The organism is Microbacterium sp. ZXT2-5 (assembly GCF_055329545.1).
Genome location: NZ_JBUZWD010000001.1, coordinates 857,805 through 915,475, shown reverse-complemented (window position 1 = coordinate 915,475; position 57,671 = coordinate 857,805). Strand labels below are relative to the sequence as shown.

Genomic DNA, 57,671 nt, shown 5'->3' with positions numbered 1-57,671 from the left:
CGGCCAGCTCCTGTCGGGTGACTTCGGCGTCTCGCTGCAGACGCGCCAGCCGGTCATCGAGGAGTTCCTGCGCCGGCTCCCCGCGACGATCGAGCTGAGCGTCTTCGCGATCATCCTCGCCGTCGGCATCGGCATCCCCCTGGGCTATCTCGCCGCCCGCCGCCACGGCAGGGCGTCCGACCACGTCCTGGTCGGCGCGAGCCTCCTGGGCATCACCATCCCGGTCTTCTTCCTGGCGTTCATGCTGAAGTGGGTCTTCGCCGTCCAGCTCGGCTGGCTGCCGTCCGAGGGACGGCAGGATCCGCGGCTCGACGCGACGCACTACACCGGCTTCTACGTGCTCGACGGCATCCTGACGGGGGAGTGGGATGCCGCGTGGGACGCCTTCCTGCACCTGATCCTGCCCGGGATCGCGCTGGCCTCCATCCCGCTCGCGATCATCGTGCGCATCACCCGCGCGTCGGTGCTCGAGGTGCAGAACTCCGACTACGTGCGCACCGGCATGGCCAAGGGCATCTCGCGGTCGACGATCCGCAGCCGCTTCATCCTGCGCAACGCCATGCTGCCGGTCATCACGACGATCGGCCTCCAGGTGGGCCTGCTGATCTCGGGCGCGGTCCTCACCGAGACCGTATTCGCCTATCCGGGCATCGGCTCGTTCCTGGCACGTGCGATCTTCACGCGGGACTACCCCGTGCTGCAGGGGTTCATCATCTTCATCGCGATCGGCTACGCCCTGATCAACCTGGCGGTCGACGTGTCGTACAGCTTCATCGACCCGAGAGTGAGGGTCTCATGACATCCGCGATGCTTCCCCCCGCCCCCAGCGGCGGGCCCGTCGACGACACCGCCGTCGACGACAAGGAGCTGCTGGCCGCCAAGACCGGCGGCGGCGGGTTCTGGCGCGACGTCTTCCGGCGCCTGCGCCGCAACCCCAGCGCGTGGGTGGGCGGCGCGATCATCGCCCTCCTCGTGCTGGTCGCGATCCTCGCGCCCTGGCTGGCGCCGTACGGTCCGACCGAGCTTCCCGGCCAGCGGTACATCACGCCGACGCACATCCCCGGGCCGGGCGAGATCCCCGAGTTCCCGCTGGGCCTGGACCGCTTCGGCGGCGACGTGCTGTCCAAGCTCATCTGGGGCGCGCGCGCCACGCTGATCATCGGCGTCGTCTCGACGGCGATCGGCCTCATCGGCGGCATGATCCTCGGGTTCCTGTGCGGCATGTTCGGCGGGTGGGTCGACACGCTCGTCATGCGCATCGTCGACATCCTCCTGTCGGTGCCGTCGCTGCTGCTCGCGGTGTCGGTGGCGGCGGTCCTCGGCCAGACGCAGGCCTCGCTGATGATCGCCATCGGCGTGGCCCAGGTACCGGTGTTCGCGCGCCTGCTCCGGGCCTCGATGCTCCAGCAGCGCAACGCCGACTACGTGCTGTCGGCGCAGACGCTCGGCCTCGGGCGCGGCAAGATCACGATGAGCCACGTGCTGCCGAACTCGGTCGGACCGGTCATCGTGCAGGGCACGCTGTCGCTGGCGACGGCCGTCATCGAGGCGGCCGCGCTGTCGTACCTCGGCCTCGGCGGCGACGTGCCGCAGACCGCCGAGTGGGGCCGCATGCTCACCTATGCGCAGCTCGAGCTGGCCGTCGCGCCGTGGCTGGCGTTCCTGCCCGGCATCTGCATCACCATCACCGCGCTCGGCTTCACGCTCTTCGGCGAGGCGCTGCGCGAGGCGATGGACCCGCGCACCCGGGCGCGCTGACCCGGGCGGCGGGGCCGAGGCGGCAGGCGTCGTCAGACGGCGATGTCGAGCTCGTTGCCGGGGATCGAGGCCAGCAGGCGCCGCGTGTACGGGTCGCGGGGGTTGGTGAAGATCTCCTCGGAGGATGCCGCCTCCACCAGCTGCCCATCCTTCATGACGCAGACGTAGTCGCTGATGAGCCGCACCACCGCGAGGTCGTGCGAGATGAAGAGGTAGCTCAGGCCGTACTCGCGCTGCAGGTCTCGCAGCAGCGTCAGCACCTGGTCCTGCACCAGGACGTCGAGCGCCGACACCGGCTCATCGCAGACGATGAGGTCGGGGGAGAGGGCGAGGGCCCGCGCGATCGCGACGCGCTGCCGCTGGCCGCCGGACAGCTCGGACGGGTAGCGGCGCAGCATCGTCTGCGGCAGCGCGACATCGTCCAGCAGCTGCCGCACGCGCGCGGCGCGCTCTTTGGACGAGCCGCGCCGGTAGAACTCCAGGGGCTCGGAGATGATGCGCTCGATGGAGAACATCGGGTTCAGCGACGAGTACGGATCCTGGAAGATCGGCTGCACACGCTGGCGGAAGTCGCGCAGCTGCCGGCCCTTGAGCGTCGCCACGTCCACGCCGTCGAAGCGCATGGCGCCGGACGTCGGCTCGATCACCTTCAGCAGCATGCGCGCGGTGGTGGTCTTGCCCGACCCCGACTCGCCGACGATCGCGACCGTCTCGCCGCGGGGTATTGCGAACGAGACGTCCTTCACGGCGGCGAAGTCCTCTTTGCTGCCCCGCACGCGGTAGATCTTGGTGAGGTCCTCGACCTCGACGATGTAGTCGGGCGCCGCGGTCGCGCCGCCGTCCCCGGCCGAGTGCGCGCCCGCGGGCGCCACGGGGTGCTCGGCGGGCGTCGGCCCGGTGAGGGCCGGTCCCGAGCCGGGCCCTGGGGCCGGCGCGTCGGCCGCCGCGTGCGCCTCGGCGGGGTGCGCGGCGGGGTGCTCGGCGGGCGTCGGGCCGGTGACGGCGGTCGCGGCATCCGTCGTTCCTGCCGGTGCGATGTCGGGCTCGGGGGCCTCCGGTGCGGCGGTGCGGAACACCTCGGGCCGCAGCCGGACGGCCGCCACCGACGGCGCCGCCTTGACGAGCGCCTGCGTGTACGGATGCTGCGGATCTTCGAGGATCTGGCGCGCGGGGCCCTGCTCGACGATGCGCCCGCGGTTCATCACGACGACGCGCGATGCGCGCTCGGCGGCCAGTCCGAGGTCGTGCGTGATGAGCATGACGGCGGTGCCCCGCTCGGCGGTCATGCGCTCCAGCTGGTCGAGGATCGTCTTCTGCACCGTGACGTCGAGGGCGCTCGTGGGCTCGTCGGCGATGAGGAGCTTCGGGTCGCAGGCCAGGCCGATCGCGATGAGCGCGCGCTGGCGCATGCCGCCGGAGAACTCGTGCGGATACTGCTTGGCGCGGTCGGCGGCGTCGGGCAGTCCCGCTGCGGCGAGCGTCTCGACCACCCTGCGGTCGACGTCCCGGCGCGTGGCGAGGCCGTGCGCGAGGAGCGTCTCGGCGATCTGGGTGCCGATCTTCGCCACCGGGTTGAGGTTCGACATCGGGTCCTGCGGCACGAGCCCGATCGACCGCCCGCGGATGGTGCGCATCACCGACTCGGGGGCGCCGACCAGGTCCTCGCCCTCGAACAGGATGCTGCCCTTGGTCACCCGGCCGTTGCCCGGCAGCAGGCCGATGACCGCCATGGCGGACGTGGACTTGCCCGATCCGGACTCGCCGACGATCGCCAGCGTCTCGCCGGCGGAGAGGTCGAGGTCGACGCCCTCGACGGCGTGCACCGGGCCGTCGATGGTCTGGAATTCGACGGCGACGTCGCGCACCTGGAGCAGCGGTGCTCCCGCGACGGCGCGTTCGGAGGATCGGGCCATGGGCTCCATCCTGCCTCGCGTCGCCGCGTTGCGCACGGACAGCGCGACAGCCTTTACCCATCCGTAACGCGTGCCCTCGGAGGGGCGAGCGGACGGTCTTGCGCACATCTCCACACCCTCGCGTCGGCGGCTCCGGCACAGCGGGCATTTGTCGCCCGCAACCGCCGGATCCGTGGAGTTGTGCTCACTGATCCGGCAGGCGACCGGCGGCAGTACCGTGGAGCACATGGCGGCGATCGACCTCAACGCGGACCTCGGCGAGACCGTCGGCGGCGTGCCGACGGCCGACGACGAAGCGATGTTCGCCGTCATCTCGAGCGCCAGCGTCGCGTGCGGCGGTCATGCGGGCGACGCCGCGTCGATGCGCGACGCGGTCGCCCGCGCCGGGCGGCACGGCGTCGCCGTCGGCGCCCACCCCTCCTATCCCGACACGGCGAACTTCGGCCGCGTGTCGGTGGTGCTCGACCCCGCCGACCTCGCGCTCATCGTCGCCCGCCAGCTCGCCGATCTGGTCGCATCGGGCGCCGACCTGCGCTACGTCAAGCCGCACGGTGCGCTCTATCACGCGGTGACGAGGGACAGGGAGCAGGCGGATGCCGTCGCCCGCGCCGTCGCCGATCGCGCGGCGCTCCTCGGCCGGCCCCTCCCCGTGCTCGGGATGCCCGGCGAGATCGCGCGCGCCGCGGCATCCGTCGGCCTCCCCTTCGTGCACGAGGCCTTCCTCGACCGGAGCTACCTGCCCGACGGATCGCTCGTGCCCAGGGCGCGGCCCGGCGCCCTGCTCGAGGATCCGGAGGCCGTGGCCGCACGGGCGGTGCGTCTCGCCCGCGAGGCGGTCGTCGAGGCGATCGACGGCTCGGTGATCGCCGCGGAGGCGGCCTCTCTGTGCGTCCACGGCGACTCTCCCGCCGCCGTCGACATGGCCCGCGCCGTGCGCGCCGCGCTCGACGCGGCAGGCGTCGAGGTGAGGGCGCCGTGGTGACCCCTCGCCGCGCGCGTCGCCGCCGGCGTCGGGCGGGGGAGGCGGGGCGGTGACTCCCCGGGTCCGGCCCATGGGCGAGCGCGCCTTCCTGCTGGAGGTGGACGCGCTCGAGGAGGTCCTCGCGCTCCACGCGGCGCTGGCCGAGCGCCGGCCGGACGGCGTGGTCGACCTCGTCCCGGCCGCGCGCACCGTGCTCGTCCTTATCGACCCGCGCGTGCTCGCGCTGCCGGCCGCGCGGACGTGGGCGCTCGCTGCCGCGGCGGAGGCCGCGCCGCGAGGCCCGTCGGCGACGCGCGAGGTGGAGCTGGACGTCGTCTACGACGGCCCCGACCTCGCCGACACGGCACGACTGCTGGGAGTGAGCGCCGACGAGCTCGTGCGCGCGCACGCCGCGGCGCAGTGGCAGGTCGCGTTCACGGGGTTCGCTCCCGGCTTCGGCTACCTGGTCAGCGACGACTGGCCGTTCGACGTGCCGCGGCTCGATACGCCGCGCACGCGGGTCCCCGCCGGGGCGGTCGGGCTCGCGGGGGCCTTCACGGGGGCCTACCCCCGCGACACCCCGGGCGGCTGGCGCCTCATCGGCACCACCCCGGCGCTGCTGTTCGACCCGGATGCCGCCTCCCCGGCCCTGCTCGCGCCGGGGACCCGCGTCCGCTTCCGTCCGCCGGCGCGTCGGGGGTCGGCGGCCCCGGGCGAGGCGTCGGCGCGGGGACTCGGGGCGTCGCGGCCGGGTGATGGCCCCCCGCGCGAAGCGGCGGACGGCGGATCGGGTGAGGCTGCGGGCGGGCGACCCGGTGAGGCGGCCGCGGGCGGATCCGGAGCGGTGGCGGCGGGCGGCATCCGGATCCTGGAGCCGGGGCTGCTGACGACCGTGCAGGATCTCGGGCGACCCGGGGTCGCATCGGTCGGCGTGGCGGTGTCGGGGGCGCTCGACCGCGCCGCACTGCGCACGGCGAACCGGCTGGTGGGCAATCCCGAGGGCGCCGCCGGTCTCGAGGTGACGATGGGCGGGCTGCGCGCCGTCGCCGAGCGCGACCTGTGGGTGTCGGTGGCCGGTGCGTGGGGCGTCGTGCGGCTAGACGGCCGCGAGATCGACCCGTACCAGGCCCACGCGTGGCCGGCGGGTGCCGAGCTGCACCTCGACTGGTTCGTCCACGGCGCCCGGGGCTACCTCGCGGCCCGAGGGGGCGTCGACGCGCCCCACGCGCTCGGCTCGCGCGCGACGGATCTGCTGGCGGGGCTCGGCCCGGCTGCGCTGCGCGCCGGCGACGTCGTCGGGGTGCGGGACGAGGTCTCCGCGCCGATCCCCGTCGCGCCGCCGGCCGCGTGGGGTGCGCCGCACGACGACGAGCTCGAGCTCGAGCTCGCACCGGGACCGCGCGCCGACTGGTTCGCCCCCGCGGCGCTGGAGGCCCTGTTCGACACCGTGTGGACCGTCTCGAACCACGCCGACCGGGTCGGCGCCCGCCTCGAGGGCCCCGCGCTCGTGCGGGTGCGCGGGGGCGAGCTCGCCAGCGAGGGCATGGTGCCGGGAGCGCTCCAGGTGCCCCCGAGCGGGCGGCCGACGATCCTCCTCGCCGACGGTCCAGTGACCGGCGGCTATCCGGTCATCGCCGTGGTGACGGATGCCTCGCTCGACCTCGTCGCGCAGGCCAGGCCCGGAACGCGCATCCGGTTCCGCCACGCCCGTGTCGTCGTCTGAGCCGGGCCGATCCGGAATTCGGAGTTGCTGCGGGTTTCCGGAGCAGGGCGGGGTGTGGCATCCGGAATCCGTGGGATTGTCCGAAATTCGGATGCCGCGACCCGCCGCCTCTGCCCCGCCCGCCGCCTCTGCCGCCCCCGCCGCCTCAGTCGGACCCGGCCTCCAGCAGATCTGCCGTGGCCCGCAGGATCGCCACGATCGCGGCCGTGCGGGCGTCGGCGGCGCTGCGCCGGCCGTCGGTCTCGACGCCGGCGGGCGCGGCGATCGACGCCGTGTCGCGCAGCGACGACAGCAGCGGGCGCGCGCCGAGCTCCTCGGCCGCGGACAGCAGCGGACGCTGCTCGTAGTCGTCGTCGATGATGTCGGAGACGGCCTTCACGAACTCGCGGTAGCTCAGGGTCGGGCTCTTGCCGAGGACCGTGAGCGCGGCGGTGCTGAACACGCCGCGCCCGTTCGTCTCGAGCGCGACCTGGTTGGGCTGGCAGGCGCTCACGAGCACCTCGCGGTTCGCCTCGTGCGGCCTGGGCGGCTCCGCGGCGCGGTCGGTCTCGATCTCGACGACCCGCGCCCACGCAGCGCGCCGGAAGGGGTCCGACAGGGCGGCGGCGCGCTGGGCGCGGTAGGCGTCCTCCTCCTCGGAGTCCAGCACCGTCATGCGCGCCTTCGTTCCGGCCGGGATCCTCTTCTCGTTGAACTCCGACCGCGTCAGCCCCCGGTTCACGGTCCCCGAATGGCAGGAGTCGAAGAACAGCGACACCGCGACGCCATCGGGGATCGCATCCCAGATCGCGCCGAGGTCGTCGTCGATGATGAGGTTGCCGTCGCGGAAGTCCACGGGGCACAGCGCCTCGTCGCTGGGTCCGAAGGAGTCGGTCTCGTCGCCGTCGAGGTCCGGGACGAAGGTGCCGTGGCCGGCGAACTGGATGGCGACGATGTCGCCGTCGCGCGCCGCCGAGACCTTGTCGAGCATGGCGCGCAGGATCTCGTCGCGCTTCGCGTCGGCGTTGCGGATCGACTCGACCTCGAAGCCCGCGTTCCGGAACGCCTCGCCCCACGCCTCGGCGTCGGCGACGCACCCGCTCAGCGGGTCCTTCGGGTAGGCGTCGATGCCGACGCACAGCGCCAGCTTGCGCGGCACGGCCCCGCGCACGCCGGTCGGCTCCGGCCGCGGCGGGCGCATGGGCTCCAGCTCGACGCCGCGGCCCCGCGTCGGGAACACCGTGAGCCGCTCGGGCTCGTCGCTGTCGGGCACACCGAGGACGCGGCGCGCGAGGCTCATCATGGTCTCGACGTCGTTGTCGAACGCCCCGTGCGACGTCGCCTGGGTGCGGCTGCGGCGCCCGCGCGCCACCGGTCCGAGCACGAGGCGGGTGGGGTCGTCGCCGAGGTATCTCATCGTGCGGCCCGCCCGGCGCAGATGCTCCTCGAGCCCGAGGATCTTGGCGTCCCGCTCCGCCTCGAACGCGCGCGAGACGAGGTAGAGAAGCGACTTGCGGTAGACGCCGCCGGTGTTGTCCCGCTTCTCGTGCGTCTCGTCCATCGTGAAGATCGCGAGGTCCTTGATCTTCCCGGTCTCCGCCAGCGGCAGCAGCGTCGCCTCGAATGTGTCGACGCGCACCGCGGGAGCGAGGAAGGTGACGCTCGCGACGTGGTCCACGGCGTCGTCGCCGTCGAAGAGCCGCGGCACGAAGTGCGAGTGGTAGATCGAGCCGGCGCTGTGCCCGGCGATGTGCAGCTCGATCGCGCCCTGGTTGGCGGCCATGTACTCGCGCAGCGCCGCGGCGAGGATGTCCGCGCCGCCTCGCGTCCCGTCGGCGAGGGCGGGCAGGCACGAGGCCGCCGAGTCGAGCTTCATGTCGTCCCAGAACTTGCGTCCGCCCAGCACGCGCGCCGCGGCCTCCACCGCGCGGTCGGTGAGATCGGTGAAACCGCGGGAGCCTGTCGCCCGCCCCGACAGCACGTCGGCGAGGGTCGTCATGAGCCCGCTCTCCCACACCAGGTGGATGGGGTAGACGCCGTTCTTCTTCCACCACGCCGACTGGTGGTGCGCGGTCCGCAGACCCGCCGCCTTGTCGGTCAGCCCGCCGTGGGCCCAGATCAGCACCGGCACCGGGGGCGGCACGTCGCGGGCGGAGGCCTTCTTCGCCTGCTGCTCGACGAACGCCGCGAGGTCGACCTCGACCATGCGTCGCACGTCGTCGGCGGTCGTCGCGAACGCGTCGACGTCGGCCGGCTTGGCGCTGGACCTCTCGTCGAGCTTGCCGTCGGCGGTGTGCACGACGTGCTTGCGGAGGGCCGCGAGGTCGGCGGGGCGGAGATCCGCGGCGCGGGCGGCGGTGGTCGTGTCGGCCATGGTGTCACGTCCTGTCTGTTCGAGTGGCGGTGGTGCGGTGAGCCGACTTCGGTCGGCGGCGGTCAGCGGGGCTCGAGCCTCGCGCGAGGATCGGCGAACACGGTGAAGGCGAGCGACGTCAGGTCTCCCGCCTCGCGGGCGGCACGGCGGGCGGCCAGGACCGCCTCGCCGAGCGTGGCGTGCTCGCGCAGCGTCTGCTCGTAGAAGGTGCGCACGAAGGCGGCGGTGACGTCGTCGCGGACGGCCCACGAGCACCCGATGAAGACGCCGACGCCGCCGCGCAGGAACGCTTCGGCGAAGCCGCCCAGCCCGGTCGCCCCCGACCGCAGCCGGCCGACGTCGCACGCGCTCAGGAAGACGAACGGGGCGGATGCCGTGGCCTGCACGCCGTCGGGTTCGGGGAGGTCCCGCCGCGCATCCGAGTCGGTGTATGCGCCGGAGCCGTCGTCGTCCTCCGACCAGGTGGCGAAGGCGATCTCCTGGCCGAGCGGGGCCGCGTCGCGCCAGCGGCCGTGGCCGGCGAAGTGGAGCAGATCGAAGCCGCCGGTGATGGCATCCCGCAGCTGGGCGGGATCCGAGGCGGAGCGGGGCGCGGTGGCGAGGAGAGTGCCGAGCGCCGACACCTCCTCGCCCGCACGCGGCAGGCGGTAATCCGGATTGACGTACTCCGGCGCTATCGCCAGGACCCGGCCGGCATCCACAGGGACCACGGTCGGCCGCGGCGTCCCGTACATCCAGCGCATGAGCCCGAGGTCGCCGAGGAAGTACCGGTCGGGGTCGGGGCGCTGCGTCCCCACCGGCACCAGGTGGACGATCTCCCACGGGATGTCGAGCTCCCCCGAGGTCTGCAGCACCACCTGCGAGAGGCGGCGGCGCTTGCGCCACAGCAGTTCGTTGATCTCGTCGCCGAGGAGCTCCTCGGCGATCCTGGCGCCGAGCGAGCGCACTTCGCGCCGGACGGTCTCGGCGGCCTCGTCCGGGTCGTCCTCGGCCTCGGCCACGAACTCGCGGCGGATCCGCGCGAGCTCCGCGTACACGCCCTCCACGTAGGCCGGCTTGTCGTCCAGGCGGACGACGTGCCGCTTCACCGTCCGCCCGATCTTCGCCGTGATGGCCAGATCCGACCTGCCGCGCGAGATGGTCTCGTCCACGGCGATGGTGGGAAGGTCGGCGATCTCGCGGGGCGGGACGGCGACGGATGCCTCGACCAGCCGAGGATCCGGCGCCGGGTCGTCGGGCGCCTCGTCGGCCGGCAGGATCGCGGCGCTCACCGCGAGCACCGCCAGCGGGGTGACGCCCGGCGGCTGCGTGAAGGTGACGGTGATGTGGCCGCGCCCGGGCTCCTCCGGGACGAGCCGGAACACCAGCCGGCGCGGCTCGTCGGCGCTCGAGGGCAGCGTCGTCGTGACGACGGCCGGGGTGCCGTCCGCGAACGCGAAGCCCCGCAGCTGCACGCCCACCTCGATGTCCCGCGAGGGGTCGAAGCGGGCCGTGGCCTTCTTGCGCGAGGTGCCTCTCGTCGGTGCGAGCTCGGTGAGCGACAGCCGCACGACGGCGTCGAACGCGACACCCTCGACGACCTGCGCGGGAACCTCGGCGTCGACGAACGCCGGCACCGGCTCTGCGCCGTCGAGCGAGCCGGCGGGAGCGGTGCCGCCGCCCGACACGGTCCGGCCGGGAGGCGGCGCCATCGCGGGCGGTGCCGGCGCGGGCGGCGCCGACGGCGCGGGCAGCAGGTCGGGCGGGGGAGCGAGTCCGGGGGAGCGGCTGCCGACCCCGCGGCCGCCGATGCCGCCGCCTTCGAACTCCCCGTCGGGGGCGAACTCCTCGTCGGGCGCGAACTCCGGCACCTCGTGCCTCGCCGGCGGCGGCGGGGGCTCGGCGGCGGACTCCGGGCCACCGCCCATCCCCATCCCGCCGCTGTCGACGTCCGCTTCGAGCCTGCTCATCGCGCCCTCGGATGCGCCGGCAACGACGGTCAGGTGGATCACCTCGCCGGCCTCCACCGCGAGCTCGACGGCGAAGCCGTCCTCGCGGGGCGCCAGGGGGAGGAACCGCGCTCTCCCGCCCTGCACCACGATGGCGGCGTAGCGGAAGTGGTCCGACCCGCGCACGCGGACCGTCACCATGCCGCCGGTGAGCCCGCGCACCGTGGCGTCGGCCAGCGTCGTGATCCCGCGATGGTCGGGTGCGGCATCCGGGTGCGGCTGGACGTGCGCCGCCACGGCGTCGGCATCGCCTGCGACGTCGACGACGGCGCGCGGCGCATCCGGAATCAGAGCCATCTCGACCCCCTCGCTCCGGCACCCGATTCCCCACGAGCGCCGTCACCCCTGCGATCCGAGGAGCGCAGTCGGTGCACAGCATACGAGCACGCTCCCTGCCGCACCAGAGTCCCCGGAACGCGCGGCTGATACACCGGGAGAGCGGATGCCGCCACCTCGAGGGATGCGGCATCCGGCCTACCAGGCCTGCAGCCTGTCGGCGACGGCCTGGAACTCCTCCTCCGACAGCGCCAGCTGCACCGCCTCGGCCACCGTCAGCTCGGCGCCGGCGGCCTCGCCCGCAGCCACGCTCTGCGGGTCGCGCCCGCGGAGGATCTCGAGATACGGCGTGTGGACGGTGAACGCCTCGACGTCGAAGATGCCGATGCGCCGCCGGATCTCGCCGGCGGCGACCGCGAGCGCCGCGGCGCGCCATGCCTCGCCGTGGGCGGCGGCGACGGCGCAGACGCCTTCGAGCCCGTAGGCGACGCCCTCCTCGTAGTGGAGCCCGACGGAGACCAGCAGCGTGTGCACGAACTCGCGCTCGGCCTCCTCGATGCGGCCGAGCTGGAAGTTGAGCCGGGCGCGGAGATTGCCCGCCACGGACGTCGTGAACAGGTCGCTGCCTGCCTCGGCCACCGCGGTCGCGCGGTCGAAGTGCGCGCGGGCGTCGTCTGCGGCGCCCCGCACCCACGAGATGCGGCCGAGCGAGACCTCCGTGATCGCCTCCGCCCACGTGTTGCCGCGCTCGCGAAGCGTCACGACCGCCTGTTGGAGCTCGGACTCGGCCTTGTCGGCATCGAGCGGGGAGAACTGCACGCGCGCTGTCGCCCGGGCCGCGAGCGCCATCGCGGCGGCATCCTCGTCCCCGGACTCGGTGAACAGCCGCACGCACTCGCCCAGTCCCGCGACCACCTGCTCGCTGGGTCGCTGCCACATCTCGCCCCACAGGGCGAAGAACCACGCGATCGCCCGCGTGTGCGGTGTGATCGGCCGCTCGTGCTGCTTCTCGAGCAGCTCCAGCATCCACACCCTCACCTCGGCGAAGAATCCCGAGATCCACCAGTAGATCAACAGGCTCCACGCGAAGTCGCCGGCGTCGTCGAGGCGGTCCGTGTACACGAGGTGCCGGACGGCCGCGCGGAGGTTCGGCAGCTCGAGCCCCAGCCGCGCGACCGCTTCGGCCTGCCCGGGGCCGCCGAGGTCGGGCGCGATGCGCGCGACGAGGGCGCGGTAGTGGTCGGCGTGGGCGCGTCGCACCTCGTCGGCGTCGCCGCGCTCCTTCAGGCGGCCGACGGCGTACTCGCGGACGATCGCCAGCAGCGAGAACACGCGGCGGCCGCCCAGCTCCGCCTGCTGGACGAGGGAGGCGTCGACCAGCGAGGCCAGCGCATCGAGCGCCCCGCCGTCCCAGGAGCGGCCGGCGCCCAGCGCCTCGACCGCCTCCAGCGTGAACCGGGTCGCGAACACGCCGAGATCCTCCAGGAGCGCGCGCTGCGCGTCGGGGAGCAGGCTCACGCTCCAGTCGATCGTCGCTCGCATCGTGCGGTGCCGTTCGGGCAGGTCGCGCACGGCCGCGGTGAGCAGCGGCAGGCTCTGCTCCAGGCGTGAGGCGATGCCGGCGGGGCTGAGGATGCGCACCTTCGCCGCCGCGAGCTCGATCGCCAGCGGCAGTCCCTCCAGCCGGCGGCAGATGTCGGCGAGGTCGTTCGCGTTGGCGGGGGTGACGTCGAAGTGGGGGTCGATCGCGCGGGCCCGGTCGACGAACAGCGAGACCGCCGCCGTGCGCGTGGTCCGGTCCAGGCTCGCGGGGCGGTCGCCGGCCGGCGTCGTCAGCGGGGGCACCTCGTAGACGCGCTCGCCGCGGATCCGCAGCACGATGCGACTGGTGACGAGGAAGGTCGCCGTCGGGGCGACGGTGTACAGCCGCACCAGGACGGGTGCGGCATCCACGATCTGCTCGAAGTTGTCGAGCACGATCAGCACGTGCCGGTCCTCGAGCGCGAGTGCGATGCGCTCCTCGAGCGCGGTCTCGCCGTTGTCGCGGATGCCGAGGTAGTAGGCGATCGTCGGGAGCAGCAGTCCGGGCTCGAGCACGCCCTCCAGCAGGGCGAAGTACACCCCGTCGGGGAACAGGTCCGCGCACGCGAGCGCGGACTCGATCGCCAGCCTGCTCTTGCCGATGCCGCCGGGCCCGATGAGGCTCACGACGCGATCGCTCCCCCGCGAGAGCAGCGTGCGCACCGCGTCGATGTCGTCCTCGCGCCCGATGGTCGTCGTGTACGGCACGGGCACCCGCCCGACGAGGTTCGGCCGGGAATCCGGCTCGGAGGTCACCGGCGCCTTCGACTCGTCGAAGCGTTCGGCCAGGAGCATGGCGAGGTCGCCGGCGACGTGGTCTTCGAGGTCCTGGGCGGAGTGGAAGTGGAGGTAGGCGGCGGTGTCGTCGGCCTGGATGCGGGAGATGAGCTCTTTGAGGCGGTCGTCGCGGGTGTCGGTGTCTTTGACGTAGATGAGCTTGGGCATCTCGCGGGGGGCGAGGTTGTATTCGTCTTCGAGTCCGGAGACGTTCTCGTCGGGGGCGACCCAGCCGTAGCTGTCGCCGTAGATGCCGACGAACACGTCGCTCTGGGCGAGGTAGGAGCGGTACAGGTCGCGGGGCGGGTGGGGTCTGGCGCCGAGCTCGAACATCACGGGCGCGAGTCGAAGGCGCTCGATGGCCGACCGCACTGCTTCGCGCTCCTCCGCGAGCTCGCGCAGCGTCGAGCTCACGAACACCCGGATCCGCTGATCGGGCGTGCGGATCACCGGATGCTGCTGCCCGCTCGTCACCACGACGGCACCTTCTGCGCGACGCGCGCGTCGGCATCGGGGATCGCGATCGCGATGGCGTCGGCCAGGCTCATCTCCCTGCCCGCGCGCTCGCCGGCCTCGACGCTCGCAGGGTCGGCCTCGCGGAGCGCCGCGAGCGGCTCGAGGTGTATGGCGAACCCGGCGATGTCGTAGATGCCGGTCGACTCGCGGATCGTCTCGGCCACCGCCGCGAGGGCGCCGGCACGCCAGCCGTCGCCGTGGACCGCCGCCACGGCGCACATCCCCTCGATCCCGTACGTGGCGCCGTCGACGAAGTGCAGCCGGATCGACAGCGAGAGCGTGAGGATGAACTCCTCCTCGGCGGCATCCCGCTCGCCGAGGAGGAACCGCAGGCGCGCGCGGTTGTTGCCGGACACGACGCGCGTGAAGGCGTCGTCGGCGGCATCTGCGATCTCCACGGCCCGATCGAAGTGCCTCATGCCCTCCGGTATGTCGCCGACCACGATGCCGAGCTGGCCGAGAACCGTCTCCGCCAGGGACTCCGCCCAGCTGTCCCCCACGGCGTGCAGCGTGGTGATCGCGTCGTGCAGCTCGCCACGTGCGACCTCGGGATCCAGGTCGGGGAACTGCATCCGCGTGGACGCCCGCGCGGCGAGGGCCATGGCGGCGGACTGCTCGTCGCCTGACTCCAGGAACAGCCGCACCGACTCGCCGAGCCCGTCGACCACCTGGTCGCTCGGGCGCTGCCACATTCCCGCCCACAGCGGGAAGAACATGGCGATCGCGCGGGTGCGGGGCGTGATGGGAAGCTGTGCGGCCATCAGCTCCTGCATCCACAGCCCGACGTCGGCGAAGAAGCCGCAGATCCACCAGTACGCCAGGAGCGTCCACGCGAAGTCGCCGGCGTCGTCCAGCCGTCCCGCCTGGACGAGGTGGCGGGCCGCCGCACGGAGGTTCGAGACCTCGAGCCCGAGGTCGGCGACGGCGGCGATCTGCTCGGAGCCGCGCAGCCGCGGCGCGATCCGCTTCACGAGGTCGAGGTAGTAGTCCGCATGGGCGTTGCGCATCTCGTCCGCGGCCCCGCGGGACTCGAGGAGGTCGACGGCGTACTCGCGGACGATCACCAGCAGGGAGAACACCGTCCGGCCTCCGGATTCGACCCGCTGGACGAGCGAGGCGTCGATGAGAGCGGCCAACGTCTCGATAGCCTGCTCTCCCCACGAGCGCCCCGCGCCCAGTGCCTCGACCGCCTCGAGGGTGAAGCGCGCGGCGAAGACCCCGAGGTCCTCGAGCATCGCGCGCTGCTCGGCGTCGAGCAGCCCGACGCTCCAGTCGATGGTGGCCCGCATCGTGCGATGCCGGTCGGGCAAGTCGCGCACCGACGTCGACAGCAGCGGCAGGCTCCGCCCGAGACGCTCGGCGATGTCGTGCGGCGAGAGCAGCCGGATCTTGGCCGCCGTCAGCTCGATCGCCAGCGGCAGGCCCTCCAGCCGCCGGCAGATCTCGATGACGTCGGCCGCGTTGTCCGTGGTCAGCGTGAAGCCGGGGAGCGCCACTGCGGCCCGCTCCGCGAAGAGCTGACAGGCGGCGGATGCCTCCGCCTGGGCGAGGCTCGACGGGACGTCCTCGCGGGGCGTCTCCAGCGCCTCCACCTCGAACACCCGCTCGCCCCGGATGCGCAGGACCGTCCGGCTGGTGACCAGGAAGCAGGCGCGAGGCGCGAGCGTGTAGAGGCGCACGAGCACCGGGGCCTCCTCGACGATCTGCTCGAAGTTGTCGAGCACGATCAGCACGTGCCGGTCGGCGACCGCCTGGGCGATGCGCTCCTCGAGCGCAGCGGCGCCGGTGTCGCGGACGCCGAGCACGTATGCGATCGTCGGAAGCAGCAGCCCCGGCTCGATGACGCTCTCCAGCGGCACGAAGTACACCCCGTCGGGGAAGAGGTCGGCGTTGGCGTGCGCCGCCTCGATCGCGAGCCGGCTCTTGCCGATGCCTCCCGGGCCGATGAGGCTCACCACCCGATGCAGGCCGCCCGCCAGGAGGGCCCGGATCTCGGCGAGCTCGCCCCCTCGTCCGATCGTCTCGGTGTACGGCGCGGGCACGCGGGCGGCGAGCGGGGCGGTGGACACGCTGATCGGCTCCGGCCTGCGGGACTGATCGAAGCGTTCGGCCAGGAGCATGGCGAGGTCGCCGGCGACCTGGTCTTCGAGGTCCTGGGCGGAGTGGAAGTGGAGGTAGGCGGCGGTGTCGTCGGCCTGGATGCGGGAGATGAGCTCTTTGAGGCGGTCGTCGCGGGTGTCGGTGTCTTTGACGTAGATGAGCTTGGGCATCTCGCGGGGGGCGAGGTTGTATTCGTCTTCGAGTCCGGAGACGTTCTCGTCGGGGGCGACCCAGCCGTAGCTGTCGCCGTAGATGCCGACGAACACGTCGCTCTGGGCGAGGTAGGAGCGGTACAGGTCGCGGGGCGGGTGGGGTCTGGCGCCGAGCTCGAACATCACGGGCGCGAGTCGAAGGCGCTCGATGGCCGACCGCACTGCTTCGCGCTCCTCCGCGAGCTCGCGCAGCGTCGAGCTCACGAACACCCGGATCCGCTGGTCGGGCGTGCGGATCACGGGGTGTCCCACCCCAGTCATGTGCATATATTGGCCCCATCCTGGGAAATCCGCCATCATTGCGGGCTCAGGCTTCGCCAAGCAGTGCCGCGGTGTTCGTGTTCAGGCGCTTCTCTTCCCCTCGGGCCGGGGCAGGAGTATGGTCCGGCGAATACGGCGTCGGAGTGGACGCCGGCCGCTCGGACCTGGGGTTCGTCGGGCGAGATCAACTGGGAGGGGAAACCTATGAGGAAGTCTTTGGCGTGCGCGGTCGTCGCGATCGGGCTGGTGCTGGGAAGCGGCGGAGCCGCGATGGCCGGTGAGGTGAACGGGAACGGCGATCCCATTCCGGGGGCGGGCAACGCCTCGTCGGAGTGCGCCTTCTCGGGGCAGGACACGATCGACTCGATCGAGAACCCCATGGACTCGCCGTTCTACAACCCCGCCTTCGACGACGACATGCTCGCAGAGCGGGGCAACCAGAAGAACGGCTACAAGGGCGTGCAGAGCTTCGGCATCTTCATGAAGGGCCCGGGCGTGAACGCCCACGTCGCCGGCTTCAACCCGGGCATGGCCTGCCGCGGCAACATGGAGGCGCCGCCGGAGGGGTGAGCAGTCCGCGCCGACGGCCGTCCTTCCCTGCGGGGAAGGGCGGCCGTCCCGCGTCCTCCCGGGCTTATACCGCAGCATCCGGAAGTTTTCAAGAATCTGACTGGACACGGCGCGTCATCCGTCGTATAGTTGGTCTTTGCGCTCTTGGATTCCCCCTGCCCTCATATGGTGGTCGGCTGTGCCTGCGCCCCCTCTCGTTCACGTGAGGAGTGCCGCGCGGGCTTCGGGGACGACTGAGCACTCCACCTGACGACAAGGAAACGAGCCCGACACGGGCCCACGGAGGTAATCCCCTTGGCTGCTGCGCGCAACGCATCCAACCCCACCACCACCCCCAAGAACGGACGCGGAGCATCCCGCCTCTCGTTCGCCAAGATCTCCGACACGCTGACGGTCCCCGACCTTCTCGCGCTGCAGACCGAGTCGTTCGACTGGCTCGTCGGCAACGAGGCCTGGAAGGCGCGCGTCGCCGAGGCCCAGGCCGCCGGCCGCACCGACGTGCCCGAGGTCTCGGGGCTCGAGGAGATCTTCGAGGAGATCTCGCCGATCGAGGACCTGAGCGAGACGATGCAGCTCTCGTTCACGAACCCCTACCTCGAGCCCGAGAAGTACTCCATCGAGGAGTGCAAGGAGCGCGGCAAGACGTACGCCGCCCCGCTCTACGTCGAGGCCGAGTTCATGAACCACCAGACCGGTGAGATCAAGACCCAGACGGTCTTCATGGGCGACTTCCCGCTCCAGACCGACAAGGGCACGTTCATCATCAACGGCACCGAGCGCGTCGTCGTGTCGCAGCTCGTCCGCTCGCCCGGCGTCTACTTCGACAAGACCCCCGACAAGACGTCCGACAAGGACATCGTGTCGGCGCGCGTCATCCCGTCCCGCGGTGCCTGGCTCGAGTTCGAGATCGACAAGCGCGACCAGGTCGGCGTCCGCATCGACCGCAAGCGCAAGCAGTCCGTCACCGTCTTCCTCAAGGCGCTCGGCCTCACCAGCGAGGACATCCTCGCCGAGTTCGCCGGCTTCGACTCCATCGAGGAGACCCTCTCGAAGGACACGATCCTCACCAAGGAGGACGCGCTCCGCGACATCTACCGCAAGCTCCGTCCGGGCGAGCAGGTCGCCGCCGAGGCCGCCCGCGCGCTCCTGGACAACTTCTACTTCAACCCGAAGCGCTACGACCTCGCCAAGGTCGGCCGGTACAAGATCAACCACAAGCTCGGTCTCGACAAGCCGCTCACCGATTCGGTGCTGACGGTCGACGACATCGTCGCGACGATCAAGTACCTCGTCCGCCTGCACCGCGGCGACGTGACCTTCGACGGCGTGCGCGGCGGCAAGCAGGTGGAGATCCGCCTCGACGTCGACGACATCGACAACTTCGGCAACCGCCGCATCCGCGCGGTCGGCGAGCTGATCCAGAACCAGGTCCGCACCGGTCTGTCGCGCATGGAGCGCGTCGTCCGCGAGCGCATGACCACGCAGGACATCGAGGCGATCACGCCGCAGACCCTGATCAACGTGCGCCCCGTCGTCGCCGCGATCAAGGAGTTCTTCGGAACGTCGCAGCTGTCGCAGTTCATGGATCAGAACAACCCGCTCGCGGGCCTGACCCACAAGCGCCGCCTCTCGGCTCTCGGCCCCGGCGGTCTGTCGCGTGAGCGCGCCGGCGTCGAGGTCCGCGACGTCCACCCGTCGCACTACGGCCGCATGTGCCCCATCGAGACCCCGGAAGGCCCGAACATCGGCCTCATCGGCTCGCTCGCTTCGTTCGCGCGCATCAACGCGTTCGGCTTCATCGAGACGCCGTACCGCCGCGTCGTCGAGGGCAAGGTCACCGACCAGATCGACTACCTGACCGCCTCGGAGGAGAGCGACTACATCGTCGCGCAGGCCGGTGTCGAGCTGAAGGCCGACGGCAGCTTCGCCCAGGACCGCGTCCTGGCCCGTCGCGGCCAGGGTGGCGAGGTCGACCTCTTCCACGCGGAGGAGATCGGCTACATGGACGTCTCGCCGCGCCAGATGGTGTCGGTGGCGACCTCGCTCATCCCGTTCCTCGAGCACGACGACGCGAACCGCGCCCTCATGGGTGCGAACATGCAGCGTCAGGCCGTGCCGCTGCTCCGCTCGGAGTCGCCGGTGGTCGGCACAGGCATGGAGGGCTTCGCGGCCATCGACGCCGGTGACGTCGTCACCGCCGACAAGGCCGGCGTGGTCGTCGAGGTCTCGGCCGACGTCGTCACCGTCCAGCTCGACGAGGGCGGGACGCAGGACTACTTCCTCCGCAAGTTCGACCGCTCCAACCAGGGCACGTCGTACAACCAGCGCGTCGTGGTCTCCGCCGGCGAGCGCGTCGAGGCCGGCGAGGTCATCGCCGACGGTCCCGCGACCGAGGACGGCGAGCTCGCCCTCGGCAAGAACCTCCTCGTGGCGTTCATGACGTGGGAGGGCCACAACTTCGAGGACGCGATCATCCTCAGCCAGGACCTGGTGAAGGACGACACCCTCTCCTCGATCCACATCGAGGAGTACGAGGTCGACGCCCGCGACACGAAGCTCGGCAAGGAGGAGATCACCCGTGACCTCCCCAACGTCAGCCCCGACCTGCTGAAGGATCTCGACGAGCGCGGCATCATCCGCATCGGCGCCGAGGTCCGTCCGGGCGACATCCTGGTCGGAAAGGTCACGCCGAAGGGCGAGACCGAGCTTTCGGCCGAGGAGCGCCTGCTCCGCGCGATCTTCAACGAGAAGAGCCGCGAGGTCCGCGACACGTCGCTCAAGGTCCCCCACGGCGAGCAGGGCACGATCATCGCGGTCAAGGAGTTCAACGCCGAGGACGGCGACGACGAGCTCGGCTCGGGCGTCAACCGCCGGGTCGTGGTCTACATCGCCCAGAAGCGCAAGATCACCGAGGGCGACAAGCTCGCCGGCCGCCACGGAAACAAGGGCGTCATCGCGAAGATCCTCCCGGTCGAGGACATGCCGTTCCTTGCGGACGGCACGCCGGTCCAGGTCATCCTGAACCCCCTCGGCATCCCGGGCCGCATGAACTTCGGCCAGGTCCTCGAGACCCACCTCGGCTGGGTCGCGAAGCAGGGCTGGAAGGTCGAGGGCAACCCCGAGTGGGCCGCACGCCTGCCCGAGGGCGCCCGCGAGGCCGCTCCCGGCACGAAGGTCGCCACTCCCGTGTTCGACGGCGCCTTCGAGGAGGAGATCGCGGGTCTGCTGGACTCGACGAACCTCACCCGCGACGGTGAGCGCCTGATCGACTCGTCGGGCAAGACGCAGCTGTTCGACGGCCGCTCCGGCGAGCCGTTCCCGGCTCCGATCTCGGTCGGCTACATGTACATCCTGAAGCTGCACCACCTGGTGGACGACAAGATCCACGCGCGCTCGACGGGCCCGTACTCGATGATCACCCAGCAGCCGCTCGGTGGTAAGGCGCAGTTCGGCGGTCAGCGCTTCGGTGAGATGGAGGTGTGGGCCCTCGAGGCCTACGGCGCCGCGTACGCGCTCCAGGAGCTCCTCACGATCAAGTCCGACGACATCCTCGGCCGCGTCAAGGTCTACGAGGCGATCGTCAAGGGCGAGAACATCCAGGAGCCGGGCATCCCCGAGTCGTTCAAGGTGCTCATGAAGGAGATGCAGTCGCTCTGCCTGAACGTCGAGGTGCTCTCGGCCGACGGCTCGTCGGTCAACCTCCGCGACACCGACGACGAGGCGTTCCGCGCCGCCGAAGAGCTCGGCATCAACATCTCCAGCCGCTTCGAGTCGTCGTCGATCGACGAGATCTAAGCGCGCCAGGTAACGAACGAATTTCCGACACAGGAGAACCAGTGCTCGAATCAACCACTTTCGATCAGCTTCGCATCGGCCTGGCCACAGCCGACGACATCCGTCGTTGGTCCTACGGTGAGGTCAAGAAGCCCGAGACCATCAACTACCGCACCCTGAAGCCCGAGAAGGACGGCCTCTTCGGAGAGCAGATCTTCGGCCCCTCCCGTGACTGGGAGTGCGCGTGCGGCAAGTACAAGCGCGTCCGCTTCAAGGGCATCGTGTGCGAGCGCTGCGGCGTCGAGGTCACCAAGTCCTCGGTGCGCCGCGAGCGCATGGGTCACATCGAGCTGGCCGCGCCCGTCACGCACATCTGGTACTTCAAGGGCGTGCCCTCGCGCCTCGGGTACCTGCTCGACATGGCGCCGAAGGACCTCGAGAAGGTCATCTACTTCGCCGCGTACATGGTGATCTCGGTCGACGATGAGGCGCGCCACCGCGACCTCGCGACGCAGGAGAGCAACATCCGCCTCGAGCTGAAGACGCTCGCCGACCGCCGCGACGCGCGTGTGGCCGCCCGCCTCCAGAAGCTGGAGGAGGAGCTCGCCGCGCTCGAGGAGGAAGGCGCCAAGGCCGACCAGAAGAAGAAGGTCAAGGACGCCGCCGAGAAGGAGATGGCCGCCATCCGCAAGAACGCGGATGACCAGGTCACGCGTCTCGAGAAGGTGTGGGACGACTTCCGCAACCTCGAGGTCGGCCAGCTCAAGGGCGAGGACGAGATCTTCCACGAGCTGCAGGACCGCTTCGGTCAGTACTTCGAGGCCCACATGGGCGCGGAGTCGATCAAGCGCCGCCTCGAGAGCTTCGACCTGCAGGCAGAGGCCGACAGCCTCCACCTGCAGATCTCGGAGGGCAAGGGCCAGCGCAAGATCCGTGCGATCAAGCGCCTGAAGGTCGTCAACTCGTTCCTGGCGACGGGCATGAGCCCCGCCTCGATGGTGCTCGACGTCGTCCCGGTGATCCCGCCGGAGCTGCGCCCGATGGTGCAGCTGGACGGTGGCCGCTTCGCGACCTCCGACCTCAACGACCTCTACCGTCGCGTGATCAACCGCAACAACCGCCTCCGTCGCCTGATCGACCTCGGTGCCCCCGAGATCATCGTCAACAACGAGAAGCGCATGCTGCAGGAGGCCGTCGACGCGCTGTTCGACAACGGCCGCCGCGGCCGCCCGGTCACGGGCACGGGCAACCGTGCGCTGAAGTCGCTGTCCGACATGCTCAAGGGCAAGCAGGGCCGATTCCGTCAGAACCTGCTCGGCAAGCGCGTGGACTACTCGGGCCGTTCGGTCATCATCGTCGGCCCGCAGCTCAAGCTCCACCAGTGCGGTCTGCCCAAGCAGATGGCGCTCGAGCTGTTCAAGCCGTTCGTGATCAAGCGCCTGATCGACCTCGGTCACTCGCAGAACATCAAGGCGGCCAAGCGCGCCGTCGAGCGCACGCGTCCCGAGGTGTGGGACGTGCTCGAGGAGATCATCCGCGAGCGCCCCGTGCTCCTCAACCGCGCACCGACGCTCCACCGCCTCGGCATCCAGGCCTTCGAGCCGCAGCTCGTCGAGGGCAAGGCCATCCAGCTGCACCCGCTCGTCTGCGCCGCGTTCAACGCGGACTTCGACGGCGACCAGATGGCCGTGCACCTGCCGCTGTCGGTCGAGGCCCAGGCCGAGGCCCGCATCCTGATGCTCGCCTCAAACAACATCCTCAAGCCGTCGGACGGCCGCCCGGTCACCCTGCCTTCGCAGGACATGATCATCGGCCTGCACCACCTGACCACGGTCAAGGAGGGCGCCGCCGGTGAGGGCCGCGTGTTCGGGTCGGTCGGCGAGGCCATCCTGGCCAAGGACGAGGGCACCCTCGACCTGCAGGCGAAGGTCCGCATCCGCATCCCGGGTCTGGCCTTCCTCGAGGGCGAGGCTCCCGAGGGCTACGAGCGCCACGGTCTCGTGGACGCCTCGCTCGGCCAGGCGATCTTCAACGACACGCTCCCCAAGGGCTACCCGTTCGTGCGCGAGCAGGCGGACAAGGGCAAGCTGTCGCAGATCGTGAACAAGCTGGCCGAGGAGTACCCGAAGGTGGAGGTCGCGGCATCCCTCGACCGCATCAAGGACGCCGGCTTCTACTGGGCCACGCGCTCGGGTGTGACCGTCGCGCTGAGCGACATCCTCACGCCGCCGAACAAGGCCGAGATCGTCGCAGGCTACGAGAAGCAGGCCGCGAAGGTCCAGGGTCAGTTCGAGAAGGGTCTCACCACCGACGCCGAGCGTCGTCAGGAGCTCATCAAGATCTGGACCGAGGCGACCGACGAGGTCCAGAAGGCCATGCGCGACAACTTCCCCGAGGACAACACCATCAACCGCATGGTGTCGTCGGGCGCCCGTGGTAACTGGCTGCAGATCCGCAACATCGCGGGTATGCGAGGCCTGGTGAACAACCCGAAGGGTGAGATCATCCCTCGTCCGATCATCTCCTCGTACCGCGAGGGTCTGTCGGTGGCGGAGTACTTCATCGCGACGCACGGTGCCCGCAAGGGTCTGGCCGACACGGCCCTCCGTACGGCCGACTCGGGCTACCTGACCCGTCGTCTCGTCGACGTCTCGCAGGATGTCATCATCCGCGAGGAGGACTGCGGCACGACCAAGGGCCTCGAGTTCACGATCGCGGCCTTCGACTCGACCGGCACCCTGGTGCGCGACGCGAACGTCGAGAACTCGGTGTTCGCCCGCACGCTGGCGGCGGACGCCACGAGCCCGTCGGGCGACGTCGTCGCCTCGGCCGGTGAGGACGTCGGCGACGTGCTCATCGACAAGCTCGTCGAGGCGGGCGTCGAGTCGATCAAGGTCCGCTCGGTGCTCACGTGCGACTCGGCCGTCGGTGTCTGCGCGAAGTGCTACGGCCGTTCGCTCGCGACCGGCAAGATCGTCGACATCGGCGAGGCGGTCGGCATCATCGCCGCCCAGTCGATCGGCGAGCCCGGCACGCAGCTGACGATGCGTACGTTCCACACCGGTGGTTCGGCGTCGGCAGACGACATCACGCAGGGTCTTCCCCGCGTGCAGGAGCTGTTCGAGGCCCGCACCCCGAAGGGCGCGTCGCCGATCGCCGAGGCCGACGGCCGCATCACGATCGACGAGACCGAGAAGTCGAAGAAGGTCATCCTCACGCCCGACAACGGCGACGAGCCGCACGTCTACCCGGTCCTCAAGCGCGCGACGCTTCTGGTCGAGGACGGTCAGCACGTCACAGTGGGTCAGCCGCTGCAGGTCGGCACGCTCGACCCCAAGGAGGTCATGCGCGTGCAGGGCGCCCGCGAGGTGCAGAAGTACCTCGTCAACGGCGTCCAGGGCGTGTACCGCTCGCAGGGTGTGCCGATCCACGACAAGCACATCGAGGTCATCGTCCGTCAGATGCTGCGCAAGGTCACCGTGGTCGACCACGGTGAGACGACGCTGCTCCCGGGCGAGCTGGTGGACTTCAAGCGCTACCAGAACATGAACCGCGAGGCCGTGGCCGAGGGCAAGCGCCCCGCGTCGGGTCGTCCCGAGCTGATGGGTATCACGAAGGCGTCGCTCGCGACGGAGTCGTGGCTGTCGGCCGCGTCGTTCCAGGAGACCACCCGCGTCCTCACGCAGGCGGCCATGGAGGGCAAGAGCGACCCGCTCGTCGGCCTCAAGGAGAACGTCATCATCGGAAAGCTCATCCCCGCCGGAACCGGGCTTGCGAAGTACCGCAACGTCTCGGTCGAGGCGACGGAGGAGGCGAAGTCCGAGCGGTACCCCAACCGCATCTTCGCCTCGGACGGCGCGTACACCGACGCCGACCTGAGCTACGTCGACTTCGACAGCTTCTCCACCGACGGTTTCACCACCGATTACAACTAGACGCGACTCGGGTCAATGCGAGCGCCAGCGAGCGTTGACGCGAGGCGGGTCTAGATCGAGTAGGCGCTCCAGCGCCGTATCGAGATCCGCGTCACCGAGGTGACAGACGAAGGGCCCCGGCATCAGCCGGGGCCCTTCGTCTGTCTCGGATCAGGACGGATGCCTCAGCCGAGGCCCTGTCCGGTCGGATACTGGGTCGTGGGCGTCTGCGAGCCGCTGGACCCGCCGCCGCCCACGTTCTCCTTGACCCGCGCCGCGGTGTGCTGCGCCTCGTCCTTGACGGTCTCGGCGGACGCGGTGGCGGACTCCTTGACCTCCTGCACGGCGTCCTTCGCCGGCTCCTTGAGGTTCTGGGCGACCTCCTGGGCCGCACCCTTGGCCTTGTCCACGGCCTTGTCGACGAACGGCTGCGCCTGGTCGCGCAGCTGCGTGCTCAAGCGCCGCTCGGCATCGGTCGCGGGGATGAGGCTCGCGATGAGGAACCCGAGGCCCGCGGTCACGAGGCCTGCCACGAGCGGCGTCCCCTGCGCGGACTGCCTGGCCTTGTGCGGGAGGTCCTTCACGGCTTCCCCCGCGGCGCCCAGCTTGTCGCCGACCGCGTGGCCGGTGGAGGACGCCGAGCCGCCGACGTCGTCGGCCACGCCCATGACGCGGCCCTTCACGTCGCCGAGCATCTGGCGCATCCGCGTCTTCTTCCGTTCGATGATCTTCGGGGGCGACACCTTGTCGGCGAGCGCGTCGACATCGCGTCCGAGCTCGTCGCGGGTCACCTCGATGTCGGCACGGATCTGTTCTGGGTTGCTCATCATCGGTTCTCCTGATTTCTCTTGAGCGCGTCGGGGATCTCCTTGACGGTCTCGACCGTCTGCGGAGCCCCTTGCACGGACTTCAGCCGGCTCCGCCCGACGGCGAAGAGGATCGCGGCCACGATCGCCCAGAGGACGGCGACGATGACCGCCGACCACCCGAGGCTGTCGATGAGGTCGCCGAGCCCCCACCAGAGGGCGATGGTGAGGAAGAGCACCGCCATGCTCCCGGCGTACCCGGCGCCTCCCATGAGGCCAGCGCCCTTGCCGGCACGCTTGGCCGACTCCGAGAGCTCGGCCTTGGCCAGCTCGAGCTCCTTGCGCATGAGGATGGAGAGGTCGCGCGAGACCTCGCCCACCAAGTCGCCCAGCGATGTCTCGGACGCCTTCTGCTGAGACGGCGTGGGCATGTCCGTCATCGTCGTTCCTCTCCCGTGGTGGACCACTGGTCGCCGGCGCCGCCGGTCACTGCCGGATCCGCACCCGCGGTCAGCGGGTCGCCGGTCAGCGGGTCGCTCGCGAGAGCGTCGCCGATCGGGGTGTCCCCCTCGAGGCCGGTGGCGCCCACGGTGCCTGCGCCGGCGGTGGCGCCGCCCAGGCCGGCCGATCCGGCGGGCACGCCCGTGACGAGAGCCGGCTGCCGGCTGGACGTCGTGCCGGCGGTGCCGGTGGTCCGGTCGCCGTCGCGGGCCTCGGAGACGAGCGCCCGGGTGAGGCGTCCGGCGATCACGCCCACCCCGACCGCGATGGTCAGGAACGCACCGGTGTGCCGGCGGGCGAACGAGCGCACCTCGTAGACGAGATCCTCGGGCTCGCGCTGCTCCAGCCAGTCGGCCACGCGGCGGGTCTGCTCGCCGACGGCGCGCACGGCGCTGGTCGCCATCCCGCCGGAGCCCGTCGCGGTGCCCGAGGCGAGTCCCTGGAGTTCGTCGCTCGTGCCGCGCAGCGCGCCCGCGGCGCGGCGCTGCTGGGTCGATGCCTGGTCGGACAGCTGCGCGCGCGTCTCATCGAAGAATCCGCGTGCGGCGCGCTTGGTGTCGTGGGCCACGCCCTTGACCTCCTCGCCGGCGACACCGGCGACGTGCATCGCCCCTGCGTCCACTTCGGCGACGGTCTCGACGGCGCGCTCCTTCATGTCTCCCGAGCCCGCGGTGCCCTGGCCCGAGCTCGTGCTCCGGTTCGCGTACGGGTCGGTGTCGTAAGTCGACATGCTGCTCCTCCATCTCACGTGCGGCGTCGGGCCGGCTGCCTGCCGGTCCTGGGGGATCCGCCGTGGCGTATACCGTCCGTCGGATCGGTGCCCCGCGACGAGGGGGTGGTGACCTGGGGGGATGACGGGTATGCTGTGCCGCCCGCGCGCCGCCGCTCCGACCCGCGCTCGAGGCGGGCGAGGTCGACGGCGCGCTCGCCGATCCCGCCGCTGGTCAGGGCATCCTCGGGGCCCCTCGCGCGCCGCGCCGCGGCATCCGCGTCCCCGGCTTACCGTGGAGTCGAAAGGTGGGGTCCATGGCGCGCGTCGGTGGTCGCAACTCGTGGATCGCGGTGCCCGTGGGACTGCTGTGCGCCGCGGTGCTGGGCGTGCTGATGTGGCTGTCGCTCCCGATGGTCCCCGTGGCGGTCGCCTGGGTGGGCGACACGCTGCGCGCCGCGACGTCCCCGCAGCCGCAGGCCACCCCCGCGCTCACCCCTGCTCAGGAGGCCGCGGGCGGGGCCGCGATCGACTGCCGCACGCTGTACGCCGACGACCTGTGGAACGAGCTCATGTGGCGACCCGGGTCGCTCCTGGACCAGTCGGCTGCGCCGGCGGCCACGTCCGCGACGGCATTCGCCGATGCGGCGTCGCCCGAGGTGCTCGTGACCTGCACGTGGCGGTTCGACGACGGCGAGATCGTCACGACGCTGGCGAAGATCGACCCGGAGGCCTCGTCGATCGCCGAGGCCGCGCTCTCGGGCGACGGCTACGCGTGCCGTGCGGGAGAGCAGCTGACCTGCACCCGCGAGGACGGTGCCGTCCTCGAGGAGCACACCCTCCGAGACGGGCTGTGGCTGGTCAGCGTCGCGTCCCGCTGGCACCCCGAGGACTACGGCCCGCGCCTGGACCGCACCGTGTGGGGATGACCCGGCTCAGCGGAAGATGCTCGCCACGACGGCGTCCGTGTACCCGCTCGGCGCGAGATTCGAGTACACGGTGTCGATGAGGATGTCATCGCGCCAGAACAGCGTGCGCCCGTCGGTGACCGGGTACGTCTCGTTCTGCCAGGTCTTCTCGCATCGGGTGCCGCCGACCGGGGTGTAGCAGGCGTACCCCTCTTCGGCCACGAGCTGGTTGAGCATGTCCAGCGCCGGGCCGCGCGACATGTAGGTGATCGTCGTGATGAGGCCGGTCGTGTCGGCGGCGGGGTCGCGCCACACGCAGATCAGGCCGCCGCCGGGCTGCGGGCCGGACGACCCGAACGCGGGGTCGTTGAGGGTCCCGGATCCGGTGCGCAGGCGACGAGTGCAGCGAGACAGACGACGGATGCCGCCGCTGCGACGGCGCGTGTCGCCCGGGGTGCCATGGTGCCAGGGTAGGGGCATCCGTCCCGCGGTCCCCCCGCACCGCGCCGGGCCCCGGCCGTGCCGCGACCCAATCGCCGCACACGCACGGCACGCCTCCCCGGGATGCGCGCCGCCCCGGGCTACTCTGCCTCTGCGGGGATCAGCCCTGCGTGAGGAGTGCCTGCGATGAGTGACCCCAAGTCGACCTACGGCGAGCCCGTGGATGAGCCTCGCGGCGTCGACGACGTCGTCGGTCGCGCCAACGAGGGCCTCGCCGAAGCCGAGGCCGCCGGCCGCGGCGCCGTCGTCGAGGACGACGCCGCGCACGCCTCGGCCACCGACTCCTCCGCCGACGCCCGTGCCGCCGAGGGCGGCGACGACCTCGCCTCCTCGTCCGAGCGGACCACGGACGCCGGCCTCGCGCCGGCCGCCTCCGCCTCGACCGCCGCCGCGCCGAAGGACGCCGAGCCCGACCCGTGGGACACGCCGGAGGCGGCGTCACTGGACTACCGCTCCCACACCGCCGCGCCGGCCGCCGATTCGGCGCCGACCGCTGTGGCCGCGCCCGTCGTGACGCCCAGCGAGCCCGTCGTCGACGAGCGGGCGACCGCGCCGGCCCCGCAGCCGATCTTCGTGCAGGCGCCCGAGGCGCCGCGGCCGCGCGGAAACCGCGCGGCGGCCGCCGCCATCGGGCTGCTCGCCGCGCTCGCCTTCGCCGTCCTGTACCTCGCCGCCTGGCTCGGCTTCGGTGCCGTGACCGGCGACGTCACGATCCAGAACGTGGGGACCGCCGCCCTGGAGGCGCTCGCCACATGGTCGCTGTGGATTCCGACCGTGGTGTTCTTCATCGCTTTCTGGCTGCTCGGCGCGATCATCAACCGCGGCCGCTGGGGCGCGTGGGTCATCTTCGGCATCTTCGTGGGCATCGCCGCGTACGGCGGGCACATTCTGGGGGCTCTGTTCCAGGCGCCGTTCTGGGAGCTCACCGCCCGCGAGGGCGCCGAGCTGATCGGCGCGGAGCTGCTCGCGCCGCTCGCCATCGCCGCGTTCGTCATCGGCCGCGAGCTCACCATCTGGTTCGGCGCCTGGGTGGCGTCGCGGGGCAAGCGCGTCACCGAGCTCAACATCGAGGCGCAGCGGGAGTACGAGCGCACGCTCGAGGCCGGTCCGCAGCTCGTCCGCGTGTAGCACCCGGCCTGCCGGTGGCCGGCACGCCGCCCGCGCACCGTCGATCCGTGCGGCGACGTAGGCTGGCCGCATGACCGCCGACCGCGGGAGCGGGGAGTCGCACGGGTCCGTGCGGCCGCCGGTCGCGCTCGCCTTCGCGAGCATGGCGTTCGCCGCGCTGGTCATCTTCGGGCTCGGCATGACGAGCCTCGCCACCGGTGAGGCCGTCATCGCGACACCGGGCCTCGGGCAGGTGCCGGGGATCGCGGGGGTCGTGTGCGCGCTCCTCGCCTTCGCCGGCGGGCTGTGGGCGGCCATCGGCAGGGCCGAGGAGCGGCATCCGTCCTTCTGGGGCGCCGCCTGGACGACGGCCGCGAGCTTCCTGGCCTACATCGGCGGGGTGTGGCTCGGCGCCCTCTTCACCGGCGCCGACCTCGGCGTCGCGACCGGGGTGGCGGGCCGCCTCGCGACCTCCTGGTTCGGCCTGGCGGTCGCCGCGTCGGCCTTCGTGTGCGCGTGGTCGGGCATCGCCCTCGTCCGCACCCGGGCACGGCGGCCGCGATGGCCGTGGGAGGACGAGTACGACGAATGACGCCGCCCGAACCGCGACGTCAGCGCGGGATCCGGGCGCGCGCGAGGGCCTCGTACTAGCGTTGTGCAGGTGGAGCGGTCCCTCGAGACCCAGGTCAGCCAGGCGGTGGACGCCTGGCTGGCGTGGCTGCCGCGCTGGGAGCCGGCCACCCACCGAGGCCGGACGGCCCCGTGCCGCCGATGCTTCGGGTCCCCCGTGCTGTCGGCGGCGGGGATCGGGGCCGACGTCCCGCACGGCGTGCAGCACGGGCTCTCGACCCGGATCAAGACGATCGTCGATCGTGCCGTCGCCGAGTACACCGCGCTGAACCTCCCGATGCTGCAGGCCGAGCTCGACCAGCAGGCGGCGCGCAACCGCGCGCGCAGCTACCGGCCCGCCGAGGGCCTCGACCCCGAGTTCGAGGGTCTCCCGCTCGATCCCGACCCCCTCCCGGGCGCCCCGTTCCTCTTCACCGTCGCCGGGCTCGCCGAGGAGGCCGACGCCGACGTGCCCGCGCTGCCGCCGCTGAGCGAGGAGGCCAAGGCGGCGCTCCGTCAGGAGGTGGGGCTGGCCGACGACTACGCCAACATGGTCGGCCGCGAGGTGTGCACGATCCTGCTGCATCACCGGCTGCGGATCCAGGGGGCCATCGCCGAGTTCGTCGAGCCGCAGATCGAGGCCATGCTGGCCGATCTGACGAAGTCGCTCGACGCGCCGTTCGACCCGCACGAACCGGGCGACGGCCACCGGCCGGACTGACGGCGCCCCCTTCCGCGAAGGGCGGCGCAGGCGGCGGGGATGCCCTCCACACGGCGGGGCGCGGAGCGCGGGTGCGCGCAGGTGGTTTTGTTAGCATGGCCAGGTTTGTTGCCGCCTCTGCGGCGCGGGTCGTGCACAGGAGCGGACGGGGGATGCGGTGGCCACACGGCTCCCCTCGGCGCCTCCGATCCTCCCGGGCCTCGCCTACATCCGGCCGCTCGGCTCGGGCGGCTTCGCCGACGTCTTCCTGTACGAGCAGGACATGCCCCGCCGCAACGTCGCGGTGAAGGTGCTGCCCAGCGACGTGCGCGACCCCGAGCTGCGGCGCATGTTCAACGCCGAGGCCGACGTCCTGGCGCATCTGTCGGCGCATCCGTCGATCGTCACCGTGTATCAGGCGAGCATCTCCGCCGACGGTCGGCCGTACATCGTCATGGAGTTCTGCCCGGGGTCGCTGGCGCAGCGGTACCGCGTCGAGCGGATCCCCGTCGCGGAGGTGCTGACGATCGGGGTGCGCATGGCCAGCGCCCTCGAATCCGCCCACCGCGCGGGCCTCATCCACCGCGACGTGAAGCCCAGCAACATCCTCATCACGACGTTCGGCACCCCCGTGCTGGCCGACTTCGGCATCTCGGCCTCGCTGCAGCGCAGGAGCGGCGGCGAGGTGCTCGCGATGTCCATCCCGTGGAGCGCGCCGGAGGTCGTCGCCGAGCAGACCAGCGGCACCGTCGCCAGCGAGGTGTGGAGCCTGGGAGCGACGGTGTACTCGCTGCTGGCCGGGCACAGCCCGTTCGAGCGCCGCGAGCGCGGCCAGAACACCAAGGAGCTCCTCCGCCGCCGCATCGCGCGCGCCACGTACGTCGAGATCCCCCGCGCCGACGTGCCCCCCGCCCTGCAGAGCGTCCTCGCCCGTGCGATGAGTCGCGATCCGGGTCGCCGCTACGAGTCGGCCCGGGCCTTCGGCGAGGCGCTGCGCGACGTGCAGGCGGGGCTCGGCCTCTCGCCGACGCCGCTGGAGGTGCCCGGCACCGAGTGGGCGCCGGCATCCGTCCCCGTCGACTTCGCGGACTCGGGCCTGCGGGGTCCCGCCCGTTCGCGCGTCGACCGCGAGGTCACCCGCAAGGTCCGCGGCGGGGTCGAGCTCACGTCGCTCGCCCGCGACGAGGACACCGACATCTCGGCGCCCGCCGGCCGCCGCACCGCTGCCGTGCTGCCGTGGGTCGTGGGCATCGGCGCCGGTCTCGCCGTGGGCGCCGGCGCCGTCGTGGTGGCGCTCCTGGCCGCAGGGGTGCTGTGATGCGACGCGGGACGATCGCCGGGCTGGTGGCGACCGGCGCGGTCGTGGCGACGGTGATCGGGGTCAGCGTGGCATGGCCCGGGCTGGACGCGCAGGAGACGCCGGACGTCGACACCGCGGTGTGGGCGCTGCAGACCGGCGACGGCCGCCGCTACGCCCGCGTGAACACCTCGGTCGGCGAGCTGGACACGGTCCGCAGCATCAGCAACCCCGACCAGGTCGTGCAGACGGGGGAGGCCGCGTACCTGTTCAGCGACAGCTACAGCACGCTGACCCGCATCGACGCGGCCATGCCGGCCGATCTCGACGCGGAGGCGCTGCGGTCGTCGCAGAAGACGCCGCCGGGGACGACCGAGGCGGTGACCGCCGGCGACTACGTCGCCTATCTGACCGACTCGGGCGCCGTGTACGCGGGGCGGCTCTCGAGCGGGACCGCGGTGCAGGTCGATCCGTTCCGCTCGGGCGACGAGGACGCACCGCAGTACACCGCGGATGCCATCGCCGTCGATGCGCGTGGAATGCTCTTCGCCTACTCATCCGACGACGACTCGGTGATGCGCTTCGACGTGCGCGCCGGCGACGTCCGCGAGCGGGAGCGCCTCGACGCCGACGGGCTGGCGGATCCTGCCATCACCGCGGCCGGCGACACGTGGGCCGTGATCGACACGGAGGACGGCGATGTGTGGCTGCGCGGCCAGGACGGACCCGCTCCCGCCCCCACCACCGGCGCCGTCGTGGTCGGCGCCCCGGATCCCGACGGCTCGGCGGTGCATCTGGCCGACGAGACCGCCCTGGTGCGGGTGCCGGCCGACGGTTCCGCGATGACCCGGGAGGTCGGCGGCTCCGACGGCGTCGTGCTGGGGACGCCCGCGCAGCCGGTCACCCACGACGGCGTGACCTACGCCGCATGGCTCGGACAGGGGGATGCCGGCGGACGGCTGTGGCGATCGGACGGCGCGGACATCCTGCTGGACTACGGGCAGCGCGAGCTCGGCGACGAGATCCGGCCGGTCTTCGTGGCGAGCGGCTCCGCGGTCATCCTCAACGACACCCGGTCGGGGTGGGCGTGGTCGGTGCCCGACGGCGAGCTGATCGCCTCCAGCCAGGACTGGAGCCTGGATGACCGGACCGATCCGGAGGCGGTGCCGAGCGAGGAGCAGCTGCAGGTCGTGCTGGATCCGAAGCCGCCGATCGCGGAGCCCGACGCCTTCGGCGTCCGCGCCGGCACCCTCGCGTCGCTGCCGGTCCTGCTGAACGACCACGACCCGAACGAGGACGTGCTCACGATCGATCCTGAGTCGGTGAGCGGGCTCGACCCGGCGTTCGGCGCGGTGACGGTCACCGACGATCGCCAGCGCTTCGCGGTGCGCGTGCAGCCCGGTGCGACCGGGTCGGCGACCTTCACCTACGCCGTCACGGACGGCACGACCGAGGGGGGACTGACGTCGGAGCCCACCACCGTCACGGTCACGGCAGCGGGCCCGGACGCCGACTCCGCCCCCGAGTGGTGCGGCGTCGAGCGCTGCCTCGTCGAATGGCCCAGGCCGGAGGTCGCCCGCGGCGGGACCGTGACCGTCCCCGTCCTGCCCGGCTGGGTCGACCCGGAGGGCGACCCGCTGCTCCTGCTGTCGGTCCAGAACACCACGGGACCCGGCAGCGTGGCGGCCACGCCGGGCGGCGAGGTGGTCTACCAGCACAGCGACAGCGGGGACGGCGGCGAGCAGCTGATCGAGCTGGCCGTGACCGTGGCCGACACCCGCGGCCGCACCACGGTCAAGGCCCTGACGATCACCGTGTCGCCGCAGCCGGAGCTGGCCGCCCAGTCGTTCGCCGTCACCGACACGGTCGCCTCGGCGATCACCGTCGATGTCGCCGACCACGTCACCGGCACGGCGGGGATGCTGTCGCTGGACTCCGTCCGCGTGCTCGACGACGCCGCCGCGACGGCGACCGTCATCGGAGGCTCGACGTCCTTCGACTTCAGCGCGCGCACACCTGGCACCTTCCGCGTCGACTTCACGGTCACCGACGGCACCAGCGAGGCGACCGGCACCGTGCGCATCACGCTGCTGCCCGCCGACGCCCCGGCGGAGCTCGCGACCTCGCCGGTGGTGGCGTTCGTGCACCCCCAGCAGGACGCGACCCTCGAGGTGTTCGATGCGGTCTCCAACCCGACGCGGCGCGTGCTGCTGCTGAGCGACGTGGTCGCCAGAGCGGATGCCGGAGCCACGCTGTCCGTCGACGCCGTGGGGCAGAACCACCTCCGGGTGGCGGGCACCACCGCGGACGGCGCGGCGGGCCGGCTCGGCACCGTCTCGTACGTGGTGAGCGACGGCACGGAGGACGCCGGGTCGAGCGTGACGGGCGAGGCGACGGTGTATCTGCTCCCACCCGCGCCCGAGCTCGCACCGATCGCCGTCGACGACACCGTGGTGGTGCGCGCGGGCGCGCAGATCGACATCCCCGTGCTCCAAAACGACATCTCCCCGGCCGGGGGACGGCCGACCCTCAACGCCGCGTCGGTCCGGTCCTCCACCGACGTCGCGCTGGCCTTCGGCTCGGGCGACCTGCTGCGCTACCTCGCCCCCGGCGAGCCGGGGGAGTACGCCGTCGAGTACTCGGTGTTCACGACGGGCGCGCCTGCGCTCGCCGACACCGCCGTCGTGCGGGTGCGGGTGATCGACGACGACGCGAACCGCGCACCGGCGGCCGACACGCTGGAGGGGCGCGTGCTGAGCGGCCAGTCCGCGCTCATCGAGTTCGACGGCTTCGGCGCCGACCCCGACGGCGACGTCGTCACCCTCGACCGCATCGTGTCGCAGCCCGAGCGGGGCGCGGCCACCATCACGGCGGACGGGACGTCGATCCTGTACACCAGCGTGGCCGGCGACAGCGGTCAGGTCTCCTTCCGCTACCGCGTGGTCGACGCGTTCGGGGACACCGCCGAGGGCACCGCGCGCGTCGGCGTCCTCGACGGCGAGGCCAACCCGAGTCCGGTGACCTTCACGGACTACGTGCAGGTGCAGGCGGGCGAGGGCAGCACGATCCGGGTCAGCCCGCTGTCGAACGACGTCGACCCGACGATGGGCGAGCTGCGGGTGACGGGCATCCGTCCCGATGTCCCCGCGACGCTGATCGACGGCAGCGAGAATCCCGAGTTCGCCCGCCTGGAGCAGCGGATCGCAGAGGCCGACGACACCACGGTCGTGATCGAGGCCGGGGACGATCCGGGGACGATGTCGTTCCTCTACGACGTCGAGTCGTCGTCGGGCAACACCGGGCGAGGACTCATCGTGGTCCGCGTCGTGCGCGAGAGCGTGCCGGACTATCCGATCGTGGCGGACACCGTCCTCACCGTCGAGACCCGGGACGACTTCCGCCGCGGTGTCGACGTGCTCGAGGGCAAGGTGACGTGGTCGGGCGGCGACGTCGGCGATCTCGAGGTCTCGCTGTGGGGCGCGCAGAGCGGCGTCTCGGTGACCGGCTCCCGGCTGCGGGGCGAGCTGCCCGCGACCACGCGGCTGATCCCCTTCGCGGTGACCGGCCAGGGCACCTCCGGCGAGGTCGTGACCTACGGCTTCCTCCGCGTCCCGGGCGATGACGACGTGGCGCTCACGCTGCGCGCCGGTGCCGCGTCGCCCCAGGTCGCGGAGCTGGAGTCGACCACGTTCGACATGGGCGACCTGGTGGCCCGCCCGCGGGGCACGGCCGTGGAGGTCGGCGGCGACGTGCGGGCCTCCGGGGCACGCCCCGAGGCCCGGTGCGCCGTCGAATCGGGCACGGCCGTGCGCTACGACGCCGGGGCGGGCGCGCCGTGGGTCGACGCCTGCCAGGTGCCGGTGCGCCTCGTGGGCGACGAGGACTGGACGCTCATCTCGGTGCCCCTCACCGTCGTTCCGCGCGATCCGCAGCCCGAGCTGCGCCCGGGTTCCATCGCGGTGGGGCCGGGCGAGACGGCGTCGTTCGACCTGCGCAACATGACCACGTGGCAGCTGCGCGAGGACTGGGCCGGCATCGACTACGCCGTCCAGTACGACGGCACCGCGTTCGACGTCGTGCAGGAGGGGTCGGTCCTCACCGTGACGGGGGCCGATCGCGCCCTGCCGGGCTCGGAGGAGGCGGTCCTCGTCTCCATCACCAGCCACACCTCGGTGACGCCCGCGCGCCTCATCCTGAGGGTGGGTGCCGCGCCGTCCACCCTCCCGCAGGGTGGGTCGGTCGTGCAGCAGTGCTCGCAGGCCGCGGGCGGCTCGTGCACCATCGGGGTGATCGGCGCGAGCGGCGAGGTCAACCCGCTGCCGCGCACGCCGCTCGAGGTCGTCGCGGTGCGGCCGACCGGCGCGTGCGCGGGCGTGCGCTTCCAGGTGGCGTCGGCGACGTCCATCACGGCGACGTGGACGGCGGATGCCCCGGGGGCGACGTGCACCGCGACCTTCTCGGTGCGCGACGCGCAGGGTCGTGTGACGAACTCGGAGCGGGACGGCCGCGTGATGCTGGACCTGCTCGGGTACCCCAAGCCGCCGGCGAGCCTGGTGCAGACCGCCTATGCCGACGAGACGGTGACCCTCCGCGTGGATCCCGGTGAGGCGCGGCTGGCGTACCCCGGACTGTCGGGCTTCGTGGTCCGTGCCGCCGGGCAGGACGCCGTGCGATGCTCGGCGGACGGCGTGTGCCCGCCGATCTCCGCTCCGAACGGCGAACCGCGCACCTACGAGGCCAGGGCCGTCAACGCCGTCGGCGAGTCGCGCGGGAGCGTGCGCACCGTCGCGTGGGCCTACGACGCCCCGCTGCGGCCGGAGAGCGTCACCGCCGCCCCGGTCGTCACGGGCGACGGCACCGGCGGCGTCGTATCGCTCGCCATCGAGGGGATCGACACGGCCGAGACCGGAAGCCTCGAGATCTCCAGCCCCGCCGGCGAGGTCATCCGCGTGCCGGTCGGCCCCAACCAGACGCGGGTCGACGTTCGTTCCTACCGGGTGGGAAGCAACACCTCGTCGCCGGTGACGGTGACGCCGTACTCCCGCTTCGACCTGCCTCCCGGCCTCGGAGGCAGTGCGTCCGGCGCGGCCGCGACGGTGCAGGCGAACGGGATCGGCAGCCCGCTCTCGCCGCAGCTGACACTCAGCTCGGCGTCCGACGGGGACGGCACGTCGACCGTGACCGCCCGCGCCGCCGCGACGGCGAACGGCGACGGATCGCGCCTGCGCTACGGGATCGTGCAGGACGGCCGGCGCTGCACCGTGCTCGAGGACGGCGAGACGGCGACGTTCCCCGGCCTCGCCGACGGCGAGGAGTACGCCTTCCGCATGTGCGTCGAATCGTGGTGGGACGGCACGTCGTTCGGGCGCGCAGAGGCGACCGCGACCGTGCGGGCGCACCAGTCCGGCCGGGCGCCGGAGGGGTGGACGTTCGTCGTCGACGGCAGGCCGGACGTGTCGGAGCAGCGGGCCGACTGGGTGATCCGCGACGAGCCGACGACGACCGAGCGTCTCCCCAACCGCAACCGCGCAGAGTTCCAGGGCTGGGGCCCGGGCACGAGCGTCTTCGGGCGCGATCCGGTCATCCAGGTGCGCTACGTCCACGAGTTCTGGGGCACCGCGACGGGCTGGTCCACAGTGCGCCCGCGCGCGGGCAGCGCGCCGTACCAGGTGCAGGCGACGTGGCAGGTCGACTCGTGCGTCGGGGGGTCGCCCCTCACCGCGAGCGGACGGTCCTCCAACGCGCCGGACGGGTCGTCGGCGGCGTTCACGTTCGGCAACGGGAGTCTGCGCTACTTCGACGCCGAGGGCCGCCCGCTCGCCCATGAGGCCGGCACGTGGAACGTCCCCATCGGCGCCGCGAGCGTCGAGGGCGTCGCGGTCACCGCCGCGTGGGACGCCCAGGGCTGGGGCCTCGCACCGGCCAGCACGACGTTCTCCGGCTCGTGCCAGCCGAACAACGGCAACCCTCCGGCACCCTGACCCCCGGGCATCCGCCCCTCCCCATCCCGATCCCCGCGCCCACGACGAAGGACACGACATGACCATCACCCAGGAGCAGGCCGACTGGTTCGCGCAGACGTTCGGGCAGATCGCCGACAACGTCGAGCGCGCCGTGCTCGGCAAGCGCCACGTGGTGGAGCTCGTCCTGACGGCGATGCTGAGCGACGGGCACGTGCTGCTGGAGGACGTGCCGGGAACGGGCAAGACGTCGCTCGCGCGTGCCATGGCGCAGTCGGTGCAGGGAACCAACACCCGCATCCAGTTCACCCCCGACCTCCTCCCGAGCGACATCACGGGGCTCAGCGTGTACGACCAGAAGGAGGGCGTGTTCGAGTTCCACGCGGGCCCGATCTTCGCCAACATCGTCCTCGCCGACGAGATCAACCGCGCGAGCCCCAAGACGCAGTCCGCGCTGCTGGAGGTCATGGAGGAGGGCCGGGTGACCATCGACGGCGTGTCGCGCGAGGTCGGCGTGCCCTTCCTCGTGCTCGCGACGCAGAACCCCGTCGAGCAGGCGGGCACGTACCGGCTGCCCGAGGCGCAGCTCGACCGCTTCATGATGCGCACCTCGCTCGGCTACCCTGACCACGCCGCGACGGTGCGGATCCTCGACGGCGCGGCGATCGCCACGGCGGACCTGACCCCGATCATCACGCCGCAGGCCCTCATCGGCATGGCCGACCTCGCCGCCCAGGTGTACGTGGACGCCCTCGTGCTGGACTACATCGCGCGCCTCGTGGAGGGCACCCGCACGGCCGACGAGGTGCGGCTGGGCGTCAGCATCCGCGGCGCGCTCGCCCTCACGCGCGCGGCACGCACGCGCGCCGCCTCGCAGGGACGCGTGTACGCGACGCCCGACGACGTCAAGACGCTCGCCGTGCCGGTCCTCTCCCACCGCCTGATCCTGCACGCCGAGGCCGAGTTCGACGGCGTCACGCCCGAGACCGTGGTCGGACAGGTGCTGCTGGATGTCGTACCGCCCGCGAGGCGCGAAGCGGTATGAGCACCGCCCGGCAGCGAGACGCGGTGCGGTCCGCCCCGGCGCGGCTCACCCGCACGGCCCAGTCCACGGGGACGACGGGCCGGACGCTCACGACCGCCACGGCGACCGCGACGAGCGTGGCCCCGTCGGGCCGCGGACGCGCCTTCGTGCGGTTGGCGGTGCGGGGGACACGGGTCTGGCGCGCGGCCGGTGCGGCGATCGGGGCCGCCGCGGAATGGGCGGGCGACACGATCCGGCCGGCGGGCGTCCTCGTGGCCGTCGCCGCCACAGCGGGGATGGTGCTGGGCCTCGTCTTCGGCTGGGTCGAGTTCATGGTCGCGGGGGCGGCATCCCTCCTCCTGCTCCTCGCGGCCGTGCCGTTCCTGTTCGGCGCCCGCGCGTACGACGTCGACCTCTCGCTGACGCACGAGCGGGTCGTCGCCGGCGCCGGCGTGCACGGCAGCATCGCCGTCCGCAACGACGGCCACCGCATCGCCCTCCCCGGCCGCATCGACGTCCCCGTCGGTGCCGGTCTCGTGGAGTTCGGCGTGCCGCTGCTGCGTCCTGGGCACGCCGTCGATCAGCCCCTGGACATCCCCGGCCTGCGTCGCGGGATCGTGCGGGTGGGTCCGGCGACGACCGTGCGCAGCGACCCGATCGGGCTGCTGCGTCGCGAGCACTCGTTCCACGACGTGCACGACGTCTACGTGCACCCGAGGACGACCCCGCTGCCGTCCTCGAGCGCGGGACTCATCCGCGACCTCGAGGGCAGCCCGACGCGGCGCCTCGTCGACGCCGACATGTCGTTCCACGCGATCCGCGAGTACGCGCCCGGTGACTCCCGCCGTCAGATCCACTGGCGCTCGACGGCGAAGACCGGGCGGCTGATGGTGCGCCAGTACGAGGAGTCCCGGCGATCGCGCATGGCGGTCGTGCTCGCGGTGGCCGACGCGGAGTACGCCGACGCCGACGAGTTCGAGCTGGCCGTCTCGTGCGCCGCATCGCTCGGGCTGCGCGCCGTGCACGACGCCCGCGACGTGCAGATCGTGACCGGCTCCGAGATCCCCCGCGTCGTGCGCGGTCGCCTCCGTGCGATCACCCGGATCCCCGCCGCCGCGCCCCGCCCCATGCTCGACGGCTTCAGCGGGGTCGAGCTGCTGGACGGCACGATGCCGGTGGCCGAGGTCTGCCGCCTGACGGCGGAGTCGACGGAGCGCCTCTCGATCGCGTTCGTCGTGGTGGGCTCCGCCGTCTCGCTGTCGCGTCTCCAGCAGGCGGCACTCGCGTTCCCCGCCGACACCGCCGTCGTCGGCGTCATCTGCGACGAGCGCTCGCATCCGCGCATGCAGCCGCTCTCGGGCATGACCGTGCTGACCGTCGGCACCCTCGACGACCTGTCCGGCCTCCTCCTGCGGGGAGCCGCCTCGTGAGCGCCCGGGAGCCGGCGATGGGAGGTGCGCCTCCGGCGCGGGAGGGGACGGATGCCGCGCCCCGCGGCGACGCGGGCGCCCTCGGGCTGCGCCGGTCGTGGTGGGCGCCCCGCATCGCGGCCGGCGTCGTGTTCACGGTGCTCATCGCGACGATCGCCGCGGTCGCGGCCTGGCCGATCTACCGCTCCGGCCCGCTCGTGGTCCTCGTCATCGCCGGCGTCGTCACCGGCGGCGCGATCGCCGCCGTGGCGCGCGCCCGGCGCTGGAGCGGCTGGATCGTCGCGGCCCTGCTGTCGGCGGCGGTGCTGGTGCTCGGGATCCCGCTCGCCGTGCCGTCGCGTCTGGGCGGGCCGAGCGAGCTGGCGCGCGGGCTCGCCGAGCTCGCGAGCGGGCTGCTGTTCGGCTGGAAGGACCTGCTCACGGTCGAGCTGCCCGTCGGCGCGTACCGCAACCTCCTCGTGCCGGCGCTGGTGGTGTTCCTCATCGGGACGTGCGTCGTGCTCCTCCTCGCCTGGCGCGAGGACCGCGTCGCCTACGCGGCGGTGCCCGTCGCCCTCGGCATGGTGACGTTCGGGCTGTTCTTCGGACGCACCACCGTGAGCGCGCCCCTCGTCCTCGGCCCGGTCGTCCTCCACGCACCGCTCGAGACCGCGGTCGGCGTCGCGGGCCTCACGACCTGCCTGCTGTGGCTGGCCTGGCGCACCCACGACGAGCGCGTGCGCGCGCTGCAGCGCGCCGCGGCATCCAGCGGCGTCCGCATCTCGCGTCGTCCCTCTGCGGCGGACCGCCGGCGCACGGCGCTCGGCGCGTCGATGGTCGCGGGGGCTCTCGTCATCGCCGTCGTCGTCGTGCCGTTCGCCGCCCGCGGGGCGGAGCGCGAGGTCCTGCGCTCGGCGGTCGGCCCCGACATCGACGTCTCGGCCGAGGTCAGCCCGCTGTCGGAGTACCGCGCCCTGTATGCCGACGACCGGGCCGACGACGTGCTCTTCGCCGTCGAGCCGGTCTCGGGCGCCCTGCCCGAGCGGCTGCGCATCGCGACCCTCGACGCGTATGACGGCGAGGTCTTCCGCTCCGGCGGCGAGGGCGCCGTCGAGGCCGGTCGCTTCGTGCGCGTGCCGTCGTCGCTGGACGCCGGGGACGGCTCGCCCGTCGTCGCCCGCATCCGCATCGACGACTGGGACGGCATCTGGATGCCGACGCTCGGCCGGCTGTCCGCCGTCGAGTTCGCCGGCGAGAGGGCGGCGTCCCTGGCCGACGGCTTCTACTACAACGCGTCGGCGTCGGCCGGTGTGCAGACCGCCGGCGGCGGCCTCCGAGGCGGCGACCGCTACGTCGTCCGCGGCGTCCAGCCCGCGACGGACGATCTCGCCGGACTCGAGGCGCCGGGCAGCCCCGGCGGGGTCGCCGCGCCCGAGAGCCTGCGGGCGTGGATCGGCGAGCACGCGACCGGCGCGGATGGCGAGGCCCTCGCGGGCCTGGTGGCGCTGCTGCGCGAGCGCGGCTACCTGAGCCACGGACTCACGCAGGACGGGGCGACGCCGGCCTGGGCCCGGGCGCTCCCCGACTACCGGTTCCAGCCGAGCGCATCGGGGCACTCGCTGGCCCGGATCGAGACGATGTTCGCCCGGCTGCTCGAGCGCGAGAGCGACCCGCGCGCGGCGGCATCCGGGAACTACGTCGCGGCGATCGGGGACGACGAGCAGTTCGCGGTCGCGACGGCCCTCATCGCCCGCGAGCTGGGCTTCCCGTCGCGCGTCGTGCTGGGCGCCCGCCTGTCGTCGGCCGAGCCCGGTCTCGCGACGTGCGACGACGGCGCGTGCCGTGCCCGGGACCTCTCGGCCTGGGTCGAGGTGCAGTCGGCCGACGGCGAGTGGGTGCCCGTCGACGTCACGCCGCAGTTCGCGCAGTCGCCGAGCCTCGAGGTCACCGAGCAGCGCGACCCGGAGAACGTGACGGAGGTGCGACCGGAGACCGTCGAGGAGGTCGTGCCGCCCGATCCCGCGCAGGAGGACACGGTCGACGATCGATCGACCGACGAGGGAGCGGGCCTGGACCTCGCGTGGCTGTGGCCGGCGCTGCGGACGGCCGGCATCGCGCTGCTCGTGGCGGCGCTGGTCCTCGGCCCGTTCCTCGTGGTGCTGGGGGCGAAGGCGGCGCGCCGCCGCGGCCGCCGACGGGCTCGGAGCCCGGCGTCGCGCGTCGCGGGCGGCTGGGACGAGTACGTCGACGCGGCGCTGGACAGTGGCCGCCCGCTGCCCCGCGCGGGCACCCGCACGGAGCTGGCCGTCGCCTTCGACACGCCTGCCGGGATCGCCCTGGCGCGCGACGCCGATCGCGCGGTCTTCTCCCACGCCGCCGTATCGGACGAGGAAGCTCGCCGCTACTGGGATGCTGTAGACGCGGAGCGGCGCGCTCTGCGTCGCGCGAGGGGCTTCTGGCGAGGGGTCCGCGCGACCGTATCGTTGAGATCGTTGGTCCGCCCGCTGGCGCCCGAGAAGCGCGTCGGCACGAGATTCGCCGAAAGGGGGAGACGCCGGGCCGAGCCCGTGCGTCCCACGCCATGAACGCCACCGATGCCACTGGAGCGCTCTTCGGATCGCTGACCAGCCTGCTGCTGTTCGCCGGCCTCTACGTCTGGACGGCCCTCGCGCTCTCGGCGGTGTTCCGCAAGTCCGGCGTCGAGCCGTGGCAGGCGTGGGTCCCCGTGCTCAACCTCGTGGTGCTGCTGCGCCTCGCCGGCCTCTCGCCCTGGCTCCTGCTTCTCGCCCTCATCCCCTTCCTCGGCTGGATCCCGCTGCTGGTGGTGTTCGCGCTGGCCGTCTACCGCCTCAGCGTCGCGTTCGGCTTCGGTGCGGGGATGACGGTGCTGGCCATCCTCGCCTTCCCGGTGTGGGCCTCCGTCGTGGGCTGGGGGAGCGCGCGCTGGGTGGGCTGGGAGCAGAGCGGCTCCGGGGTGCGCCGCTCCTCCGACGCCGGTCTCCCGCCGCTGCCCCCGTTCGCCTCCACCACCCCGCACGCCGACACGGGTGCGTTCCCGCCGGCACCGCCCGCACCGGCCGCCGCGTCCGCCTTCGCGCCGCCGCCGGCTCCCGTCGCGACTCCGTCGCCCGCTGCGGCGTCGTCTCCCGCCGCGGACTGGCCGTCCGCCGGGGCCTCGCCGTCCGTCGAACGCGTCGCCCCCAGCTCGGCGGCGGACGCGTCGCCGGTCGCCCGGTCCGGTACCGGCCGTGCCGAGGACGGACGCGCGCCGCGCGCGGACGTCGCTCCGCCCGCCGGTGGATGGGCGCCGCCGCCCCTGCCGGGGCGTCCCGTCGCCACCACGCCGGCCCCCGCCGGTCGCGCGGACGACGCCGATCCGTGGCAGGGCTTCGCACTGGACTCGACCGATCACGGCGACGAGGTGACCGGGGCGTTCCCCGGCGCGCCCGCCCCGATCTCCGCCGTCCCGGCCGTCCCGGCAGCCGAGGCCCCCGCCGCGCCCGCTCCGGCGACTCCCGCCGGGCCGGCGCTGCCGCCGGCCGAGCCGGACGCCGACGCCGCCGCGCCGGCTCCGCTCGCGGCTGCCACGGCGCCGCTCCCGGCGGCGTCGGTGCCGGCCGCTCCGGTCCCCGCGGCGCGCGAGGAGTCGGCCGCGCCCGTGACCGACGAGGCCGACGACGTCTCCGCGCAGCCGCCCGTCACCCGGGTGCCCGCCGCCGCCCCCGGCCGCAACGGCTACGGGGGCTGGGCCCCGACCCGCTCTGCGGTGGACGACGCGGATGCGTTCCCCGAGGCATCCGGGCCGGTGTCGGCCGTCTACGGCGCCCCCGACGCGGGTGCACCGCGCGCGGCCCGCTCGTCGGTGTCGGCCTTCCACGGCAAGCCCGAGATCCCCGACGAGGACGACATCGACGCCCTCGACCAGACGATCATCGCCCGCCGCAAGCGCAGCGACTGGACGCTCGTGCCGCCCGCCGGCGATCCGGTGGCGCTGTCGGCCGACGTGGTGATCCTCGGCCGCCGGCCGGCGAGGGACCCCGAGTTCCCGCAGGCGCAGCTCGTCGCCATCCAGGACGGCACCGTGTCCAAGACCCACGCCCGGCTGCGGCTGCGCGACGACCGCTGGTACGTCACCGACCTCGACTCCACGAACGGCGTGCTGTTCGCCACCGTCATGGGCACCGAGGTCGAGGTCCCTCGCGGTGAAGAGGTCGAGGCCGGCGACCGGTTCCTGCTCGGCGACGCGGAGGTGCGCCTCCAGCGGAGCGACGGGTGATCGACCCCGACGACGAGCGCACCGCCTGGTCGCGGCGCAGGGGGCCCGCCGAGCCGGTCGACGATGTCACGGTGCCGCGTGACGGCGCTCGCGGCGCTGCGTCGGCCGCCACCGCGGACGCGGTCGCCCCGGCCGCAGCGGAACCCGGCGAGCAGCCGACCGCGTCCGACGCGCCGCCGGGACCGCGGCGCCGCGGACCGGCGGAGCCCCTCGACGAGTCGACGAGCACGCGCCTGCGCTCACGCGGACGCATCGACGCCGCCACCACGCAGACCGAGCATCGCGGAGCCGGCGCGGCCGCCCCGCCGCAGGAGGTGGGCGGCGACGTGCCGGCGGTCGGCGGGCGCGTGGCCCATGGCCCCTCGACCGCCGAGGCGTACCGGGCACGCGCCCTCCCGGCCATCCCGCCGAGGACGCGGGAGCCGCAGCCGCGCTCGCCGCAGGCGTTCGTCGACACCGCGGCCGCAGCAGCCCGCGAGCGGCGGCGGACGCGTCGGCGAGCCGTGGTGCTGGTGGCCGCGGCATCCGTCTGCGCCCTCCTGGCGGTGACCGCGCTGGTCGCGCTGCTGACGATCGGCTGACCGTCAGGGGCGCGCGTTTGCCCACCCCCCGAAACCCACGTATCATAGATCGGGTGTGCGCTCACGCGCGCCGTCAACCGTGCCTCGGTGCGGCGAACGGTGTGGGCGCCGCATCTCAGGGACCGGCCTGCGAACAGGCCGCCCCCACGGCATATCCATCACACAAAGCGCGGAAGTCATTCTGCCGCGCCGATGGATCCACGTGAGCCCGCAGCGTCATGGATCGGAAGATCCGGATGCCGCGGGGGAGACCACGACGCTGTCACCGTGCAGCACAACAAGGAGAGAACGTGCCAACCATTCAGCAGTTGGTTCGCAAGGGCCGCTCGCCCAAGGTCGCGAAGACCAAGGCGCCCGCGCTCAAGGCGAACCCGCAGCAGGCCGGTGTCTGCACCCGCGTGTACACCACCACCCCGAAGAAGCCGAACTCGGCGATGCGCAAGGTCGCCCGTGTGAAGCTCCGCAACGGCACCGAGGTCACCGCCTACATCCCCGGCGAGGGCCACAACCTGCAGGAGCACTCGCTCGTGCTGGTCCGCGGCGGTCGTGTGAAGGACCTCCCCGGTGTCCGCTACAAGATCATCCGCGGTGCGCTCGACACCCAGGCTGTCAAGAACCGTAAGCAGGCCCGCAGCCGCTACGGCGCGAAGAAGGGCTGAGAAAGATGCCTCGTAAGGGACCCGCCCCGAAGCGCCCCGTCGTCAACGACCCGGTGTACGGCGCCCCCGTCGTCACCCAGCTCGTCAACAAGATCCTCGTCGACGGCAAGAAGTCGCTCGCCGAGTCGATCGTCTACGGCGCCCTCCGCGGCGTCGAGGCCAAGAACGGCCAGGACGCCGTCGCCACCCTCAAGAAGGCCCTCGACAACGTGCGCCCGACCCTCGAGGTCAAGTCGCGCCGCGTCGGCGGCTCGACCTACCAGGTGCCGGTCGAGGTCAAGCCTCACCGCGCCAACACGCTCGCCCTCCGCTGGCTCGTGAGCTACGCCAAGGGCCGTCGTGAGAAGACGATGACCGAGCGCCTCCAGAACGAGATCCTGGACGCCTCGAACGGCCTCGGTGCCGCGGTCAAGCGCCGCGAGGACACCCACAAGATGGCCGAGTCGAACCGCGCCTTCGCGCACTACCGCTGGTAACCAGCATCCCGCCGCTCCCGTGACCCACGGGAGCGGCGGACCCCCCGAAACCCGGTTGTCGAGCAGGCGCACGAGCGCCGTATCGAGACACAACAGCTAAGGACACCCCGTGGCACAAGAAGTGCTCACCGACCTCAACAAGGTCCGCAACATCGGCATCATGGCGCACATCGATGCCGGCAAGACGACGACGACCGAGCGCATCCTGTTCTACACGGGCGTCAACCACAAGATCGGCGAGACGCACGACGGCGCTGCCACCACCGACTGGATGGAGCAGGAGCAGGAGCGCGGCATCACGATCACGTCGGCCGCCGTCACCTGCTTCTGGAACAAGAACCAGATCAACATCATCGACACGCCCGGCCACGTGGACTTCACGGTCGAGGTCGAGCGCTCGCTGCGCGTCCTCGACGGCGCGGTCGCCGTGTTCGACGGCAAGGAGGGCGTCGAGCCCCAGTCCGAGACGGTGTGGCGCCAGGCCGACAAGTACGACGTGCCCCGCATCTGCTTCGTCAACAAGATGGACAAGCTGGGCGCAGACTTCTACTTCACGGTCGACACCATCGTCAACCGTCTGAAGGCCAAGCCGCTCGTGCTCCAGCTGCCCATCGGCTCGGAGAGCGACTTCGTGGGCGTCGTCGACCTCGTCGAGATGCGCGCGCTGGTGTGGCCCGGCGACGCCAAGGGCGACGTGACCATGGGCGCCAAGTACGAGATCCAGGAGATCCCGGCCGAGCTCGCCGACAAGGCCGCCGAGTACCGCGAGATCCTGCTCGAGGCCGTCGCCGAGTCCGACGAGGAGCTTCTCGAGAAGCACTTCGGCGGCGAGGAGCTGACGGTCGCCGAGATCAAGGGCGCCATCCGCAAGCTGACCATCGCCTCCGAGCTCTACCCCGTGCTGTGCGGCTCGGCGTTCAAGAACCGCGGCGTGCAGCCGATGCTCGACGCGGTCGTGGACTACCTGCCGTCGCCGCTGGACGTCCCCGCCATCGAGGCGAAGGACCCCAAGAACGAAGAGATCATCATCGAGCGCCACGCCGACCGCGAGGAGCCCTTCGCGGCGCTCGCGTTCAAGATCGTGACGCACCCCTTCTTCGGTCGCCTCACCTACATCCGCGTCTACTCGGGTCACCTCGACTCGGGCGCCCAGGTCGTCAACGCGACCAAGGGCAAGAAGGAGCGCATCGGGAAGATCTTCCAGATGCACGCCAACAAGGAGATGCCGGTCGACTCGGTCACCGCCGGTCACATCTACGCGGTCATCGGCCTCAAGGACACCACCACCGGTGACACCCTGGCCGACTCGAACAACCAGGTCGTCCTCGAGTCGATGACGTTCCCGGAGCCGGTCATCGAGGTGGCCATCGAGCCCAAGACCAAGGCCGACCAGGAGAAGCTGGGTCTGGCGATCCAGAAGCTCGCCGAAGAGGACCCGACGTTCCGCGTCGAGCAGAACGCCGAGACCGGCCAGACGGTCATCAAGGGCATGGGCGAGCTGCACCTCGACATCCTCGTGGACCGCATGAAGCGCGAGTTCCGGGTCGAGGCCAACGTCGGAAAGCCCCAGGTGGCGTACCGCGAGACGATCCGCAAGACCGTCGAGCGTCACGACTACACCCACAAGAAGCAGACCGGCGGTTCGGGCCAGTTCGCGAAGATCCAGTTCGCGCTCGAGCCCCTCGAGGTCACGGCCGACAAGACGTACGAGTTCGAGAACAAGGTCACCGGTGGCCGCATCCCGCGCGAGTACATCGAGCCCACCAACCAGGGCTTCCAGGACGCCATGAACGTCGGCGTGCTCGCCGGCTACCCGATGGTCGGCGTGAAGGCCACCCTCATGGACGGCGCGTCGCACGACGTCGACTCGTCCGAGATGGCGTTCAAGATCGCGGGCTCCATGGGCTTCAAGGAGGCCGTCCGCAAGGCGAACCCCGTCATCCTCGAGCCGCTCATGGCGGTCGAGGTGCGTACTCCCGAGGAGTACATGGGCGACGTCATCGGCGACCTGAACTCGCGTCGCGGCCAGATCCAGTCGATGGAGGACGCCCAGGGCGTCAAGGTCGTGCGTGCGCTGGTCCCGCTCTCGGAGATGTTCGGCTACATCGGCGACCTGCGTTCGAAGACCTCGGGCCGCGCGGTGTACTCGATGGAGTTCGACAGCTACGCCGAGGTTCCTCGCAACGTGGCCGACGAGATCGTCCAGAAGACCAAGGGCGAGTAACCCTGCACTCCGGGATGCCTCGGCGACGAGGCATCCCGGAGCACAACTTCACACAGAATCACCAGAACCGTCTCCACTAAGGTGGAGATATCCCCGTAGACGTCCGGTCGCAAACCAGTGCCCGGAACTTCTACATGACCGTCCTGAGGAGGACCCAGTGGCTAAGGCCAAGTTCGAGCGGACCAAGCCGCACGTGAACATCGGAACGATCGGTCACGTCGACCACGGCAAGACCACGCTCACCGCAGCGATCTCGAAGGTGCTCGCCGACAAGTACCCGTCGGCCACCAACGTGCAGCGTGACTTCGCGTCGATCGACTCCGCTCCCGAGGAGCGTCAGCGCGGTATCACGATCAACATCTCGCACGTCGAGTACGAGACCCCCAAGCGTCACTACGCTCACGTCGACGCCCCGGGTCACGCCGACTACATCAAGAACATGATCACCGGTGCCGCCCAGATGGACGGCGCGATCCTCGTCGTCGCGGCCACTGACGGCCCGATGGCGCAGACGCGCGAGCACGTGCTGCTCGCCAAGCAGGTCGGCGTGCCCTACCTGCTGGTTGCGCTCAACAAGAGCGACATGGTCGACGACGAGGAGATCCTGGAGCTCGTCGAGCTCGAGGTCCGCGAGCTGCTCTCGTCGCAGGACTTCGACGGCGACAACGCCCCCGTCGTGCGCGTCTCGGGCCTGAAGGCTCTCGAGGGCGACGCCGAGTGGGTCGAGAAGATCGTCGAGCTCATGGACGCCGTCGACGAGTCGATCCCCGACCCGGTGCGTGACAAGGACAAGCCGTTCCTCATGCCCATCGAGGACGTCTTCACCATCACCGGCCGTGGCACGGTCGTCACGGGCCGCGCCGAGCGCGGTACCCTCGCGATCAACTCCGAGGTCGAGATCGTGGGTCTGCGCCCGACGCAGAAGACGATCGTCACCGGTATCGAGATGTTCCACAAGCAGCTCGACGAGGCGTGGGCCGGCGAGAACTGTGGTCTGCTCCTGCGCGGCACCAAGCGTGACGACGTCGAGCGCGGCCAGGTCGTCGTGAAGCCCGGTTCGGTCACCCCGCACACCAACTTCGAGGGCACGGCGTACATCCTGTCCAAGGAGGAGGGCGGCCGTCACAACCCGTTCTTCACGAACTACCGTCCGCAGTTCTACTTCCGGACCACCGACGTCACCGGCGTCATCACGCTGCCCGAGGGCACCGAGATGGTCATGCCCGGCGACACCACCGACATGACGGTCGAGCTGATCCAGCCGATCGCCATGGAGGAGGGCCTCGGCTTCGCGATCCGTGAGGGTGGCCGCACCGTCGGCGCCGGCACGGTGACCAAGATCATCAAGTAAGTCCTTTCGGACGTCAGACGGATGCCGCGGCATCCGTCACCGACAAGGGGTCGGGCTCTCGGAGCCCGGCCCCTTTCGTCGTACCCCCGGACTGTCGCCGGGGCGACGTGAGAGGCCAGAATGGCCTCGGCGCACCCCACCCGGGGGTCGCGGTGAGGAGCCGGAATGGGTATCGAGGACATCGTCAACCAGGGGAAGGACTTCCTGGAGCAGAACAAGGACAAGATCGACGACGTCATCAAGTCCGAGCACGCCGAAGGTGTCAGCGACAGCGCTCTCGACGCCGCCGCCGAGTTCGTCAAGAAGGTCGCGCCCGACAGCGTCGACCAGCACGTGGACGGCGTGCGCGAGAACATCGACAAGGCCGTCGGCAACGAGTAGGGCTCAGAGCGAAGGGCGGTCCGCGAGGCGGGCCGCCCTTCGTCCGCGCGTCGCGGGGGAGTATCGCGAGCGCGCCGCCGATCTGCGTCGAGCTTCTCTTCGGGGGTCAGAGAGCTTGCGCGACGACCGGCGGGGTCACGGGGGCGCCATGGCGCGCCATCCAGGTGGTGAGGTTCTCGTCGAAGCGCGGGCCGTCGAACTGCTGAGCGTGCCGCACGACCTCCTCCGTCGGCAGGGCGACGGCGCGCGTCGCGGCGGCGACGAGATCGCTTCGAGAACGGGGATCGAACAGCGCGCCGCCGACGCCCTCCCGGATGGATTCGCTGGCACCGCCGACACGGTTGGCGATCACCGGCGTGCCCGCCGCCATCGCCTCGACGGCGACGATGCCGAAGTCCTCGACCGGTGGGAAGACGAACAGGCCGGCGCGCGCCATCAGTGCGAACAGCATCGCGTCGGACGGCGCGACCTGCAGGTGCACGGGTACCCGCGCGGTGCGGCCGCGCTCGCGCAGCTCGCCCTCGAGCGGCCCCGATCCCGCGATGACGACGGGCATGCCCAGCGCCTCGCCGGCCGCGATCACCAGGTCCAGCCGCTTGTACGGGATGAACCGGGACACCCCGAGCACGAAGTCGCGCGGGAGGGCGTCGAGCCGGCGCCGCTCGCGGTCGGTGAGCTGGTCGCGCCACGCGCCCGACGAGATGTACGAGACGTCGACCGGCGGATTGATGACCGTCGCCTCCACGCCCCACGCCCGCTGCACCCGCTGCGCCACGAAGCGGCTGTTGGCCGCCACGGCGGTCGCGCGCGCCGCGGTGCGCCGGTCGAGGGCCCGCAGCGGCGGGCCGGCGATCCGGGCGGCGAGGTTGTCACCCCGGCCGTCGAGCTCGGGCGCCCACAGGTAGCGGGCCGGGGTGTGCGCGTAGACGAACGTCGGCGTGCCGGGCTGGGTGAACTGGACGTGATGGGCGAACGCGTAGGAGCTCACCAGCGCCCAGTCGGGTGAGCCGTGGGCGGGGCGCCGCCACGCGAGCGGCATGAGCGGCAGCGCGAGCGCCTTGTGATGCCGCAGCGGCGTGCGGGCCAGCCACGTCTCGCGCACCTTGCGGCCGCGGTGCCTGCCGGGCGCGTCGTTCCACAGGCACAGGATGTCCGCGTCGGGGAACAGCCCCGCGAAGCGGTCGACCACGCGCTCGGCGCCGCCGACCGCTTCGATCCATTCGGCGACGATCAGCCCGCTCATGCCGTCGTCCTTCCCGGAAGCAGCGCGGCGCGCGCGGTGCGGAGCATGATGACGAAGTCGCCCGCGAGAGTCCAGTTGTCGACGTACGACAGGTCCAGCCGCACCGACTCCTCCCACGACAGCGACGAGCGTCCGCTCACCTGCCAGAGGCCGGTGATGCCCGGTTTGACCATGAATCGCCTGTGCACATGGTCGGCGTACCGCGCCACCTCGCGGGGGAGCGGCGGCCGGGGGCCGACGAGCGACATCGACCCCATCAGGACGTTCACGAGCTGCGGCAGCTCGTCGAGGCTGTACTTGCGCAGGAACCGTCCGATCGGCGTCACGCGAGGGTCGTCCAGCATCTTGAAGAGCACCTCGTTGCCGACCTCGCGTCCGGGCTCGAGGCCGGCGAGCATCTCTTCGGCATCCGGCACCATCGTCCGGAACTTCAGCATCTGGAAGGCGCGGCCGTCCAGGCCGATACGGGTCTGGCGGAACAGCACCGGCCCTGCCGACGTCCTGTTGATGATGAGCGCGAGGGCGGCCATGAGCGGCGCGAAGAAGACCAGCGCGAGGGCGGAGACGGCGATGTCGGCCGTCCGCTTGAGGAAGCGCTGACCCTTGCTGTACCGCGGCGTCTCGACGTGGATCAGCGGCAGGCCCGCGACCGGACGGGTGTGGATGCGCGGACCGACGATGTCGGCGATGCTCGGCGCCAGGATGAGGTGACGGCGGTCGGCCTCGAGGGCCCACGAGATGCGCTTGACCCCGGACGGCGGGAGCTCGTCGGTGCTGGTCACCGCGACGGTGTCGGCCCCGGCGGCGTCGAGCGCCCCCAGAACGCCTCGGATGTCGCCGCGCACCGGGATGTCGGTGCCCGGCACGGTCTGCCCCGGCTGCCCGTCCGGGATGCAGGCGCCCACGACGTGGTAGCCGGCGCTCGGGGACCGGCGCAGCGCGGCGGCGATCTGCGCGACCGATTCGCTCGAGCCGACCAGGAGCACCGTGGCGCTCCAGCCGCCGCTGACGCGGCGTGTGATCAGCCAGCGCCGCCACGCCCAGCGCTCGATGAGCAGGAGCGCGATCCCCAGCGGGAAGCTGATGAGCAGGTACCCGCGGGCGACGTCCACGCGCAGCAGGAACGCCAGGATCGCGATGATCCCGAACAGGCGCGTGCTCACCGAGATGATGCGGGTGTACTCGGCCGACCCGCTGCCCGCGATCCGCGCGCTGCGCGAGTCGACGAGGCTCAGCGACCACATCCACACGGCCAGCAGAATCGCCGAGAACGCCCAGTACGACGCGCCCGTCAGGAACGAGTCCTCGCGGATCACCACGTTCGAGCTGTCGAGCCCGAACCACGCGATCTGCGTGCCGAACACGACCCCGGCGAGCACCGCGAGATCGCTCAGCCACAGCCGGCGCGAGTATCGATCCCGCCAATGGTCCGTGCCGGTCGGCCGCGCGGGTGCGCGATCGACGCGAGCGACGGTCTCCCCAGACTCGACCCGCTTCTTGGAACTTCTTGTCAATGCGTCGACATACGGCCTTTTAGCCGCGTCGACAAAATGCGACGCCACTGCTTTCCCTCCCCGTCGCAACCGAACGCAGTCCTTCGGGTCCTGCGTGCCGACGGAACTCCCCAGTTCGCCAGCGGTTGCGTGTGGTCATTCTGCCACGACCTCGCCGGTGCGGGAAGCACCGGGCGCAAACTCGGCTCGGCGAGCCTGCTCGGGCGGGTGCCAGGCTGGGAAGGCGCCGAGCATAGCCGCGTCGCGACACGCCCGAGTTTGCGACACGCCCGGGCTGCACGTAGACTAGTGAGGTTCCACATTCCGGTGCCCCTCTTGGCGTGCGCCGGATCACTGCCAGGGCAGTGCATAGGCAGCGCACATGCGCAGAGTCCTAGGCCGCGGGCAGCAGAACCACCACATCTCGAATCCACCCACTGCGGAGCACCGTTTCGCGTGGGCGGAGAACGGATGACGGGAGCAGCGCTTCGGCGCGGCATCCGGATTGACATGAGAACAGCGGTGCCCCTCGACGGGCTCGGCGGCCGGAAGGTCGCCGGCCGCGAGAAATGTGCCCGGCGCGCAAGCGCCATGTGCGTCCAATGCCCGAGAGGTACGACGCGGAAAGAGAGTGAGCAGACTATGGCGGGACAGAAGATCCGCATTCGCCTGAAGTCGTACGACCACGAGGTCATCGACTCGTCGGCGCGGAAGATCGTCGACACCGTGACCCGTGCGGGCGCGACGGTCGTGGGCCCCGTGCCCCTTCCGACGGAGAAGAACGTGATCGCCGTGATCCGTTCTCCCCACAAGTACAAGGACAGCCGCGAGCACTTCGAGATGCGCACCCACAAGCGTCTGATCGACATCGTCGACCCGACGCCCAAGGCGGTCGACTCGCTCATGCGCCTCGACCTTCCGGCCGATGTCAACATCGAGATCAAGCTCTGAGGTTCGACATGGCTGACATCAACTCCAAGGTTTCCAAGGGCCTGCTCGGCACCAAGCTCGGCATGACCCAGGTCTGGGACGAGAACGGCAAGCTCGTTCCCGTCACCGTGATCGAGATCGCTCCGAACGTCGTGACCCAGGTCCGCACGCCGGAGAAGGACGGCTACAAGGCCGTCCAGATCGGCTACGGCCAGATCGACCCCCGCAAGGTGAACCAGCCCCTGACGGCCCACTTCGAGGCCGCCGGTGTCACCCCGCGCCGTCACCTCACCGAGATCCGCACCGCGGACGCCGCTGACTACTCACTCGGTCAGGAGCTCACGGTGGACGGCACGTTCGAGGCCGGCCAGCTGGTCGACGTCGTCGGCACCAGCAAGGGCAAGGGCACCGCGGGTGTCATGAAGCGCCACAACTTCAAGGGCGTCTCCGCCTCGCACGGTGCGCACCGCAACCACCGCAAGCCCGGTTCGATCGGCGCCTCGTCGACCCCGAGCCGCGTTTTCAAGGGCATGCGCATGGCCGGCCGTATGGGTGGCGAGCGCGTGACCGTCCTCAACCTCACGGTGCACGCCGTCGACGCCGAGAAGGGTCTGCTGCTCGTCAAGGGCGCCGTCCCCGGCGCGCGCGGCCGCATCGTCTACGTCCGCAACGCAGTGAAGGGTGCCTGATCGCATGGCTGACTCGACTCTCGCGCTCGACGTCGTGAACGCAGACGGCAAGAAGGCCGGCTCCATCGAGCTGCCCGCCGCGCTGTTCGACGTCAAGACGAACATTCCGCTCATCCACCAGGTCGTCGTCGCGCAGCTCGCGGCGGCTCGCCAGGGCACCCACTCGACCAAGCGTCGCGGTGAGGTCTCGGGCGCCGGCCGCAAGCCCTTCAAGCAGAAGGGCACGGGTAACGCCCGCCAGGGCTCGATCCGCGCGCCGCAGATGACCGGCGGTGGAATCGTGCACGGCCCGAAGCCGCGCGACTACTCGCAGCGCACCCCCAAGAAGATGATCGCGGCCGCCCTCCTCGGCGCGCTCAGCGACCGCGCCCGCGGCGAGCGTCTCCACGTCGTGGAGTCGTTCGGCATCGAGGGTGCTCCGTCGACCAGGGCCGCCGCCGCGGTGCTCACGGGTCTCGGCGCCGTCAAGAACGTGCTCGTGGTCGTGGACCGCTCCGACGACATCAACGTGCTGAGCGTCCGCAACATCCCGTTCGCGCACGTGCTGCCGTTCGACCAGCTCAACGCCTACGACGTGCTCGTCTCGGACGACATCGTCTTCACCAAGGCCGCCTACGACGCGTTCGTCGCGTCCAAGACCGCCACCACCGAGGAGGCCTCGGCATGACCGCCGTCAACAAGGACCCGCGCGACATCATCCTGAAGCCGGTCGTTTCGGAGAAGAGCTACGGGCTCATCGACGAGGGCAAGTACACCTTCCTCGTCGACCCCCGCGCCTCGAAGACCGAGATCAAGCTCGCGATCGAGAAGATCTTCGGCGTCAAGGTCGCAGCGGTCAACACGCTCAACCGCACGGGCAAGGCTCGTCGCACCCGCTTCGGCACCGGCAAGCGCAAGGACACCAAGCGCGCCATCGTGACCCTGAAGTCGGGCACCATCGACATCTTCACGGCAGTCGGCTGACGGTCGGGACAGAGGACTAGAGAACTATGGCTATTCGCAAGTACAAGCCCACGACCCCGGGTCGCCGCGGCTCGTCGGTGGCCGACTTCGCCGAGATCACCCGATCGACGCCCGAGAAGTCGCTCCTCCGCCCGCTCAGCAAGACCGGTGGCCGCAACAACCAGGGCCGCATCACCACCCGCCACATCGGCGGTGGCCACAAGCGTCAGTACCGCGTCATCGACTTCCGTCGCAATGACAAGGACGGCGTCAACGCCAAGGTCGCTCACATCGAGTACGACCCCAACCGCACCGCGCGCATCGCGCTCCTGCACTACTTCGACGGCGAGAAGCGCTACATCCTCGCGCCGAACAAGCTGGCGCAGGGCGACATCGTCGAGTCGGGCGCCTCGGCTGACATCAAGCCGGGCAACAACCTGCCGCTGAAGAACATCCCCACCGGTACCGTGATCCACGCCATCGAGCTCCGCCCCGGCGGCGGCGCGAAGCTGGCGCGCTCGGCCGGCACGTCGGTTCGCCTCGTGGCGAAGGACGGCCCCTACGCCCAGCTGCGTCTGCCCTCGGGCGAGATCCGCAACGTCGACGCGCGCTGCCGCGCGACCGTCGGCGAGGTCGGCAACGCCGAGCAGTCGAACATCAACTGGGGCAAGGCCGGCCGTAACCGCTGGAAGGGCATCCGCCCGACCGTCCGTGGTGTCGCGATGAACCCGGTCGACCACCCGCACGGTGGTGGTGAGGGTAAGACCTCCGGTGGTCGTCACCCGGTTTCGCCGTGGGGTCAGGCCGAAGGCCGCACCCGTCACGCGAACAAGGAAAGCGACAAGTACATCGTCCGTCGTCGCAACGCCGGCAAGAAGCGGAAGTAGGAGTAGAGGAAGATGCCTCGCAGCCTTAAGAAGGGCCCCTTCGTCGACGAGCACCTGCTTCGCAAGGTCGTCGTCCAGAACGAAGCCGGCACCAAGAACGTCATCAAGACCTGGTCGCGCCGTTCGATGATCATCCCGGCCATGCTGGGTCACACCATCGCCGTGCACGACGGTCGCAAGCACATCCCCGTGTTCGTGACCGAGACCATGGTCGGCCACAAGCTGGGCGAGTTCGCGCCCACCCGCACCTTCCGCGGCCACGTGAAGGACGACAAGAAGGGCCGCCGCCGCTGACGCGGGGGCAGAGGAGAGAGAAATGGTGGAGTCCATCGCACGCGTGCGACACATCCGCGTGACCCCTCAGAAGGCTCGTCGTGTCGTCGCGCTCATCAAGGGCAAGCAGGCTGAGGAGGCCCTGGCCATCCTCAAGTTCGCGCCGCAGGGTGCGAGCGAGCCGATCTACAAGCTCGTCGCCTCGGCGATCGCGAACGCTCGCGTGAAGGCCGACAAGGACGGCGAGTACCTGGACGAGCAGGACCTGTACGTGAAGAACGCGTACGTGGACGAGGGCACGACGCTCAAGCGTTTCCAGCCCCGTGCACAGGGCCGCGCCTTCCAGATCAAGAAGCGCACCAGCCACATCACCGTCGTGCTCTCGACCCCCGAGGTCGCGGAGACGGCGCCGGCTGCCAAGAGCAAGAAGGCGAGCAAGTAATGGGACAGAAGGTCAACCCGTACGGCTTCCGCCTCGGCATCACCACGGACCACGTGTCGCGTTGGTTCTCGGACTCGACGAAGCCCGGACAGCGCTACGCCGACTACGTGGCCGAGGACATCAAGATCCGTCGCCTGCTGACGACGTCGCTTGACCGCGCCGGCGTGAGCAACATCGAGATCGAGCGCACGCGTGACCGCGTCCGCGTCGACATCCACACCGCCCGCCCGGGCATCGTGATCGGCCGCCGCGGCGCCGAGGCCGAGCGCATCCGCGCCGACCTCGAGAAGCTCACCGGCAAGCAGATCCAGCTGAACATCCTCGAGGTCAAGAACCCCGAGGCCGACGCCCAGCTCGTCGCGCAGGGCATCGCCGAGCAGCTCACCGCTCGCGTGGCGTTCCGCCGCGCGATGCGCAAGGGCCTGCAGGGCGCTCAGCGCGCCGGCGCCAAGGGCGTCCGCATCCAGGTCTCCGGCCGCCTCGGCGGCGCCGAGATGAGCCGCTCGGAGTTCTACCGCGAGGGTCGTGTGCCGCTGCACACGCTGCGCGCGAACATCGACTACGGCTTCTACGAGGCCAAGACCACCTTCGGCCGCATCGGCGTGAAGGTGTGGAT

42 protein-coding genes (2 of these 42 cut by a window edge) are annotated in these 57,671 nt (G+C 71.6%); 31 read left to right on the top strand and 11 right to left on the bottom strand.

The annotated features are described in order from the left end of the window. Together ACZBH1_RS03965 and ACZBH1_RS03960 are read left to right on the top strand one after the other, a co-directional pair. On the top strand, positions 1 to 799 hold the 3' portion of the coding sequence (locus ACZBH1_RS03965; protein ID WP_336393569.1) for an ABC transporter permease. Its footprint begins 206 nt before the window's first position; the window shows 799 of its 1,005 coding nt (coding positions 207–1,005); its start codon lies beyond the left edge, outside the window; the stop codon is at positions 797 to 799. Further along, entirely contained in the window at positions 796 to 1,758 is a 963-nt protein-coding gene (locus ACZBH1_RS03960; protein ID WP_336393568.1) for an ABC transporter permease, read from the top strand. Before ACZBH1_RS03965 ends, ACZBH1_RS03960 begins: the two co-directional genes overlap by 4 nt. Positions 1,759 to 1,790: 32 nt before the next feature. Here ACZBH1_RS03960 and ACZBH1_RS03955 read toward each other — a convergent pair whose 3' ends face one another. Further along, on the bottom strand, positions 1,791 to 3,671 hold the full coding sequence (locus tag ACZBH1_RS03955) for a dipeptide ABC transporter ATP-binding protein (RefSeq protein WP_463645577.1): 1,881 nt from the start codon (positions 3,669 to 3,671) through the stop codon (positions 1,791 to 1,793). 226 nt (positions 3,672 to 3,897) lie between these two features. On the opposite strand from ACZBH1_RS03955, the gene ACZBH1_RS03950 reads away from it, so the two are divergent. Together ACZBH1_RS03950 and ACZBH1_RS03945 are read left to right on the top strand one after the other, a co-directional pair. Beyond that, the gene (locus ACZBH1_RS03950) at positions 3,898 to 4,653 is read left to right on the top strand and encodes a 5-oxoprolinase subunit PxpA (RefSeq protein WP_336393566.1); all 756 of its coding nucleotides are present in this window, start codon (positions 3,898 to 3,900) and stop codon (positions 4,651 to 4,653) included. 49 nt (positions 4,654 to 4,702) lie between these two features. Beyond that, positions 4,703 to 6,355 (top strand): 5-oxoprolinase subunit B/C family protein, encoded by a 1,653-nt coding sequence (locus ACZBH1_RS03945; RefSeq protein WP_463645576.1) that lies wholly within the window; start codon positions 4,703 to 4,705, stop codon positions 6,353 to 6,355. 145 nt (positions 6,356 to 6,500) lie between these two features. Here the strand turns inward: ACZBH1_RS03945 and ACZBH1_RS03940 are convergent, their stop codons facing one another. The 4 genes from ACZBH1_RS03940 to ACZBH1_RS03925 all read right to left on the bottom strand — a co-directional run bounded on the left by ACZBH1_RS03940 (position 6,501) and on the right by ACZBH1_RS03925 (position 16,419). Continuing rightward, positions 6,501 to 8,708, bottom strand: coding sequence for a caspase family protein (locus tag ACZBH1_RS03940; protein ID WP_463645575.1), 2,208 nt, complete (start codon positions 8,706 to 8,708; stop codon positions 6,501 to 6,503). Between the two features lie 62 nt (positions 8,709 to 8,770). Next, complete coding sequence (locus ACZBH1_RS03935) at positions 8,771 to 10,993, bottom strand: CHAT domain-containing protein (RefSeq protein ID WP_463645574.1); 2,223 nt, start codon at positions 10,991 to 10,993, stop codon at positions 8,771 to 8,773. Between the two features lie 177 nt (positions 10,994 to 11,170). Further along, complete coding sequence (locus tag ACZBH1_RS03930) at positions 11,171 to 13,807, bottom strand: DUF4062 domain-containing protein (RefSeq protein WP_463645573.1); 2,637 nt, start codon at positions 13,805 to 13,807, stop codon at positions 11,171 to 11,173. Next, entirely contained in the window at positions 13,801 to 16,419 is a 2,619-nt protein-coding gene (locus ACZBH1_RS03925) for a DUF4062 domain-containing protein (RefSeq protein WP_463645572.1), read from the bottom strand. The genes ACZBH1_RS03930 and ACZBH1_RS03925 overlap by 7 nt, the downstream gene beginning before the upstream one ends. 204 nt (positions 16,420 to 16,623) lie before the next feature. Here ACZBH1_RS03925 and ACZBH1_RS03920 point away from each other — a divergent pair, with 204 nt between their 5' ends. The 3 genes from ACZBH1_RS03920 (at position 16,624) to rpoC (ending at position 24,698) form a co-directional block, all read left to right on the top strand. Continuing rightward, positions 16,624 to 16,989, top strand: a complete 366-nt coding sequence (locus tag ACZBH1_RS03920; RefSeq protein WP_378883894.1) for a hypothetical protein — start codon at positions 16,624 to 16,626, stop codon at positions 16,987 to 16,989. Between the two features lie 294 nt (positions 16,990 to 17,283). Then, on the top strand, positions 17,284 to 20,784 hold the full coding sequence (rpoB, locus tag ACZBH1_RS03915; protein WP_463645571.1) for a DNA-directed RNA polymerase subunit beta: 3,501 nt from the start codon (positions 17,284 to 17,286) through the stop codon (positions 20,782 to 20,784). Between the two features lie 41 nt (positions 20,785 to 20,825). Then, on the top strand, positions 20,826 to 24,698 hold the full coding sequence (gene rpoC, locus ACZBH1_RS03910; RefSeq protein ID WP_463645570.1) for a DNA-directed RNA polymerase subunit beta': 3,873 nt from the start codon (positions 20,826 to 20,828) through the stop codon (positions 24,696 to 24,698). A gap of 164 nt (positions 24,699 to 24,862) precedes the next feature. Here rpoC and ACZBH1_RS03905 read toward each other — a convergent pair whose 3' ends face one another. Genes ACZBH1_RS03905 through ACZBH1_RS03895 form a run of 3 tightly spaced genes read right to left on the bottom strand, consistent with a single transcriptional unit; the run spans position 24,863 to position 26,714 of the window. Next, entirely contained in the window at positions 24,863 to 25,504 is a 642-nt protein-coding gene (locus tag ACZBH1_RS03905) for a DUF3618 domain-containing protein (RefSeq protein WP_463645569.1), read from the bottom strand. Beyond that, a complete protein-coding gene (locus ACZBH1_RS03900; protein WP_463645568.1) occupies positions 25,504 to 25,923 on the bottom strand; it encodes a phage holin family protein in 420 nt (139 codons plus the stop codon). Before ACZBH1_RS03900 ends, ACZBH1_RS03905 begins: the two co-directional genes overlap by 1 nt. Further along, positions 25,920 to 26,714 carry a hypothetical protein gene (locus ACZBH1_RS03895; RefSeq protein WP_463645567.1) on the bottom strand — a complete coding sequence of 265 codons (795 nt, stop codon included), beginning with the start codon at positions 26,712 to 26,714 and terminating at the stop codon, positions 25,920 to 25,922. Before ACZBH1_RS03895 ends, ACZBH1_RS03900 begins: the two co-directional genes overlap by 4 nt. A gap of 296 nt (positions 26,715 to 27,010) precedes the next feature. Here ACZBH1_RS03895 and ACZBH1_RS03890 point away from each other — a divergent pair, with 296 nt between their 5' ends. Continuing rightward, entirely contained in the window at positions 27,011 to 27,622 is a 612-nt protein-coding gene (locus tag ACZBH1_RS03890; RefSeq protein WP_463645566.1) for a hypothetical protein, read from the top strand. A 6-nt stretch (positions 27,623 to 27,628) separates the two neighbouring features. On the opposite strand, the gene ACZBH1_RS03885 is transcribed toward ACZBH1_RS03890, so the two are convergent. Then, on the bottom strand, positions 27,629 to 28,081 hold the full coding sequence (locus tag ACZBH1_RS03885) for a hypothetical protein (RefSeq protein ID WP_463645565.1): 453 nt from the start codon (positions 28,079 to 28,081) through the stop codon (positions 27,629 to 27,631). A gap of 147 nt (positions 28,082 to 28,228) precedes the next feature. Here ACZBH1_RS03885 and ACZBH1_RS03880 point away from each other — a divergent pair, with 147 nt between their 5' ends. The 15 genes from ACZBH1_RS03880 (at position 28,229) to ACZBH1_RS03810 (ending at position 50,156) form a co-directional block, all read left to right on the top strand. Beyond that, positions 28,229 to 29,230, top strand: a complete 1,002-nt coding sequence (locus tag ACZBH1_RS03880) for an ABC transporter (RefSeq protein ID WP_463645564.1) — start codon at positions 28,229 to 28,231, stop codon at positions 29,228 to 29,230. 70 nt (positions 29,231 to 29,300) lie between these two features. Continuing rightward, positions 29,301 to 29,801: a DUF6121 family protein gene (locus tag ACZBH1_RS03875; protein WP_336393551.1), complete on the top strand. Its 501-nt coding sequence runs from the start codon at positions 29,301 to 29,303 to the stop codon at positions 29,799 to 29,801. 69 nt (positions 29,802 to 29,870) lie between these two features. After that, positions 29,871 to 30,539, top strand: a complete 669-nt coding sequence (locus tag ACZBH1_RS03870; RefSeq protein WP_336393550.1) for a spermidine/putrescine ABC transporter substrate-binding protein — start codon at positions 29,871 to 29,873, stop codon at positions 30,537 to 30,539. 157 nt (positions 30,540 to 30,696) lie between these two features. Then, the gene (locus ACZBH1_RS03865) at positions 30,697 to 31,836 is read left to right on the top strand and encodes a serine/threonine-protein kinase (protein ID WP_463645563.1); all 1,140 of its coding nucleotides are present in this window, start codon (positions 30,697 to 30,699) and stop codon (positions 31,834 to 31,836) included. After that, positions 31,836 to 37,796: an Ig-like domain-containing protein gene (locus ACZBH1_RS03860; RefSeq protein WP_463645562.1), complete on the top strand. Its 5,961-nt coding sequence runs from the start codon at positions 31,836 to 31,838 to the stop codon at positions 37,794 to 37,796. The genes ACZBH1_RS03865 and ACZBH1_RS03860 overlap by 1 nt, the downstream gene beginning before the upstream one ends. Before the next feature lie 58 nt (positions 37,797 to 37,854). Continuing rightward, complete coding sequence (locus tag ACZBH1_RS03855) at positions 37,855 to 38,820, top strand: AAA family ATPase (RefSeq protein WP_452324063.1); 966 nt, start codon at positions 37,855 to 37,857, stop codon at positions 38,818 to 38,820. Then, complete coding sequence (locus ACZBH1_RS03850) at positions 38,817 to 40,229, top strand: DUF58 domain-containing protein (RefSeq protein WP_463645561.1); 1,413 nt, start codon at positions 38,817 to 38,819, stop codon at positions 40,227 to 40,229. The genes ACZBH1_RS03855 and ACZBH1_RS03850 overlap by 4 nt, the downstream gene beginning before the upstream one ends. Further along, positions 40,226 to 42,793 (top strand): transglutaminaseTgpA domain-containing protein, encoded by a 2,568-nt coding sequence (locus ACZBH1_RS03845; protein WP_463645560.1) that lies wholly within the window; start codon positions 40,226 to 40,228, stop codon positions 42,791 to 42,793. The genes ACZBH1_RS03850 and ACZBH1_RS03845 overlap by 4 nt, the downstream gene beginning before the upstream one ends. Then, positions 42,790 to 44,484: a DUF5684 domain-containing protein gene (locus ACZBH1_RS03840; protein ID WP_463645559.1), complete on the top strand. Its 1,695-nt coding sequence runs from the start codon at positions 42,790 to 42,792 to the stop codon at positions 44,482 to 44,484. The genes ACZBH1_RS03845 and ACZBH1_RS03840 overlap by 4 nt, the downstream gene beginning before the upstream one ends. After that, positions 44,481 to 45,065 (top strand): hypothetical protein, encoded by a 585-nt coding sequence (locus ACZBH1_RS03835; RefSeq protein WP_463645558.1) that lies wholly within the window; start codon positions 44,481 to 44,483, stop codon positions 45,063 to 45,065. The genes ACZBH1_RS03840 and ACZBH1_RS03835 overlap by 4 nt, the downstream gene beginning before the upstream one ends. A gap of 290 nt (positions 45,066 to 45,355) precedes the next feature. Further along, positions 45,356 to 45,724 carry a 30S ribosomal protein S12 gene (rpsL, locus tag ACZBH1_RS03830; RefSeq protein WP_106816548.1) on the top strand — a complete coding sequence of 123 codons (369 nt, stop codon included), beginning with the start codon at positions 45,356 to 45,358 and terminating at the stop codon, positions 45,722 to 45,724. 5 nt (positions 45,725 to 45,729) lie between these two features. Next, a complete protein-coding gene (rpsG, locus tag ACZBH1_RS03825) occupies positions 45,730 to 46,200 on the top strand; it encodes a 30S ribosomal protein S7 (protein ID WP_106816549.1) in 471 nt (156 codons plus the stop codon). 109 nt (positions 46,201 to 46,309) lie between these two features. Further along, entirely contained in the window at positions 46,310 to 48,424 is a 2,115-nt protein-coding gene (gene fusA / locus ACZBH1_RS03820) for an elongation factor G (protein ID WP_336398071.1), read from the top strand. Between the two features lie 157 nt (positions 48,425 to 48,581). Further along, on the top strand, positions 48,582 to 49,775 hold the full coding sequence (gene tuf, locus ACZBH1_RS03815; protein WP_336398072.1) for an elongation factor Tu: 1,194 nt from the start codon (positions 48,582 to 48,584) through the stop codon (positions 49,773 to 49,775). Positions 49,776 to 49,940: 165 nt separating this feature from the next. Continuing rightward, positions 49,941 to 50,156, top strand: coding sequence for a hypothetical protein (locus ACZBH1_RS03810; protein ID WP_336398073.1), 216 nt, complete (start codon positions 49,941 to 49,943; stop codon positions 50,154 to 50,156). 106 nt (positions 50,157 to 50,262) lie between these two features. Here ACZBH1_RS03810 and ACZBH1_RS03805 read toward each other — a convergent pair whose 3' ends face one another. Beyond that, complete coding sequence (locus tag ACZBH1_RS03805; RefSeq protein WP_463645557.1) at positions 50,263 to 51,399, bottom strand: glycosyltransferase; 1,137 nt, start codon at positions 51,397 to 51,399, stop codon at positions 50,263 to 50,265. After that, positions 51,396 to 52,961 carry a sugar transferase gene (locus ACZBH1_RS03800; RefSeq protein ID WP_463645556.1) on the bottom strand — a complete coding sequence of 522 codons (1,566 nt, stop codon included), beginning with the start codon at positions 52,959 to 52,961 and terminating at the stop codon, positions 51,396 to 51,398. Before ACZBH1_RS03800 ends, ACZBH1_RS03805 begins: the two co-directional genes overlap by 4 nt. A 573-nt stretch (positions 52,962 to 53,534) precedes the next feature. On the opposite strand from ACZBH1_RS03800, the gene rpsJ reads away from it, so the two are divergent. The 8 genes in view from rpsJ to rpsC are tightly spaced (at most 26 nt apart) and all read left to right on the top strand, a layout consistent with a single transcriptional unit that may run on beyond the window. Next, the gene (gene rpsJ, locus ACZBH1_RS03795) at positions 53,535 to 53,843 is read left to right on the top strand and encodes a 30S ribosomal protein S10 (RefSeq protein ID WP_106816553.1); all 309 of its coding nucleotides are present in this window, start codon (positions 53,535 to 53,537) and stop codon (positions 53,841 to 53,843) included. Between the two features lie 8 nt (positions 53,844 to 53,851). Continuing rightward, positions 53,852 to 54,511, top strand: a complete 660-nt coding sequence (gene rplC / locus ACZBH1_RS03790) for a 50S ribosomal protein L3 (protein ID WP_336398077.1) — start codon at positions 53,852 to 53,854, stop codon at positions 54,509 to 54,511. 4 nt (positions 54,512 to 54,515) lie between these two features. Continuing rightward, positions 54,516 to 55,178: a 50S ribosomal protein L4 gene (rplD, locus tag ACZBH1_RS03785; RefSeq protein WP_336398078.1), complete on the top strand. Its 663-nt coding sequence runs from the start codon at positions 54,516 to 54,518 to the stop codon at positions 55,176 to 55,178. Then, complete coding sequence (gene rplW, locus ACZBH1_RS03780; RefSeq protein ID WP_045301485.1) at positions 55,175 to 55,474, top strand: 50S ribosomal protein L23; 300 nt, start codon at positions 55,175 to 55,177, stop codon at positions 55,472 to 55,474. The genes rplD and rplW overlap by 4 nt, the downstream gene beginning before the upstream one ends. A gap of 26 nt (positions 55,475 to 55,500) precedes the next feature. Next, the gene (gene rplB / locus ACZBH1_RS03775; protein ID WP_194414505.1) at positions 55,501 to 56,340 is read left to right on the top strand and encodes a 50S ribosomal protein L2; all 840 of its coding nucleotides are present in this window, start codon (positions 55,501 to 55,503) and stop codon (positions 56,338 to 56,340) included. 12 nt (positions 56,341 to 56,352) lie between these two features. Then, a complete protein-coding gene (gene rpsS, locus ACZBH1_RS03770) occupies positions 56,353 to 56,634 on the top strand; it encodes a 30S ribosomal protein S19 (protein ID WP_018171448.1) in 282 nt (93 codons plus the stop codon). A gap of 22 nt (positions 56,635 to 56,656) precedes the next feature. Further along, entirely contained in the window at positions 56,657 to 57,055 is a 399-nt protein-coding gene (gene rplV / locus ACZBH1_RS03765; protein WP_109210486.1) for a 50S ribosomal protein L22, read from the top strand. Continuing rightward, positions 57,055 to 57,671: the 5' portion of a 30S ribosomal protein S3 gene (rpsC, locus tag ACZBH1_RS03760; RefSeq protein ID WP_194397477.1), read on the top strand. The gene runs 166 nt beyond the window's last position; 617 of the gene's 783 nt are visible here — the first part of the coding sequence; it begins with the start codon at positions 57,055 to 57,057; the stop codon falls past the right edge of the window. Before rplV ends, rpsC begins: the two co-directional genes overlap by 1 nt.

Excerpts from the sequence above, each read along its gene's own strand:
- ACZBH1_RS03905 (WP_463645569.1), bottom strand. The coding sequence starts at position 25,504 with ATGAGCAACCCAGAACAGATCCGTGCCGACATCGAGGTGACCCGCGAC.
- ACZBH1_RS03840 (WP_463645559.1), top strand. The coding sequence starts at position 42,790 with ATGAACGCCACCGATGCCACTGGAGCGCTCTTCGGATCGCTGACCAGC.
- ACZBH1_RS03900 (WP_463645568.1), bottom strand. The coding sequence starts at position 25,923 with ATGACGGACATGCCCACGCCGTCTCAGCAGAAGGCGTCCGAGACATCG.
- rpsS (WP_018171448.1), top strand. The coding sequence starts at position 56,353 with ATGCCTCGCAGCCTTAAGAAGGGCCCCTTCGTCGACGAGCACCTGCTT.
- ACZBH1_RS03805 (WP_463645557.1), bottom strand. The coding sequence starts at position 51,399 with ATGAGCGGGCTGATCGTCGCCGAATGGATCGAAGCGGTCGGCGGCGCC.
- ACZBH1_RS03960 (WP_336393568.1), top strand. The coding sequence starts at position 796 with ATGACATCCGCGATGCTTCCCCCCGCCCCCAGCGGCGGGCCCGTCGAC.
- ACZBH1_RS03885 (WP_463645565.1), bottom strand. The coding sequence starts at position 28,081 with ATGCCCCTACCCTGGCACCATGGCACCCCGGGCGACACGCGCCGTCGC.
- ACZBH1_RS03920 (WP_378883894.1), top strand. The coding sequence starts at position 16,624 with ATGAGGAAGTCTTTGGCGTGCGCGGTCGTCGCGATCGGGCTGGTGCTG.
- rplB (WP_194414505.1), top strand. The coding sequence starts at position 55,501 with ATGGCTATTCGCAAGTACAAGCCCACGACCCCGGGTCGCCGCGGCTCG.
- ACZBH1_RS03925 (WP_463645572.1), bottom strand. The coding sequence starts at position 16,419 with ATGACTGGGGTGGGACACCCCGTGATCCGCACGCCCGACCAGCGGATC.
- ACZBH1_RS03895 (WP_463645567.1), bottom strand. The coding sequence starts at position 26,714 with ATGTCGACTTACGACACCGACCCGTACGCGAACCGGAGCACGAGCTCG.
- rplV (WP_109210486.1), top strand. The coding sequence starts at position 56,657 with ATGGTGGAGTCCATCGCACGCGTGCGACACATCCGCGTGACCCCTCAG.
- ACZBH1_RS03875 (WP_336393551.1), top strand. The coding sequence starts at position 29,301 with ATGACCGCCGACCGCGGGAGCGGGGAGTCGCACGGGTCCGTGCGGCCG.
- rpsJ (WP_106816553.1), top strand. The coding sequence starts at position 53,535 with ATGGCGGGACAGAAGATCCGCATTCGCCTGAAGTCGTACGACCACGAG.
- rplD (WP_336398078.1), top strand. The coding sequence starts at position 54,516 with ATGGCTGACTCGACTCTCGCGCTCGACGTCGTGAACGCAGACGGCAAG.
- ACZBH1_RS03940 (WP_463645575.1), bottom strand. The coding sequence starts at position 8,708 with ATGGCCGACACGACCACCGCCGCCCGCGCCGCGGATCTCCGCCCCGCC.
- ACZBH1_RS03890 (WP_463645566.1), top strand. The coding sequence starts at position 27,011 with ATGGCGCGCGTCGGTGGTCGCAACTCGTGGATCGCGGTGCCCGTGGGA.
- rpsG (WP_106816549.1), top strand. The coding sequence starts at position 45,730 with ATGCCTCGTAAGGGACCCGCCCCGAAGCGCCCCGTCGTCAACGACCCG.
- ACZBH1_RS03955 (WP_463645577.1), bottom strand. The coding sequence starts at position 3,671 with ATGGCCCGATCCTCCGAACGCGCCGTCGCGGGAGCACCGCTGCTCCAG.
- ACZBH1_RS03810 (WP_336398073.1), top strand. The coding sequence starts at position 49,941 with ATGGGTATCGAGGACATCGTCAACCAGGGGAAGGACTTCCTGGAGCAG.
- ACZBH1_RS03880 (WP_463645564.1), top strand. The coding sequence starts at position 28,229 with ATGAGTGACCCCAAGTCGACCTACGGCGAGCCCGTGGATGAGCCTCGC.
- rplW (WP_045301485.1), top strand. The coding sequence starts at position 55,175 with ATGACCGCCGTCAACAAGGACCCGCGCGACATCATCCTGAAGCCGGTC.
- rplC (WP_336398077.1), top strand. The coding sequence starts at position 53,852 with ATGGCTGACATCAACTCCAAGGTTTCCAAGGGCCTGCTCGGCACCAAG.
- ACZBH1_RS03860 (WP_463645562.1), top strand. The coding sequence starts at position 31,836 with ATGCGACGCGGGACGATCGCCGGGCTGGTGGCGACCGGCGCGGTCGTG.
- ACZBH1_RS03855 (WP_452324063.1), top strand. The coding sequence starts at position 37,855 with ATGACCATCACCCAGGAGCAGGCCGACTGGTTCGCGCAGACGTTCGGG.
- ACZBH1_RS03850 (WP_463645561.1), top strand. The coding sequence starts at position 38,817 with ATGAGCACCGCCCGGCAGCGAGACGCGGTGCGGTCCGCCCCGGCGCGG.
- ACZBH1_RS03950 (WP_336393566.1), top strand. The coding sequence starts at position 3,898 with ATGGCGGCGATCGACCTCAACGCGGACCTCGGCGAGACCGTCGGCGGC.
- ACZBH1_RS03935 (WP_463645574.1), bottom strand. The coding sequence starts at position 10,993 with ATGGCTCTGATTCCGGATGCGCCGCGCGCCGTCGTCGACGTCGCAGGC.